The organism is Alicyclobacillus sp. SO9 (assembly GCF_016406125.1).
Classification (GTDB): domain Bacteria; phylum Bacillota; class Bacilli; order Alicyclobacillales; family Alicyclobacillaceae; genus SO9.
Window position 1 is genome coordinate 2,191,511 of the sequence record NZ_CP066339.1, and the last position, 57,671, is coordinate 2,249,181.

The following is a 57,671-nucleotide window of genomic DNA, read 5'->3' on the forward strand; positions in this document are numbered from 1 at the left end:
AACTGGACTATCCGGGAAAAACATTTAACGACAGAGTTCTTGATACGCTGGAAAACATCTTTTTTATTCAGGTTCAAGAAGAAGGCGGCGATCCGGCTTCCTACGTTTTGGGCAGCTACTTTGAAGTCGAGGGTCAAATGTTTGGCGCGTATTATGAACGTTCAGTGCAAGACCAACCGGGTGTAGTGCTGTTTAAAATTGTCGGGGAAGTTCCAGACCAGCAGCTGGAAGTACCTGAAGAGGCAGAATACAAAGCGGCTGTGGAGGCCTTTTCTGCTCAGCATGCTGACATTGTGGAGATTGATGAAGCCAACAATCGATGAGGCGGCAATGATAAACACGTAGTCAACTAGTTGGTATGCAAACTAGCTCCATAAACGAAGAGGGATAACGCGACGAACGTATTGTCCGAAGCGAATCCCTCTTTTTCGTTCCAACTGGCGCCTCTTGTTATGGTTCGGTTCAGTTACTCTGATGCGACTACAGGTTATGCGAGAGAAAGTCTGAGAATTCAGCAGCTTCCTCCTCTTCTGCTATCGAAAAGGCGCTTGCAATAAACTCGAGGTCTTCCGCATCGTCCTGGCCCACTATCGCTGTGCGTCCATTCTGAATAATCGTGACCAAACTCTTTCCATAGAAGTTCTCCGTGCGTGTTATCGCAACGTCAAACCGAGTCGTGTTTCCGAGGTAGCCGACATAACGAGTCTGGGTTTGTTCCGTATTGTCATATAAGATGGACCAATCGTCCAATGGCGTCGTCTCCTAACTTAAAACCTTACATAACCTTGAGAGGTTTTCGCAAAATCATTTTCGCTTAAATCATTCAGTTCCCGACTAGCCTGCAGGAACAGGTCACGGTCTTTGTCATCTAAGGCGGCGTCAATCACGCGCCTCAGTTCGTCCTTCCGGCGGCTTCTGTCTTTGACTTCTTCCAAGACCTGTGTAACCTCTTCCGGTATGGGCAAGTCCGGCAAGTTAATAAAGACGTACAACGTCTCGTTTCTCTGAAGGAACCGCTTCAGCAATGCGTGAATCTCCTTCGGATGGCTTGCTTTAACAATCCGGTTGTTTTCATAAATCCGAGCAATCATACCGTGCCGTCCAATAATAAGCAATGGTACATTCTCCAGCACAATATTGGTAAGCTCGACTTGTTCATGAGAAGCAACCAAGAAATCCAGAATATATTCAGCGCCAGTGGGCAAAATTTTGGTCTTTAACTGAAGGAGTTCTTCCTTTGCTATCATTGTAATCGCCTCCTCATTAGACGTCCGCGGGACAATGGGTCAACTGCGGTTCAAACGCTACAAGGAGTTACATCCAGTAGGTACTAATTATTCTATGCTGCATATACGCGAAATGCATAGACCTCAGAGCAGGTATAAATCTTTGCTGTACCTATATTCTATCAAATAGGGTAAAGATATAGAAGTGAAATGACTGCCAATTCCGCAAAATTCCTTCATTATCCACAAACTCTACAACGTAAGAACCGGGAAAAGGAGATGAAGGATGTGGTCCCTTGCCTAAGACACGCCGTCTGAGCATATAAATTCTCACTTACGTTTTCGGATATAGTTTCTTTTCGTCATATGGCGAAATTTCGAACACCGCTGAATTAGTCTTCATTTTCCTTTGCCGCCGTGATACGATTACTCCAGAATTCGGGGGTGTATCCGGTGAAAAAAGCACTCATATGTTTAGATGTTCAAGAGGAATTCTTGGGTCAATCTTTGGACTACATAGCGACTTTGTGCCAGCGCTACCTGAACCGAAGTGGAGACGACTACGATGCTGTCGTCTTGACTCATTGGGTTTATCCTGAGTTAGAGGGCAAAGATACGCTGATGTTGTCTCATCCAAAGGCACTTGTGGTTGGTAAGTCGACGTTTTCTGGGCTCACCGCAGAAGTTCAGCAGTTGTTTCAAGAAAAGGGAATTGAAGAAGTACACGTGGCCGGAATCGATGCTGAAATGGCAGTCTTGGCAACCATGTTCTCGGTAGTGGACGCGGGATACAAGGTGAAAATTTTGGAACGGCTTGTGGCGTCTTACCACGGTCGCAATTGGGAGTCTATGACAATTGCGCGACACGCCATTGGAACTGAAAATGTGATACCCCTTGGCGGCGACCGGGTGTACGTGTAAATCAAGCTTACTTCAAAGCATATAGTTTGCCCTTATACGATTAGGTTCTTCGGTACATTTTGGTCTGCAACTGAACGCTTCCTCCGCACATACTACACTGTGGGGGAGGCGCTTCTTTTATGGATAGATGGGTGTATTTTGCCGGGCTTTATGAATCAAAGTTTGAAGCGTATTGCGCCGTGATGTGGGTCGAGGCCGATGAGCGAATTCGCGGAGATGTGTTACCCACAGAAGTACAGGTGTATCGTACAACCCACGGCAAATTCGGTGTCCGCTTCCGCCGCGATGCGTCAGCACAAATCTCCATGTAATTTATCTGCAGGACTCAACGAAGGAGTGTGAGTCCTGCAGGCAAGTTATGCTACAAATCCGTCTCGGTATCTGCTTCTGAGCGAACGCTTTTATCAGAGGAATCGCTTGCAAGGGCATGGTCTTCATCACTGCTCATCACACTGTCGGAAGCGTCGCCGTCCAAATGCTGCAATTCCAACTTATCCAGTGCAGAAGCGGCGTCAGTACTCGGACCCGTTTTTGTGGAATTTTGTCTCTTTGCGGCTTTTTGCTGGGAATGAAGAAGGTCTGAGTAGTCTACACTGAAAAGCGTGTCGTCCTTGTCAGATTTCACGGATTTTTTCTGGGCTGAAGGATTAGCATCAGTGCTGTTTGGCCGCTGTCCGGAGGATGTCGTCAAGCTGCTGGTCAAAGCAACCAGCGGGCACCAGCCTGTGATGCCCTCCGCAATTTTCGCGGCTCCAAGACCTGTCAGGAGTGAACGGGAGAGTGGGGACCGACGTCCGGCAATGCCGCTGCCAAACATGATGAGCCCGGCGGACAGCCTGAGATACCGGTCCAGTGTCCCGATGTTGGGTTTAAATGGATTCAAGCGGGATACCTCCTTGCTAGTGGTTTTGAGGATTCGTGAATGCAATTAGTATGTCCCGAATCTTAGTTCTCTATGTTTGACTTTGACTATCCTTGACTATTTGTTTCGAGTCGGTAATACTAGTGAAGCAGGTACATACTGAATTCAAAGGGAGATGTGATTCATGAGTTTAGTGCCAATTGTGATTGAACAGACCAGCCGCGGGGAACGCAGCTACGACATCTATTCGAGGCTTCTGAAGGACCGTATCATCTTCTTAGGTACGGCAATTGACGATACAGTTGCAAATGCAGTAGTAGCTCAGCTGCTGTTTCTTGCCGCCGACGATCCCGATAAGGACATCCAGATGTACATTAACAGCCCCGGCGGTTCTGTCAGTGCAGGTTTGGCTATTTATGACACCATGCAACACATTAAACCAGCCGTTTCAACCATGTGTGTCGGTTTGGCGGCGAGTATGGGTGCAGTACTGTTGACAGCGGGAGCCAAAGGCAAGCGCTACGCACTGCCAAACTCCGAAGTCATGATTCATCAGCCGCTTGGAGGTGCCAGGGGTCAAGCGTCTGACATTCAGATTCACGCCGAGCACATTGTGAAAACCCGTCAGAAGTTGAATCAAATCCTCAGTGACCGTTCCGGAAAACCGTTGGAACAGGTTGAAATGGACACCGACAGAGACAGATTCATGTCTGCACAAGAGGCGCAGGATTACGGATTGATTGACGAAGTCATTCGGCAGAAGGACTGACGTAGTCTTGAACATGTTGCCACAGGGAATTACAGATAAAATTCATCAGGCGGGCACGATTTCTTTCGCCCGCCTGATGGACCTTGCCTTATACTCAGAACATGGATACTATAGCGAGCGTGTTCAAATCGGACGAAAAGGAGCAGATTTTTTTACTGCCAGTCAAAGTCCGCTTTTTGGTATGACCTTAGCCGCAGCCATTGAAACAAAGTGGCAAGAGTGGGGCGAACCTCCTGAGTTGCAGGTTGTGGAAGTGGGTGCTGGACAGGGAGAGTTGGCGGAAACCATTTTGTCAGAGTTGACTGCATCAAGTCGAATAAATCACGTGTCCTATTGCATCCTCGAGCGGTCAGCGAAGTTGCGTCAAGTTCAGCATGAACGGCTTGAGCAGGCAGCACTCATCGGGCCCGCTAAAGTCATCTGGGAGGATCCGGTAAAGGATATCCCGACAATTATCATCGCTAATGAAGTCTTGGATGCGCTTCCTGTTGAAGTTGTCAAAAAGACACATCGCGGTTGGGAACTGCTAAGCGCTGGCCTGAATGCTTCGAATGGGCTTACTTGGCATTGGAATGAAGCCGATAGAAATGCGGCGGCACTCGCAAATGAGTTCATTAACTGCCCCGAAGGTACAGTCGCTGAAATATGTCTTTTCTATGAATCCACTATGGCACAGGTTATGGACAACTATTCTGCCCCTGTACAGGCACTCTGGTTTGACTACGGCATCTTTAAGGAAGAGTGGGAGGCAGGTGTTCGTCCGGAAGGAACACTGCGTGCTTATCTGAATCACGAAATTGTCGATCCTTATACTCATTTGTTTGAAGCTGACATCACGGCGGATGCAAACTGGACACATGCCGAAGCGGTGAGTCGAAAATTCGGATTTTCAACAGAAGTAATCACGCAAGGGAATTTTCTTTTTCGTCACGATATTATGAAACGGGCTGTAGAACTTCAGCAATCTGAACCGACACTGCTGGCAGGTAGTCGTTGGACGCAGCAATTAAAGCAATTGGCTCTGCCTGGCGGCATGGGCGATCGCTTTTCAGTGCTTATATGCGAACGTTCTGTGGCGCGATGAATTGGAGGAAGCAAGGACGATGCTGCGAAAATTGGCCATTGCGTGCCTGATTATTGGGCTGGGATTTTTAGTGTTTGGAATCCAATATATGCACCATATGAAGTGATTTTTTATATTTATGTCATACTATTTCTGATTAAGTGTAGAACATTTGGCGTTCTTTGTGTAATATAGAGGGGAAAAGTGATCCTCTATGCGCAAAGGGGCGTAATAAATCATGACAATTCGTGTAGCGATTAACGGATTCGGACGTATTGGACGCATGGTGTATCGGCGAGCAGCTCAGATGAATGATATACACATTGTTGCTGTAAACGGGACAGCCGATGTCGATGTGCTTGCTCATCTTCTCAAATACGATTCCGTTCACGGTACATGGAACGAAGAAATAGACGTAACTTCGGATGGTTTCGTTGTCGGAGGAAAGTTTACAAAAGTCCTTTCCACCAGGAATCCGGCGGAACTGCCGTGGAACCAACTCGACATCGATGTTGTCGTTGAAGCGACTGGTATGTTTCGAAGCCGAGAGACAGCAGGGATACATTTGCAAAATGGCGCTAGAAAGGTCGTCATTACTGCGCCAGCGTCTACGGACCGGGATGCAGACCTCACTGTGGTGATGGGTGTGAATCACGAACAGTACGACCCGCAGCGCCACCATATTTTGTCTGGAGCGTCTTGTACGACGAACTGTCTCGCTCCGCTGGTCAAAGTGTTAAATGATGCGTTTGGATTAGAACAGGGTATGGTTACAACTGTTCATTCATATACCAGTGACCAAAGGAGTCTGGACAATCCGCATAAGGATTTGCGTCGGGCTCGGGCATCGGCCGAGTCGATTGTCCCCACGAGTACGGGCGCGGCCAAAGCCATCGGACTCGTTATCCCAGAGTTAAAAGGCAAGTTAAACGGCTTGTCGTTGAGGGTACCCACCCCGAATGTATCTGTGGTCGATCTCGTTGCAAATCTCTCCACCCCAGTGACCAAAGAGCAAGTCAATGAGGTTCTGGCAGCTTCGGCTGTGAGCTCTATGACCGGAATTGTCGCTTATACAGAAAAGCCCTTAGTCTCTGTAGATTTTAACGGAGACAGCCGTTCAGCGATTATTGACGGCCTGTCTACCATCGTTCTGGGTGAGACTTCTGTGAAAGTATTGGCGTGGTATGACAATGAATGGGGCTATTCCTGTCGCATCGTCGATTTGGTTCGACTGGCGGTACAGCCGCAGGTGGTCAACCCTTTAGAAATGATTGCACGTAGTTGAAGCAACACAAGAGAGTGTAGTGACCGCGGTTTCCGATTCTCATGCGGCACTATTTTCATTGAACGCAGTGGAAGTTCTGGACACGACATCTGTCGTGTCCGTTTTCTATGGTAAAATGGAAAACCGAAGTGAGAGATCAGCCCGCAAGTACTGGCACAGGACTGAAACTGCAGCAATGACGGCTACAGTAATGAAGGCTGCCTTAGTGAAGGCTGCATAAATGGAGCGAATGAACATGGAGTTGTATTTTGATAATGCTGCGACAACACCTTTACTCAGCGACGTAAAGAAAGTCCTGCAAGAACAAATGGATAATTACGGGAACCCGTCGTCTTTGCATCATCTGGGTGTCAAGGCAGAGCAAGTACTCACTCAGACCAGGAAGGACGTTCTTCGCTGCGCGGGCCGCAAGAACGATGATGTCATTTTTACCGGCAGCGGTACGGAAGCCAACAACCTGGCCATTTTTGGCGTCGCACAGTTGCGGGACAGACCCGGCCATGCTGTAACAACGGCACTGGAGCACCCCTCGGTACTCGAAGCGTTTAAACGCCTGGAGCGGTTAGGGTGGAAGATTAGTTACGTAAAGCCAGATGACAACGGTGTTATCACTAGTGCACAGATTCTTCGCGAAGTGCAAGACGATACGGCGCTCGTGAGTGTCATGCACGTCAATAATGAGACTGGAGACATTTTTCCAGTTTCAGAAATTTCCGCTGCACTAAAAGCTTATCCCAAGGTTCGGTTCCACGTGGATGGAATTCAAGCCTTTGGCAAAATTCCGAATGCGGCCGAAGTCAGCGGGGCTGACTTATATAGTCTCTCGGGTCACAAAATTGGGGCACCCAAAGGGATTGGTGCCCTGATTGTGAGACGAGGTGTTCAGTTGCAACCCCTCCTGTACGGAGGAGGTCAGGAGCGCGGTCTGCGTTCCGGGACCGAGAATGTGTTGGGGATAGCGGCGCTTGGGACAGCCAGTAAACTTGCAGCCAGGGACATGTCTGAAAGTTACCCCCATGTTTCAACATTGATGAGACAATTGCGCGAGGGCCTCAAGAACATCCCTGGGTGCGTTGTGGATGAACGTCCGCTGAATTTCTCGCCCTACATTGTCAGCACATCTTTTCCTGGACTTAAGGGTGAGGTTTTGGTCCACACGCTGGAGGAAGAGGGGCTGTATGTATCAACGGGATCGGCCTGTTCCACTCAAGGCGGGCACGCAAAGGCCAGTCATGTGCTCGAGGCCCTTGGCAGAGAAACACGCGAAATTACGGGGACTCTGCGTTTTTCTCTTGCCAGATGGCAAAGTGAGGAAGACGTGAACAAGGCCTTGGAAATTGTTAAAAGCCGCGCGGCGTGGCTTGCGGATATTATGAAATAATACTGAGGAGTTCATTCTATGATTGAACATGTGATTGCACGGTATGGGGAAATTGTGCTGAAGGGTAAAAATAGATCGCACTTTGAGAAGGTCTTGCTTCGCAACATGCAGAGAGCTCTGAGGGACTGGCCGGATGTGAAGGTACAGCGCAGCGGAGGCCGGATGCTGGTTCATCTTCACAGCGCTCCCGTTACGCCGGTAGTTGAAGCCCTGCAAAGAGTGTTTGGGATTGTATCCCTCAGTCCAGTGTACTTTACGGATATTGATATCGACAAAATTGTCGAGACCGCATTGTTACTGATGGATGAGCATAAGCAAACTGGAGCTTCGGCGCGCACCTTTAAAGTTGAGGCACGTCGAAAAAATAAGTCATATCCGTTGACATCGCCACAGATTCAACAACAAGTTGGCGGCGCTCTGCTCGCCAAAAGCAGCGGTTGGACTGTGGATGTACATCGTCCGGACTTAACTGTACAAGTTGAAATCGGACATCAGGAAGCGGCCGTATTTGGGACAAAAATCAAAGGCCTGGGCGGCCTGCCCGTAGGCAGCGGAGGAAAAGCGCTGCTGCTCTTGTCCGGAGGAATTGACAGCCCAGTAGCTGGGTGGCTTGGTATGAAGCGCGGTGTTCAGGTGGAAGCCATTCACTTTCACAGTTATCCTTTTACAAGCGAACGAGCGCTCCAAAAGGTTGAGGATTTGGCGGATATCCTGGCTGATTGGGGACACCCTGTTCGCCTGCATACGGTGCATTTTACTGAAGTGCAGACAGAGATTCGCAAGCACTGTCCAGACAACTTGGGAATCACTATTATGCGGCGAATGATGATGCGGATTGCTACGCAGTTTGCACAGCAGAACGGGATGTCAGCTCTCTTGACGGGAGAGAGTCTGGGCCAGGTTGCCAGTCAAACACTGGAGAGCATGCAAACGATAAACGCAGTGACGTCGTTGCCTGTATTGCGCCCCTTAATAGCAGAGGATAAGGTGGATATTATCCACCGAGCCCGGGCCGTCGGCACCTATGAGACTTCTATTTTGCCGTACGAAGACTGCTGCACCATTTTTGTACCGAAGAGTCCGCGAACGAAACCGAGAATTGAAGAGGCAGAGACGGCTGAAGCAGGTCTGGATGTAGACGGGCTTGTGGAGAGAGCTGTCGCATCGATTACGACAAAAGTCTTTCACGGAACAGAGGATGTTTGATGTAACCGTATTTCGTGCAACCTAACCTGGGGAGGCTGATGTAGGATGCGAACGATTCGCGCTGTTTACAGGCTCTTTCGCGTCTTGGCAATCCTGTACACCGTTGTGCGAGCTGTGATGTCAAGCAGGTGGTTGTTTATTTTAGTCGCACTGTGGCGCATGTTGAGACGGTCGAAAACGAAGCAACCGCTGGTGTCGGATATTGCTTTTATTGACGGGGCAGATCCGGTGGTCTACAAACGCACGGGTTGGCGCACGATTATACCAAGGCGCGTAGGTACCAGAGACACAAAATAGTCACAGATTCCTGAGCCTGAGGACGAAGAATCGGTCCTCAGGTTTATTTTTAGGTAATTTTGGGAATACCGATCAGTAGAAAAGGTATTTTACCGTTACTGTTCAGGAGGATGTGTTATGGGACAGACCTTAAAGACCATGCGTCAAGACGCATGGACCATCGAAGACGACCAAATTCTTGCAGAGATTGTTCTCAATCATATTCGCAATGGCAGCACACAGCTGGCAGGTTTTAACGAGTCAAGCCGGAAACTCGGGCGAACAGCAGCTGCCTGCGGCTTTCGTTGGAACGCGTGCGTACGCAAACAATATCGTAACTCCATTGAAGGTGCAAAGGAGAAACGAAAGGAACGAAAGTCTGAGCAGATTGAAGCACAGTTGGAAGGGGGAGACCCGGACCATCCGACAGCTACATTGATGAGTTGGGCTCAGGTATTGCGCTTTTTGCGCCAGGAAAAGAGCACTGCTCAACACTGGGCCTCGCGCTGGCGCCAAGCGGAACGGCAGGCTTCTCACCTGCAGGAGAGTTATGACGCACTGAAGCAAGCGTATGAGGAAGTCAAAACGGAGCACGAACAGCTTCTCAGAGACCATGAAACAGTGGTGGCAGATTATCGGGCGTTGGTACAGATTGTTGACCGTGCGCGTAAGTCGGCTGTCTTTGACAACGACGAAATGCAGAGCGGATTTATGTACCGCATCGATGAGCACGGCAACTTGGAGCGGGTTGCCTCTGATTCCCTTTCGGCGGAATCTTAAACTGAGTTTTACAGTTCAAGTTGTGCATGATTTCATGTACGAGGGGTTTCTGAAGAGGAACTCCTCTTTTTGTATTCCTGATGTCCACTTCATAGTCGTTTCCTTAGCACGAGACACCTGGAAAGGCCGCTAAACGTCGTATAGTTGTATCTGACTGTGGAACGATAGCTGTAACAACACTGAGTCTGGCTTTCCTGGGAGTGGACGGATGAGATGCACCAACTTGCAAAATGGATTGTCATTGGTTTCGTAGCTTTATCATCCTTGATGACAACGGGTTGCTACGACCGTCAGGAACTTGAGCAACAGGCTTTTGTCACTGTGATGGGCATCGATAAGGCCCCCAACAACATGGTCGATTGCTCCCTGCAAATTGCTGTTCCCAAGACGCCGGGGAGCGGCGGTGGATCGTCATCGGGATCACCATTATCAGCTGCCGCACCCCTTACCTTTCGTGCACACAGCATCACTGAAGCATTAATGATGGCGAATACCAGCGTAGAGCGTTCCATCACCCTTTCTCACCTGAGTACCGTTATATTCGGAAGGAGTCTCGCTGAAGGCGGACTTCAGTCCGTTATTCAACCGTTTGTTCGCTACCGAGAGTTTCGCCGGACCATGTTTGTAGCGGTGGCTCAGGGAACAGCCCAGGAAGTCATGGCAAGTAACAAGCCGGTATTGGAACACTCGTCAAGTCGTATGGCTGACAGCATCTATGTCATGGGTGGACGAGTCGGCCTGTTTCCTGTGACCCAACTCAACGATTTGATTACAGCTATGGAGACCCCGCACCAGGATGTGATTTTACCGCTATATGCAGTAAACCAAAGTATCAAGGATAACCCTAAAGGCGGAGCGATTAAATCGGGAGAAGTGTTTCAACCGGGCAGTGAGGCGCGGTCCGGAGGCAATCCTGTGGAGTGGATTGGAGGCGCCTTGTTTAAGGGCGATAAAATGAAGGATACGCTGTCCGGAACAGATATGATTTATCTTCGGATGTTGCGGGGAACGGTTAAGACGACAAACATTGATTTTCAAATCAACAAGCAGAGGGAAGGAGCGGTCGGGATTTATATTCGCAAGGAAAGAAGTCCTGACATTAAGGTGGTGCTCTCCAATCCTGTGAAAGTGAAGGTGACGCTGGCGTTTGATGCCGATCTCGTCTCCGAACCCGCAACGAAACAAGCATCTGTGATTAGCCGAGAAGATAAGATAAAGCGTCTCATAGAGAAAAAGCTGGAAGAGCACATCAAAGAGGTACTGAAGAAGGTCTACAATCAGGATAAGCTGGACCCCATTCCGCTGTCGAATCACATTCGGGGGCACTTTCGGACTTATCATCAGTTTGTAAGCTATGATTGGACAAACAAACTGAAAACCCTGCAACCGGACGTTTCCGTCAAGCTGTCGATTCGAAGGTTTGGCAAGAGACTCGAGCCAGTTACAGAAAGGTAGTGGAAACTGCCGCCTGTGTTTCTGTGCCAGCTGAGTCATTGCCGTTTTCAAAACTTCGGCGGAGGCGAATTAGATTGGCGCTCGCCTCGTGGCATGGATAACTGCCTTGGAACTTGAGGTTGAATCGGCTGCTGTCCGGGCTGTTGCACCGGGACTTGAGGTTGAATCGGCCGCTGTCCGGGCTGTTGCATCGGGACTTGAGGTTGAATCGGCTGCTGTCCGGGCTGTTGCATCGGATATTGGGGCTGCATTGGCTGGCCTGGAGGGCGCATGGTTGGGGAATTGGAGTCTTGGTATAATGGCCTTCCAGTTTGCGACTGCTGTGTTGAGCCGGAGTTGACGGATTTATGCTCATCGTCTTCGACGGTTGTTCCTTTTTTGCTGTCCTCGGAGGTTGACTCCCCGTTCATAGCTGCTACTGCGTATTGCGATACCCACTGAATCATTGCCACAAATACCGGGTTCTCCACCCATTTGAGCAGTTGTTTGCCGTCTATTTCCCTGTCTTGTGCGAGTCCTGCGCGCAGTGTGGATGATACATGTAAGATGAGACGAACATACTCACGAGTAGTGAGTCCCAACTGTTGCGCTTCGATTTGCAATTGACGCCACTCACGTGTGGCGGTGTTTAGGGGTGTTTTTCTTTTACGCGCTTTCGCATGCAGACCTCTGCGAGTTTTTTGCCCTTTACTGGTCATACCTCTTCACCTCTGGTCTATCCAATGGCGGACAGAAGCCGGCTGTGTAGTGCATTCGCCCCTGATGCCAGATAACACAAGCGGCGCGAAGCTGTCGGGACACTCGGTTGGGGGGCTCGCTGAAGTGCTTGAGAGAGAATTTGACAGGCTTTCAGACTATGACGAAAATCCGCCGTCAACACGCAGGACTGTACCCGTGATGTATGCGGCCTTGGGAGACGCCAGGAAAACTGCCGCTTCGGCAACCTCTGTCGGTGTACCAAAGCGCTGAAGCGGGATTTCGTTCTGAACAATCTCTCTGTCCTCAGTTGTTAGTCCCTGAAGCATGTCAGTGTCCACAGCACCCGGTGCAATTGTGTTGACTGTAACTCCTGTACTCCCCAACTCTTTGGCCATGGCCTTAGTGAAAGCAATGACTGCTCCTTTAGCGGCCGAATAGACACTCTCTCCCGCTGCGCCGGAAATACCCCAGACGGATGAAATGTTAATGATACGTCCGCCATCGCGGCGTTGCAAGTACGGCAAAACGGCTTTTGTGCAGAGAAAGGTCCCCGTCAAATTGGAACCAATCACCCGTTCGTAGTCTTCCAGGGTCGTGTCTTCTAACATTCGGTACAACGCCGTTCCTGCGTTATTCACCAGAATAGAGGGGAGTCCCAACTCTGTTGCTGCTTCCATCAGGCGTAGTACCTGGCGTTTATCAGTAATGTCTGCTTGAACCGTAATGGCGTCAGTGCCGAGTCGTTCACACTCACCGCGAACCTGCTCAGCTTGGAGACTGGAGTTGCGGTGATTGACAACGACGCGAGCCCCGGCATTTGCCATTGCAACGGCAATAGCCGCGCCGATTCCTCGTGAGGCTCCCGTTATGATCGCTGTTTTGCCGAGGAGGGGGCGCTCCAGCTTGATGCTGTCATTTTCTCTTGTATCACGGGTGTTCTCAGACGAACGCTCCATCACGCGAACATCCTTTCATCATTTGTCTCTTCGGTTATTTTAGCATACGGCTGAGCCCATCTTTGCAAAGGGTGTATGAACCTGATAGTCTAAACACAAAGGCTCTCGGAACTTTTATCCCAAGGCGGTTATGCCTATAAAGTAAGCGCTTTAACGCAACTGTTGCCTAAGCACAAGTTATGGACGGAGGTCTTATAAGTGAGTATTCCCAAGTCGGTTATAATCAAAGAAGTCGGTCCGCGGGACGGATTACAAAACGAGTCAGCCGTGGTGCCAACTGAGGACAAGGTAGAGCTGATACGACGGTTATCGGACTCGGGCCTGAAACATATAGAAGTAAGTTCCTTCGTCAACCCGAAATGGATTCCGGCCCTGGCGGATGCCAGTGATGTATTTGCGCAAATCGAGAGGAAAGACGGGGTTCTGTACAGTGCGCTGGTACCCAATGAACGGGGCCTGGAACGGGCACTGACAGCGAACGTTGACGCCGTCAACATCTTTATGTCGGCAAGCGAATCTCATAATAGGAAAAACATTAATAAGTCGATTGAGGACACATTTCCAGTTCTTTCACCGGTCGTGAAGTCGGCAAAGAACCAGGGCTTACCAGTTCGCGGATATGTGTCTACCGTGTTCGGCTGTCCATACGAGGGAAAAGTCAATATCGAGTCGGTTTTAAACGTCAGCCATCGCTTACTTGAAATGGGCATTGATGAATTGTCTCTGGGAGACACCATTGGAGTGGCTGTGCCGTCTCAAGTGACCGAGGTCATCGAAAAGCTGACGACAGAAATTCCCCGCGAGAAAATCGCTCTACATTTCCATGCTACGTACGGCACGGCTATGGCAAACATTTGGGCAGGGTTAAACAGTGGAATTTCCATCTTTGATGCTGCCGTGGGCGGTCTCGGCGGTTGTCCCTATGCTCCCGGGGCTTCTGGAAACGTGGCCACGGAAGACGTGCTGTACATGCTTCATCGCATGGGAATCGAGACTGGAGTAGATGAGTCAAAAATTCTGGATACTGCTGCTTGGCTTGAAAAAGTAATTGGGCGAAACGTCGCAAGCAACATGCGAGCAGTGCAAAGAGGTGCGTCTTAGGATGCCTGCGTCAATGTAGGTACCAGTGAACACCTTTGTATGGAATTTAAATTTGAGCTTGGAGAAGGAGAAGACTATGGCCGAACTAGTACTAAAAGAGAAAAGAGCTAATTCTGTAGTCTTGACTCTAAATCGCCCGGAGAGCGCTAACGCATTATCCGTAGCGCTGCTTACGGCATTGATTAAGGAATTGAATGAGCTTCAATTCGACACGGACACTCGCACTGTTATCCTGACTGGTGCGGGTGAGAAAGTCTTCTGTGCCGGAGCTGACCTTAAGGAACGAAAAGGTATGTCGGACAGGGAAGTTCGCCAAACAGTGCATCTCATCCGTCAGAGCATGAATACAGTGGCCAGACTTCCGATGCCTGTGATTGCGGCAGTGAACGGAATGGCATTTGGGGGCGGAACGGAACTGGCACTTGCGGCTGACATTAGAATCGCCGGTAGAAACGCAAAGATGGGTTTAACTGAAACAAGCTTGGCAATTATTCCCGGTGCAGGCGGTACCCAGAGACTACCGCGGTTGATAGGGCTAGCCAAGGCTAAGGAATTGATATTTACAGCACGTCGGATTGATGCTGAGACTGCGCTTGCACTTGGATTGGTCAACCAGGTGGTTGAGCCGGGAGCCGTGCTGGACGCCGCATTCGAGTTAGCGACGGAAATCAGCGCGAATGGACCGTTGGCGGTACGGCAGGCAAAGTTGGCCATGAATCAGGGAAATGAAGTAGATTTGGCAACAGGACTCACGATTGAAGAACAGGCGTATGAAATTATCATTCCCACGAACGACAGACTCGAGGGGCTCAAAGCGTTTGCGGAAAAACGCAAGCCGGTGTATCGCGGTGACTAAGGAGAAGCGGCCCTAGCGACATGGCATTGAGACCAGGGCTAAGCGGTGTTGTCCTGGTACCTTGCAGGATGACTGCTCGTAACGGGCAGTCATCCTTGTATTTTCCAAGTCTGAAGAGGGATGCAAAACTTTACTTTGCAATCTCTAGTTTGTATCATTAGTAGGCGGATTCGGATAGGCGGAGTAAGGATATTTGCTCGGTCTATTTTCTCTCTATAGAACTCTATACCTTCAGAATTCTACACCTGCACAACGTTAACAAGGGGGGATGGTCAATGAAATACAGTCGACGTCAAACAAATACTGGGAATCAACTGGCCGACTTGCACATGCGAGATTTTGAGAAAGTGGCACATCTGTATGATGGCCAGAACCCCGGTCACTTGGATACATATCGGCAGCGGGCAGAGGCTCTGGAAATGCGCTTCTCGTCCGAACACCGGCATAATTTAGTTGCTGCACTCGTCCCTTACTTAAAGGCCACAAACGCCTCAAATTCCGCTCTCCAACAAGTGGAGCGACTTCGCGACCGACGGGCTGTAGCTGTCGTTACAGGTCAGCAATCAGGTCTGTTTCTTGGTCCTATGTATTCAATCTACAAGGCGCTGAGTGCCATCGGACTGGCATCTCGGCTGGAGGAAGATTTGAAAAGGCCGGTCGTTCCTGTTTTCTGGATTGCATCAGAAGACCACGATTTTGGGGAAGTCGACCATGCGTATCTTGTTGATTCCGAGAATGACATTCAGCGCCTTCGGTTATCCATCGAACCCCATCCACACCAAATGGTGTACCACCAGGGTCTGACTGCTGAAGCAGTAAATCAAGTGATTGCACAAGCTAACGCAGTGCTGCCGGACGCTTCCTTTAAAAGCGAATGCATTGCATCCATACGAGAGGCCTTTCAACCCGGGATGTCCCTGTCAACGTGGTTTGCTGTCGTGCTAAATCAGGTTCTGGGAGACTACGGTCTGGTTTTGGTTGATCCGTGTTTGCCACAATTACGAGAACTTGTAGCGCCCGTTTGGAGAACCACACTGGAGAATGTCTTGCCGTTGCGAAAGAACCTGGACGAAGTGTATCAAAATGTAAAGAGTCTAGGTGTGGAGCCTGCAGTCATCAGAGACCGGTCCAATACAACAATGTTCTATGTTGAGGATGGAAAAAGGTATGTACTGCAAGCTGACGATCGCGGTGAAATGCTGACTGCCCGTCAGTTGGATTTGACCCAGCCTCTGGGTGACTGGCTGAAACTGGCTGAGGAAAACCCGTCTGCATTTAGTTCCAATGTACTTTTGCGGCCTGTGGTCCAGGATAACTTACTACCCACACTTTGTTACGTTGGAGGCGGCGCCGAAATTTCCTACCACCCGCTGTCTGCGGGAGTCTTTCATACACATCAGTTGACTTTACCTCCGCTGTTGCTGCGTCAACGGATGACGCTTGTTCCGCCAGCCGTGCAGAGAAGTATGAACCAATTTCATGTCAACCATGACATCTATGAGCACCCTGTTAACCTTGTTGATAAGGCCTTGGCCAATGAAGGCGGAGATGAGATTGCTTTCCAAATCTCTGCTTTGAAGCAGGACATTGAGTCAAAGTGGGAACGCTTTGCAGACCGGTTGGCTTATTTGGGCCCGCAGATTGAGGAAATTGCGAAAAATCAGGCACAAAAGGAGCAAGCAGGGGCAGAACGCGTGAGAAAAAAGACGGAACTGCTGCTTGAACGGCAACAACAGGACAAGGTCCGCAAGCTTCGGGGAATCGAACGTTGGCTGTGGACCGATGGACATTTGCAGGAACGCCGTCTCTCTCTGATTGCATTCTGGTCGCGATTTGGAGTTGACTGGATTAAAGAACTGCCTCGATGGGCGGATTATCAATGTCAAGGCGTTGTCTATCAGGTGGAGTTATAGTTGTTATTTGCTTTCTAAGAATCACATAGGGTTTCAAAACCACATACGGGACGAATGCCTTGTAAACAGCGTGGTCTGTTGCAAGGCTTTTTCTATTTAAAGAAATCCTAAACATTTTTTAAGTCTGTTGCAGGAGAATATAAAAATGAGACGAATGGTAATGAGAGTGGTGAGAAGTGGGTGAAAGTGGTGCCAAGTGGAGAATAGGTGGTGAGTCGAGTGTTAATGGGGGAGTATCAGCACACCCTTGATAACAAGGGACGCATGATTGTTCCGGTCAAGTTCCGGGAAGAACTGGGAACAACTTTCATCATGACACGAGGCTTGGACAAATGCTTATTCGTCTATCCACAACCCGAATGGGAAACACTTGAAGCAAAGCTAAAAGCACTGCCCATGACACGTGCAGATGCAAGGTCTTTTGTCCGATTTTTCTTCTCCGGCGCAACAGAGTGTGAATTGGATAAACAAGGTCGGATATTAATTCCGACTACCTTGCGGGATTATGCGCAACTGGAACGCGACTGTTATGTCCTGGGGGTGTCGAATCGAGTCGAGATATGGTCACAAGCCCTGTGGGACAGCTATTCAGAGAAGGCTGAAGAGTCTTTTGCAGATATTGCTGAAAACTTGGTCGACCTGTCTTTCTGACCGAATCAGGAGTGAATCAATGTGTCGTCGTTTTCTCACCAGACAGTTTTACTTAAAGAAACGGTTGCTTTCCTTCGTCCGCGGTCGACTGGCCGGTATATCGATTGTACTTTGGGCGGAGCTGGACATACCCTTGAACTTTTACAGCAGAGCGCACCGGACGGCCAGTTGTTGTGCTTCGATCAAGACCTAACAGCCTTGAACAACGCGAGAGTCGTACTGGCTGATTTTCTTCAAACACGAGTCAATCTGGTCCATGCGAACTTCCGGGAAGTCGGCCAGGTTGCGAGGGACCAAGGTTTTTATTCCGTTGATGGTGTTGTGTTCGACCTCGGGGTCTCCTCACCGCAATTCGACGAAGCCGACCGCGGGTTTAGCTATCGTTACGATGCGGTGCTAGACATGCGCATGGATACAAGCAACGATAAGACTGCGCTGCAATTGGTCAATGAATGGACTGAGCACCAGCTGAGTCGGGTGTTTTCTGAATATGGAGAAGAAAAATTTCATCGTAAAATTGCCCGAGCCATTGTGAAGAAAAGGGCAGACGAAGAGATACGAACGACGAGTGAACTAGCCGAAATTGTTAAGGGAGCAATCCCTGCAGCTGCCCGGCGTTCTGGCGGTCATCCCGCCAAAAAGGTGTTTCAAGCGCTTCGAATTGAGGTGAATGACGAATTGAATGCCTTAAGAGAAGCGCTCGAACAAGCGTTTGAACTATTGACACCGGGAGGAAGGATTGCTGCCATCAGCTTCCACTCCTTGGAGGATAGAATCGTGAAACAAACATTCTTGAAGTTTGCCGAGGGTTGTATCTGTCCGTCCGATTTTCCTATTTGTCAGTGTGGGCGCACACCGAAAGCAGACATTGTAACCAGAAAACCAATCATGCCGTCGGATGAAGAACAGCAGTCAAATCCGAGGTCAAAGTCGGCGAAATTACGAGTTGTACAGAAACGCTAAAAAGACAGGCTAGATTAAAGAGAAAAGAAAAATGGAAAAGGGCGAGCAAGGGGACCATGAGTCACCGAAGGCAAAAAATGAGGGAGGCAACATCTGATGTTAGCTGTTAAATCGAACTACTCCGCAGAACGTCAGCGGGTTTCACAGCCCCAGAGACAGCAAAACAGGGATACCTCAGTAAGGCGCAGTCCAGCGGGGTTGCTTGACAAGCTCTCCATTGGTGCTGCAATCGTCCTGGTTCTAGGTGTGTTTTGGATGCTCGCTGGAAATGCAGCGAAAGTGAATGTGATGAATCATTCCGTAGCACAGCTTCAATCACAAGTGTCGACAGTCTCTGCACAAGATGCAGCACTGAACACGCAAGTGGATGAACTGGAGCGTCCGTCTCGTATATTAAGTCTGGCATTAAACAAGTACCACATGAAACATGCAAACGCAGTTCACATTTCAACGAACGTTAAGACCGGAAAGTAACGGCGGGTGACAGCATGAAACAAGCTAAGAAGAGCCGTCATCGCAGACGAGTGCTGCTGATTCAAGGTGCGTTTTTGCTGGCGTTGGGAGCTGTGGTTATCCGAATGCAGGTACTGCAGCACGTTTTTGGGCCATTGCTTCTGACAAAAGCGCAAGTTAATCAAGACGGTGCCAAGACGTTGTTGGCACAGCGGGGGAAGATTCTTGATGCACAGGGTCAAGCCCTTGCCTATGATGTTCCCGCATTTATGATGGACGTTAAGGTGAAATCCTTTCCTGATAAACAGGCATTGGCGCAAATGCTAGCTTCGGCTTTGAAGATCCCTGTCAGTCAAGCGCAGCCTTTGGTTGCATCAAACAAGTACACATGGGTTCGGTGGCCGCGTTCAGTGAGTGAAATTCAAAAGGAAGCTATCAACAAGGCATTGAACAAAATGCGGGCAGAGGCTGTTCAGAAGGCTCAACAAACCCACCAACCCGTTAGTTCAGTGCCTCGCTTCACTCAGTTTGTAACCTTTAGTCCGACAGAGAAAAGAGTCTATCCGTTTGGCGACTTTGCATCCAATGTACTTGGTTATGTGGACCACAAAGGTGGAGGACAGTCAGGTCTGGAGATGCAGTACAACAAGATTCTTTCCGGCAGCAACGGGAAGATGACTTTCGTTCGCGATGGAGATGGATTTCCTATTCAGTCGACTGTTAAGACGACTGTACAGCCGAAGCCTGGAGAAGATATCCATACAACCATTGACAGCACGATTCAAAGCTATGTGGAAACTTCCATGAACAACATTGTTAGCAAGTATCATCCCAAACACGCGGCGATTATTGTCGAAAATCCGGATACCGGTGCAATCCTCGGTATGTCCAGCCGGCCAAATTTTAATCCGAACCAGTACTGGAACTCCAGTTCGGAAGCACTAAATACGAACTGGGCTGTTAACAGTACGTTCGAACCGGGATCGACATTCAAAGTATTAACGCTGGCCGCTGCGCTTGCTACCCATACTATTAATTTAAACCAGACCTTCATGTCCGGGCATATGTACGTTGACGGTAAGCGAATCAATGACTGGAAGAGGTCTGGATGGGGCAAAATTACATTTCGTCAGGCTCTGGAATACTCGAGTAACGTGGGATTTGCTACGATTGCCTTAAAATTGGGTTGGAGCAATTTGTTGCATTACATGAAGAATTTCGGTTATTTATCTAAAACGGGAATCGGATTACCCAATGAAGCGACTTCCATCGTCTTCTCAAAGCAAAACCAGCACAAAATCGAATTGGCGACCTCGGGTTTTGGGCAGGGAATTGCCGTCACGCCGCTGCAACAGATTGCAGGAGTTGCAGCAATTGCGAACGGCGGCAAGCTGATGAAACCCTACATTGTACAGCAGGTTACAACTGATTCCGGAAAGGTTGTAAAAAAGGTCCGTCCAACGGTTGTGAATGCCCATGTTGTACCGCAAAACATAGCAGCAACAGTGAGCCATGTGATGGCACTTGATGTGAGCAAAGGTATTGACAGCGTTGCTGCAATCAAGGGATACAGCGTCGCTGGAAAGACGGGGACGGCTCAAATTGAAAAACCGACGGGAGGATACTATGCGAATCGTTACATTGTGTCTTTCATCGGTTACGCCCCTGCCAAGAATCCAAAGGTAGAAGTGTATGTCACTGTTTACAATCCGCACACGAAGCCTGGTGAAACATGGGGAAGCACGGTGGCAGCCCCTGCAGCACGCAACATCATGAAAGAATGTCTAGCGTACTATCACGTGCCGCCTTCGAGTGGAGCACATACGAACGCGGCTTCTGCGACAAAGCCCAAGTCTGCGGTTCAGTACGTGCAAACGCCGAATCTGACACGGTTGTCGAAAACACAAGCTTCCACAAAATTGAAGCAGGAGGGACTCACTGCAGAATGGCTCAACAGCGGCACAACCGTCTCGAAGCAGTGGCCAGAGGCTGGCATCGAAGTGGCCAAGGGCACAAAGATGTACCTCTACAGCGCGCAGAATACAGGTTCCACCAAAATCACAGTGCCAAATCTCACGGGCGCTTCACTCCGTGAAGCCGGCAACATTGCCACTGTCCTGGGCTTGAAGGTGTCCGTGACCGGTCAAGGCTATGTCACGTCGCAGTCAATTCAGCCGGGGACGCAGGTCAAGCAAGGCGCTGCACTGCACATTGTCCTGTCCTCACCCAAGCTAAATTGAAGGACAGGCTGATTCTAGCTGGGGGATTGTCCGCATAGTTATGTTTTGAGAACAAGCTATGGGGGCGACTAGGAGTGCGGGTAACCCAGAGAACTATTCGGCGGCGATTTGTTCTGTTGCTGTTTACGCTTTTGGCAGGGATAGGTGCACTCATTGGGCGCCTTGCTTACATTCAAGTGATTCAATCTCCGTGGTTGACTCAAAAAGCGCACCAGTTGTGGAGTCGAAGCATCCCTGTTCAGGGGCTCCGCGGTTCAATTCTCAGTGCAAACGGAAAACCACTTGTGTATACTGCCAGTGCACCGACTGTGATGGCTATCCCCATCCAAGTGAAGGACAAAGGGCAGACTGCGTCCAAGCTGGCGGGTGTCCTCGGTATGGAGTCGGCGAAGGTCTTGAAGCTGCTGACGAAAAAGACCGCCATTGTATATATTGCTCCTGGGGGTCGCCGCATTACGGAGAATCAGGCGAAGGCAGTGCGCGCGCTGCATCTGCCCGGGGTGTATATCACCGAGGAAGGCAAACGTGCATACCCGGACGGCAACTTGGCCGCACAAGTCCTCGGTATTACAGGGGCCGACAATCAGGGCCTGACTGGCATTGAGAAGCAATATGACGCCCAGTTGGCCGGGCAAAAGGGATATATTAATATCCTGACGAATGCACGTGGAGAGAGAATGCCCGGTCAAGGCGAAGACTACATTCCGCCGACAAACGGTGAGGATGTAGAACTGAATATTAATACCCAGATTCAGAAATTCGTGCAAAGAGAGATTGAGCAAGCGGTGGCGGAGTATAATCCTGACGAAGTGACAGCCATTGTCGCGAACCCTACGACAGGTGCCATCGTCGCAATGGCAAATTATCCGACGTTTAATCCTGCTCGCTGGAAGGATTACCCTGCCTCGACGTATAATCGCAATCTAGCGATTTGGAAAACGTTCGAACCCGGGTCAACTTTTAAAGTAGTCACACTTTCTGCTGCGTTGCAGGAGAATAAGGTGAATCTGAAGGACAAATTTTACGATCCCGGTTACTACGAGGTAGCAGGCCATAAAATCAAGTGTTGGAAAGCCGGCGGCCATGGCTCTGAATCTTTTTTGAATGTTGTAGAGAACTCCTGCAATCCAGGTTTTATTGCTATGGGAGAAAAACTTGGAAAACAGAGTTTGTTTTCCTTCATCCACAAGTTTGGTTTTGGCAAAAAGACGGGGATTGATTTGCCGGGAGAAGGAAACGGAATTTTGTTCAAGCTAAATAAAGTAGGACCGCTGGAACTGGCGACTACCGCGTTTGGGCAGGGCGTCTCTGTGACGCCAATCCAACAGGTCATGGCGATGAGTGCCATTGCCAATGGGGGTTTGTTGATGAAGCCTCATGTTGCGAAGGCGTTTCTAAATCACGATACAGGGAAGGTCGTTAAGGAGATTAAGCCTCAGGTGGTTCGCCGTGTTATTAGCAAGAGTACAGCAAACCAGGTTCGCTCTGCTCTAGAGAGTGTGGTGGCGCAAGGAACAGGTCGGGGTGCATATGTAGACGGATACCGTATAGCCGGCAAAACCGGAACGGCCCAGGTTGCAGAAAATGGGCACTACAGCAGCGGGCACTATATTGTGTCGTTTATCGGTATGGCTCCGGCGAACGACCCGAAACTTGTGGCCTACATTGCCATCGACCATCCTCGTCCGAAGAATCAGCCTGTATTCGGAGGTATTATTGCTGCACCGATTGTCGGACGCATCCTGGCGGACAGTCTGTCTGCACTGGGTGTTCCCAAAAGCAGCGCCGGAATTGCGCATAAGAAAAGAGTTACAGACCCCATGCTTGTGTCTGTTCCGGATCTCACGGGAATGACCGTACAGAAAGCGGCTCAAACGGCCATTCAAAGCGGAGCTCAACTGCGAACTGAAGTTGTGGGAAAGGGAAAGTATGTGATTGCACAGGCACCCAAGGGTGGCACAAAGGTCCAAAACGGATCGAAAATTCGATTGTTCTTGGGGAACATGCCCGCAACCGGGCAGTCAACCGGACAGTCAACCGGGACAGGGTCTTGATTGACAAGGGAGTTCAAAAGCACTAGATTGGGCATGATAGAATGGAGACGATATGGTGGCTTATGTCGTCTCCTGATTGCCGGAATCGGTCTTCAAGGACTTCGGCAAGGGGGAACGTATTGTGTTATTGTCTCAATTGAAAGCTGCACTGTTGAAGTGCGATTCGCTTTATGATAAAGAGATTGAAGTGACAGGCATTACCTCTGACTCCCGACAGGTCAGAGAAGGAAGTCTGTTTGTGGCCTTAAAGGGCTATACAGTGGACGGACACGATTATATGAATCAAGCGGCTCAATCCGGAGCAGCTGCGGCTCTTGTTGAGGTGCCCAATCAGGAGGTGCGAATTCCGCAGCTGATTGTACCAGACTCGCGCAGGGCTTCTGCTATTCTTGCGGATGTCTACTTTCGACATCCTTCAATGCGGTTGAAAATGATTGGCGTTACCGGAACAAACGGAAAAACCACCGTGACACATCTCATCGAACAGGTTCTTCAGTGGAACGGCTACAAAACAGGTCTTCTGGGCACAATTGGGAAACGCATTGGCGGAGTCACTACAGCTGTCGCCAACACTACGCCTGAAGCAGTTGAGGTTCAATCCATTCTCGCAGAGATGGCTGATAACGCATGTGACTACGGCATCATGGAAGTGTCCTCCCACGCTCTCGAATTGGGGCGCGTCAGCGGTACGAAATATCGAACTGCGGTTTTCACCAATCTTAGTCAGGATCACCTTGATTTCCACGAAACGATGGACAATTATCGCGCGGCAAAAGGTAAACTGTTCTCCCGCTTAGGGAATTCCTTCGCTGACAGGTCAGACCAGATGTCCTACGCCGTCTTGAACGCGGATGACAGCACCTTCGCCTACCTCACACAACAGACCGTAGGAGAGTACATTTCTTATGGCATCGAACAAGATGCAGACGTACGGGCTTCAAATGTGAAAGTTGCAGCCAGCGGTGTGAAGTTTCACGTAAACAGCTTTGCCGGAGATACTGAGGTGCAGCTAAGGCTGACGGGCCGATTCAATGTGTATAATGCGCTGGCTGCAATGGCTGCGGCATTGATTGAAGGAATCCCTTTGGACAAGGTTGTTTCTGCGCTCGAAGCCATAGAGGGCATCCCGGGGCGGTTGGAGCCCGTTCGAGGAGCAGACTTCACTGTGTTGGTCGACTATTCTCATACGCCGGACAGTCTGGCAAATGCGCTTGCGACGGTCCGCGAGTTTGCTCGAGGACGGATTGTCACGGTTGTTGGGTGCGGAGGAGACAGAGATAAGGGAAAACGGCCGAAAATGGCGCGTGTCGCTGCAGATTTTAGCCACATGACAGTGCTAACTAGTGACAATCCGAGAACGGAAGATCCCGATGCGATTCTGGACGACATGGAGCAGGGAGTCCAAAAGTCAGACGCGTACATACGGATTACTGATAGAAGAAAGGCCATTGAATATGCAATTGAGGCCGCTCGTCCAAACGATGTTGTATTGATTGCCGGTAAGGGACATGAAACCTATCAAATCATTGGGCGAACCAAGCACCACTTTGACGACAGAGAGGTTGCTCGCGAGGCTGTTTCAAAGGCTCAGCGCTCATTGTGAACAGAAGAACAAAGGAGGAAAGGGCGTGGATTATCAAGCGTTACTGCTGACCGCGGGCGCAGCCTTTGCCATTACGGCCCTGCTCGGCCCCATTTGTATACCTATTTTGCATCGCTTAAAATTCGGACAGCGAATTAGGGAAGAAGGGCCGTCTCATCACCAAACGAAAGCCGGAACCCCAACCATGGGCGGAATCATTATGATTCTGGCATTAATTCTGACTACCGCTAAATTTGCCATGACGAGACCGCCTATGCTGATTTTGTTGTTTGCAACAGTTGGATTTGGCATCATCGGGTTTATTGATGATTTCATCAAAGTGGTAAAAAAACGAAATTTAGGTTTGCGCGCGAAACACAAGTTTGCGCTTCAGATTGCGGTTACTGTTGTCTTGTTTGGAATACTGTGGTTGTACTGGGGAAATACTCCCTATGCATTCCGAGTTGACATTCCATTTACGAATTTATCAGTCTACCTCGGCATCTTTTATCTGTTGTTTCTGCTGCTGCTTCTGACAGCGTCAACGAACGCCGTCAATTTGACCGACGGCCTTGACGGCTTACTGTCCGGGTCTGCAGGAGTCGTATTTGCAGCTTACGGATTTTATGCATTTTGGCATACCAACTACGACGTTGCCATGTTTTGTGCGGCCATGGTTGGAACCCTGGCGGGCTTTCTCCTGTTTAATCGCCACCCGGCGAAGGTGTTCATGGGGGACACCGGTTCGCTAGCCATAGGCGGCGGACTTGCCACAGTGGCGGTCCTGACGCACAGCGAACTCATTCTAATTTTGTTTGGTTTGGTTTTTGTTATCGAAACGCTGTCAGTGATTATTCAGGTGACGTCTTTTCAGTTGTTTGGTAAGCGTGTATTCCGGATGAGTCCGCTGCATCACCATTTCGAATTGTCGGGATGGAGTGAATGGGGTGTGGTGCTGGCGTTCTGGTTGTTTTCATTTTTGTCCGCGTTTGGAACCCTTGCTTTGCTCAAATCGTAAAGCAAACGGGTGAATGGAGGTAACTTGTGTGAGACTACAAGCGGGGCAGCGTGTCATAGTAATGGGACTAGCAAAGAGCGGTGAAGCTGTGGCTAGGTTGCTGCTGCGTCAAGGTGTAAACGTGATTGTCAACGACCAAAAAGACCCTGACGCAAAGAACACTGCGGTGAGAGAGTTGAGGGACCTGGGGGCGGAATTCGTCTTTGGCGGACACCCCTTATCACTGCTTGATTTTCACCCCGATTTCATTGTCAAGAATCCGGGGATTCCATATTCGGTGCCATTGCTGCAAGAGGCAAAACGACTGGCGGTTCCCATATATACAGAGATAGAGGTGTCATCGTGGCTGATGAAGTCACCTCTGTTCGCTATAACGGGATCGAACGGGAAGACCACCACGACAACCTTGATTGGTCAAATTTTAGATCACGCTGGACAAAATCCAGTTGTCGCGGGGAATATCGGACGGGTGCTATCTGGAGTGATTGAGGATGTGGCACCACATCAGCCCGTTGTCCTCGAGGTGTCCAGTTTTCAATTAATGGGCACGGAAAGTCTTCATCCCAAGATTGCCGTACTTTTGAACTTGTATCCGGCACATCTTGACTATCACAAGACATTTGACAACTACGCTGCAGCGAAGATGCGTCTTTTTCAAAACATGACAGCGGAGGATACGGCAGTGCTGAACTACGACCAGCCGCAGATTCGGACGCGAGCTGAGCGGGTCATGGCTTCAATTGTCTGGTTCAGCCAAAGCACGGTATTGACCAAGGGTGTCTGGGTGGAGAACAGTCAAATTGTGGCAGACGTAGGAATGGGAAGAATGGAGATTATTTCTGTCTCTGACCTGGGACTGCCGCACAACCTTGAAAATACGTTGGCTGCTGTAGCGGTGGCTTTGCTTGCCGGAACGGCGCCGTCAGTGATAGCGGATGTCTTGTCCTCGTTTTCGGGTGTGGAACACCGGATGGAGTTGGTTGCGCGGGTTCATGACGTAACCTTTTATAACGATTCCAAGGCGACGAATCCACAGGCTGCACTACGGGCACTTCAGTCGTTTGACCAGAATGTGATTTGGATTGGCGGCGGACTAGACCGGGGGGATGATTACGCCGTCCTCCAAGATGCAATACAGGGACGAGTTAAGGCAGCTGTGCTGCTGGGACAATCTGCTGCTCGACTGGAGCAGGTGTGCAGCCAATCAGGTATTGCGCAAGTGAAGCTTGTTTCGTCCATTGAGGAGGCTGTTGCTGCCGCGGCTCTCGCAGCCGCTCCCGGAGATGTCGTACTGCTGTCGCCAGCCTGTGCGAGTTGGGACATGTTCAACTCCTTTGAAGAGCGTGGAAGCATGTTCAAGCAAGCGGTGCATAGACTGTAACGACGGGGGTTGTCCCGATTCGGGCGCCTGTGCGGCAGGCGATCTGGCGAATCGGGTGCCTGTGCGTGTCAGTATTCTGCTTGCAGAGTTGAATGGAGGCGTCTCCGGTTGGTGCGAACACGACAGAAGTTTGATTTTGTCATTGTCGGAGTCACACTGGTTCTGCTCGTCTTTGGGATTGTTATGGTTCACAGTGCAAGTTCTGTGTTGTCGCTGCATAAGTTTAACGATTCGTTCTTCTATGCGAAGCGGCAACTGCTGTTCGGAGGTCTGGGGCTTGTTTTGATGTTTCTCATGTCCAATTACGACTACCACAAACTGCGTCAATGGGCACCGAAAATTGCAGTAATCAGCTTCGTCTTTCTTGCCGTTGTGCTGATTCCAGGCATCGGCCAAAACCGCGGTGGCTCACAGGCGTGGCTCGGAATTGGATCGTTCGGGATACAGCCGTCGGAATTCGCAAAACTTGGTTTAATACTGTTCCTGGCACACTATCTGGCAGATGCCGGCGACAAAATGCACTCGTTCTGGAAAGGTTTTGTTCCCCCTTTGGGCATGGCGCTGTTGGCTGTTGCGCTCATTATGCTGGAACCTGACTTGGGTCAGAGCGTGGTGATTATGGGGACCGCTGTCATCCTGCTGTTTGCGGCGGGAGCGCGCTATACACACCTAGGGGTGCTGTTTGGAACAGGACTAGTCGGGTTCAGTGTGCTTGTGGCTACAGCTAGTTACAGAGTTGCGCGAATTACAGCCTTTTTGAATCCGTGGAAAGACCCGCTCAAGAACGGTTATCAAATCATTCAGTCCCTCTATGCGCTTGGCTCTGGCGGACTGCTTGGGCTGGGACTTGGCCAGAGCCGGCAGAAGTTTCTCTATTTGCCAGAGCCTCAAACCGATTTTATTTTCTCCATCATTGGTGAAGAACTTGGGTTATTGGGAGCCGCGTGCCTGCTTCTGTTGTTTGCGGTGCTGGTATGGCGGGGCTTTCGTGCAGCCCTGTTTGCTCCGGACAGATTTGGGTCATTGCTTGCGAGCGGTATCTCTGGCATGATTGCAGTGCAAGTGCTAATCAACATCGGCGTTGTAACTGGTTCCATTCCAGCAACAGGTATTACGTTGCCGTTTATTAGTTATGGAGGGTCTTCTCTGACATTGATGCTAACCGGAGTCGGAATCCTCCTTAACATCTCTCGGCAATCTTCCTATGTCATGAGCTAGTTTTAGAAGCTCTGACTGCTGCCCCGTGAACCTGTGCGAGCAGCTGATGAAGGAGCTGAAGTATAGGCATGAGGTTTTTGTTGACAGGCGGCGGTACGGGCGGCCACATCTATCCTGCTTTAACGCTCTGGCATACGATAGAGACGCGGATGCCTGATGCAGAGGTGCTGTACGTTGGGACTGAAAGGGGATTGGAGCATGGCATTGTTCCTCGAGCAGGTCTCCCTTTTCAGACTATTTTTGCGGCGGGTTTGCGGCGCCAGGTAAGCTTGCAAGCCGTCAAAACGGTGTGGACTACATATCGGGGATACAGACAAGCGAAACGGCTTCTCAAGAAATTTAAGCCGGATGTTGTTGTGGGAACCGGGGGCTATGTGACACTTCCAGTCGTCTACGCAGCAGCCAGACTTGGCATTCCATCGGTGGTCTGGGAAGCCAATGCGAGACCAGGATTGACAAATGTTTTGTGCTCACGTAAATCGAGTGCGGTGGCTGTCTGTTTTGAAGACAGTGGTCGATACTTTCCGAAAGCAAAAAAAGTGGTTTTGACCGGTAATCCGAGAGGCAGTGAAGTGTTGCACTACGACCGCAAGGACTTGTTGTCTGCGCAAGAAGCTTATGGACTGGATGCGTCTAAGAAACTGATTTTGTGTTATGGAGGAAGCCGCGGCGCAGAAACAGTAAATCAGGTGTTGGTGGACTTAATTCCCCGCTTTCACAGCAAGCAAGATTGGCAACTACTTTACATTACCGGTGAAGCCCACTACGAATCCGTTCAGCGGCAATTGTCCGCTCCCCTGCCTGCCAATGTGGCTGTCGTACCCTTTGCCTACGATATGCCCCATTTGTTGCCGCAAGCTGCTGTTGTGGTTACGCGAGCTGGGGGCGCTACGTTGGCGGAGGTCTGTTCGCTCGGCTTAGCGGCCATTTTAATTCCCTCTCCGTACGTGACTGCAAATCACCAAGAAGAGAATGCGAGACGTCTGGCTCAGGCAGGCGCTGCCAAAATGATTGTTGAAAATGAACTAACGCCTGACAAGTTGTGGTCCGAGCTGACAAAAGTGCTAGACAGTCCTGAAGGGGACAGTCTGCGCCGGGCCGCACTTAGTAAAGCTGCACCGGACGCTGTAGAGAAACTTTACGAAGTGGTCATGGCGGCTGTGACACGGTAAATCGTGTCCGGGACTTTGACACACACTCGGGCTTTTAGCCATAGGATGCTACACGGACCTGGGCAGGATACGTAGGTCGTGGAGGTTACAATGAAGACACATGTTACAGAGGCATTTAGCAAACGCAACGTTGAACACGTGAAGTTTCACGAACCCCTGGCCCGCTACACGACGTGGAGAATCGGGGGCTTAGCGGACGTCCTTGTGGCTCCTGCAAGTGTGCAGGAACTTCGCGGGGCGCTTCAGGCTGCCTCGGACCTTGGGCTGCCTTGGACGGTCATTGGAAAGGGATCGAACGTCCTTGTGCAGGATGGCGGTGTCCGTGGTTTGGTGCTTCACATGGGCGGAGCGTTTGCCGATATCAGTGTACAGGGAACGAAAGTGATTGCACAAGCTGGACGTTCGTTTGTATCAGCTGCCAACATTTCACTTCGAAATGACCTTCAGGGACTAGAGTTTGCCACTGGTATACCCGGTTCAGTTGGCGGTGCCGTTATGATGAACGCAGGAGCCCACGGCGGTGAAGTGAGAGAGGTGTTGGAATGGGCTGATGCGATGGACTCCGAGGGCAGGGTTCATCATTTCACAAATGCTGATCTTCAGTTCGATTACCGCTACAGCATTTTGAAAGATAATCCCATGGTGGTGGTAACAGCCTGCTTTAATCTTGAGCCGGGGAACGGCCAGCCGCTTTTGCAGGAAGTTAAGAGGTGGTCCGTCAGAAGAGCCGCTACGCAACCCTTGTCTCAACCGAATTGCGGCTCCGTCTTTCGAAATCCGCCGGGAAACTATTCCGCACGTTTGATTGAAACGGCGGGACTAAAGGGGCTGCGGCGCGGGGATGCACAAATTAGCGAGAAGCATGCAAACTTTATTGTCAACCTTGGTCATGCCACGGCCCGTGATGTGCTCTGGCTTATGAATCATGTCCAGGAAACCGTTGCAAACCAGTTCAACATTCACTTGGAGACCGAGGTTCGGATTATAGGTGAACCCGCCTCCGGGAGGTGACGGGTGTGGACGTATTGGAGATCCGCGGAGGTCGGCCGCTTGAGGGGACCACAAGAGTTTACGGTGCAAAAAACGCAGCACTGCCGATTTTGGCGGCAACGGTGATGACGGAAGGCACCTGCGAATTGTTCGAAGTGCCAAATCTCGAAGATATACACGTTATGCTCGACATTCTGCGTCACTTGGGTGCGGGAGTGAAACGGTTGGGCCAGACGCTGTATATCGATGCAAGCCACATTACAAAGACCGACGTTCCGCTGCATTTGATGCGCAAAATGAGGTCGTCGATTTTCTTAATGGGCCCGTTGCTGGCGCGTTTTGGGGAAGTAACAGTTTCCAAACCAGGCGGTTGCGTGATTGGGCAGAGGCCGATTGATTATCATCTGCGCGGGATGAGGCTGCTCGGTGCGGTTATTCAAGAACAGCATGGTACAGTAAACTGTGTCTCAAACAGACTGAAAGGCACCAGTATTACGTTGGATTTCCCAAGCGTTGGTGCTACGGAAAATCTGATAATGGCGGCAGTTCTCGCTGACGGTGAAACTGTGCTCGAAAACGTCGCAAGAGAGCCGGAAGTGGTAGATCTGGCCAACTTTCTCAAAACCTGCGGAGCACAGATTGAAGGAGCAGGGGAAGATACCATTCGGATTCGAGGTGTGCACCATTTAAAGGGCTCCACGTACCGGGTGATTCCCGACCGAATTGTCACAGGCACATGGATGATTGCCGCCGCGGCTACGCAGGGGAGTATTCATATCGAGGGCTGCGAACCTCTGCATTTGGGCGCTCTTATCAGCAAACTGCGAGACGCTGGAACGAAGATAGATATTGACGGAGACCAAATGTGGGTGCGAGGTCCGAAACAGCTCAAGGCGGCTGAAATTCGAACGGCGCCGTATCCGGGCTTCCCCACAGACCTGCAGGCTCCAATGATGGCGCTGATGGCTGCAGCGCATGGCAGCACATTCATTCGTGAAGATGTGTTTGAGGCGCGTTTCAAGCATGTTGGAGAACTCATTCGGATGGGTGCAGACATTCGGGTAGACGGCCGAACTTCCTTGATTCGAGGAGTCGAGCAGCTCTCCGGCGCGGAGGTGGAAGCAACCGACTTGAGGGGCGGTGCAGCCTTGGTTGTGGCAGGTCTGTTAGCAGAGGGGACAACAAAAATTCACGGTCTCCATCATCTCGACCGTGGTTACCAACAGCTCGACACGTATTTGCGAGACTTGCAGGCAGATATTCGCCGGGTCGAGTCTGAAGAAGCCGGAATGAGCATGCCCTAAGGCGGACGACGGTGTCTATATACCGAAAAAGTCAGATTGCCTCTTTGCCTGAGGCCGTCTGACTTTTTCTTTGCAAAAAGTGAATGAATAGACTTTCGCCAATCTGTGTTATGGAGTAAAATACTATACTTGAGATAGACTAAGTGTTGATACAAATGACAATCTATCATTTCGACGAAGAGGCCTTTGGAGGGACAATCTTGAATTCACAGAACCTCGGTTCACCACGGGATCTAAGAGAACAACAGCGTCTCCGTCGAAAGCATCGGAACCGTGTGTTGGTTGTTTTGTTTTTTCTTATCTTGGGCGTAGTTGTTTTTCTGGAATCCCCTCTGACACGTGTACGTGAAATCACGGTCTCCGGGAATACTTCAATTGCGTCAAGTAAGCTGCTAAAGGCTGCCGTTGTGAAAAAGGGTATGAGCTTGTGGCAAGTGAACCCTAAAGCGATTGCGGCATCGATTAAGAAGAATGAGCCGTTGGTGAAAAAGGTCGCTGTGACGACTAAATTCCTGCAAGGAACCGTACACTTGCAAATTTCTCAGAAGCAACTGGTTGCGATTTTGCAGGAAAAAGGGACTTTTTACAACCTGTTAGCTGACGGAACCGTATATAGCATCCACAAGAACGGTGAAGGCTTTTCGCGTCCTGTCGTGATTCCTTCAAATATGAAAACAAAGGTGAAATTGGGACAACCTGTTGCGAATCCTAATGTAACAAAACTGTGCCGAGTGTTGTCTACATTACAGGGGGCACAAATTCAGCATATCTCGCAAATCAAAGTGGATAGTCTTGGAACAGTTTCCTTGTACATGGACAATGGCTACGAAGTGAATCTCACGGTGCAGAATCTCAAACAACAGTTACCAAATGTTCAAACTGCCGTTCATTACTTTTTGTCCAAACACTATCCTCCAGGCCTGGTGGATATGACAGGGCAACCGCCTTATAGTTACACTCCGTTTGCAAAAGGTAGAAAGGGGCACGGATAAGATTGACGACCAAATCAAAACTAGCTGTCTCCCTGACCCTAGTCTCCATTGTCCTCGGTTTCATGATTTCCGTTCAGTATGAGCAATCGTCTCAATCACGGCAGTTGACGAGTGCTGTAAACCCAAGTCAGAAGCGGATTAAGGCGCTGGCGCAAAAGTACAATTTATTGCAAAAGGTCGGTCAGCAGGAACAAAAGCAGTTGGCAGTAACCACAACGCAATTGACACATTTTGAAAAACAGGCGGCTGGTAATAACCAGCAGTTGCAACAACTGTCACGTCAATTGGACGCGGCTCGAATTCTTGCGGGCACAACGGCAGTCAAGGGGGCAGGTATCGTCTTGACTGTTACAGACGGAAACCCTCCTCCCGGTAAGAACCCGGAAAACTACATTGCCCATGACTGGTATATGCGGCAACTGGTCAATGAACTGTTTGCGGCGGGCTCCGAAGCAGTCGCTATCAATGGTGTGAGGTTTGTCTCAACGTCTGGTATCTTTTGCGGCGGTCCGGTTGTAACGGTCAATAACAACCAGATTACGGCCCCGTTTAAAGTAGAAGCCATAGGCGACCCCCGAACCCTGGAGAGAGCCTTGAATATGCCGAACGGTGAAATCGATGCACTGCGCAATAAAGACAACTTGAACGTCTCGCCAATTCAAACGTCACAGTCTTTGAAACTTCCAGCTTACACAGGTACGACGATTACACCGCTTCCTACAGCAAACGGAAATTAGGAGATGAAGAGGTCGTGACGAAGTCGCAAAAGCGGACATTTGCGTTGACGATGACGGTAGTGTGCTTGTTGCTCGGATTTATGACAACCGTTCAAATATCCACGTTGTCAGTGAAAAAATCCAAGGGCAGCGCGTCTGACTACTTGCATTTGATGACACAGATATCACAGCAACAGAAGACAAATGAATTGCTAAGTCAGCAAATTTCCAAGGCAAAGGCGCAAGTGGCGCAGTATCAGGCAACGGGATCGAACTGGAAAAGTAAGCGGCAGGCTTTGTTGAAGGATGCGAAGCAAGTCAAGGCAGCTGCCGGCCTCACGTCACAATCAGGTGCAGGAATCACAATCACCTTACAGTCAAACCCTGGTTTGTCAAACTTTTCACAAGATCACCCGACCTTTGACCCGCAATTTGTTTTATCCTATATTGTGAATTTGCTGTATTCACAGGGGGCAAATGCAATCAGCATCAGCGGATACAATGGGAATACGCAACGGCTGGTTACCACATCTGCCATCCGCGACATCGTTCAGACACAGAATGGCGGATACAACACAGTGGATGTCAACTACAGCCCGATGATAGCTCCGTTTACGATTACAGCGATTGGGAATACAAGCAGAATGAAAGCCATTTTGGTCGCGGAGAATGTAGTTCAGTTGTTAAAGACCTCTTACGCTGAATCCTGCGTGATTGACAGTTCAAAGCACTTGACTGTACCGGCCTACCACGGTGAAATGCCTGGAAAATATGCAAAGGAGGTGACGGGACAGTGATATGGCTGCCCGTTTTGGGACTGGTTATTGGCGTTGGTATCGGCTTGGTCAGCAATGTGAATATTCCTCCCGCTTTGTCAAGCTATCTTTCAATTGCCATTCTTGCATCCCTTGATACGGTTTTTGGTGGCATAAAAGCGAGTCTTGAAAAGAATTTCGATGGGTTTGTATTTATTACGGGATTTTTCTTCAATGCCATTGTGGCTGCGCTGTTGGCTTATATCGGGAATCAACTTAGCGTTGACTTGTATTTGGCTGCAGTCGTCGCGTTTGGTGTAAGAATGTTTCAGAACATCGCAATCATTCGTCGCATCATGTTTAACAAGGTCAACCACCGCCACAGCGATCAGTCTGCAGCGGACAAGCCGACGTCGTGAGATACCAAATTTTACAGTCTCTGAAATTCTCATTTTTGCGGAAAAAGTTTTGTCGAAAAAGAGGAATGAGCAAACTGCTGTGGAATTACACCTAGGAAATGTTTGTGTACTTGGCGCACTAGGGAGGTGCCACGCGCTTGGCCAAAGGAGAATACATCGTAAGTTTAGACATCGGCACTTCGAAGGTTCGAGCCATAATCGGAGAGCAAAATGGCAGCACAATGAACGTCATTGGCGTCGGATCGGCTTCCGGTGAAGGAATCCGTCACGGGTCTATAGTGGACATAGATTTGACAGTTGAATCAATCCGTGAGGCGGTCGATCACGCCGAGCGTATGGTCGGGGTTCACATTACCTCAGCCTATGTCGGCATTACTGGCAACCATATACAACTGCTGGACAGCCATGGCGTCGTTGCAGTGTCTTCCTCAGACAGGGAAATCGGTGAAGAGGACATTGAACGGGTCTTACAGCAGGCGCGTGTGGTAGCTTTGCCTCCAGAGCGGGAAATTATTGACGTTGTGCCGAAAGAATTTGTTGTTGATGGTCTTAGAGGAATTATGGATCCGAGGGGTATGCTCGGTGTACGCCTTGAAGTGGAAGCCTATCTGATTACCGGAAGCCGTACGGCGATACATAATGTCGTGCGATGTGTAGAAAAGGCAGGCATTGAAGTTGCAAATTTAGTCCTGCAGCCATTAGCAGCTGCGCACGTCGCCCTATCTCAAGATGAGCGAAATTTGGGTGTTGCATTAGTGGATGTAGGGGCTGGACAAACCTCTATATCTGTTTTTAATAATGGGGTGTTAGCTGGTTCATCCATCATTGAGATGGGTGGAGACTACGTAACACATGATATTGCCATTGGGTTGCGCACACAGACGGAAGTCGCGGAACAGATAAAGCTGCAGTACGGGCATGCCCTTCTGTCTCAAGCGTCAGACTCTGAGACATTCCAGATTCCGCGAATAGGAAGCAACCAGGATACGGAGTTTTCCCAGTACGACTTGGCCACAATTATTGAACCTCGCATGCAAGAGATTTTTAGCCTCGTCATGAGAGAGGTTGAAAAGATGGGGTTTAGTCACGAACTCCCCAGCGGGTATGTATTCCACGGAGGAGTCATGTCAATGCCCGGTGCAGGGGAGTTGGCAAGTGAAGAACTGCAGTCGGCTACACGGGTTGCAATTCCTGATTTTCTCGGAGTTAGGGACGCTTCATATGTAAATGGGGTAGGGGTCTTGGCGTATACCCTGCGCTCACATTCGCGCAGTGCTCAGACCGAAGCGGCGCCTCATATGCGCCCAACGCAGACGGGTGGAAGTTGGCTGACCCGCATCAAGGATTGGTTTAAGGATTTTATTTAAGGTGAGTGTCCAACAGAGTAGGATCCGCTGTCGGGACAACCTCTTGCAAAGATAGACATTGATGGTGTCAGGCTGTATTCGCTGCAAAAATTCACGCCTGAAAACCTGCTTCGTTTGGAACCATGAGGCATGAGGAGGAGCAGCAATGTTGGAATTTGACATGGAAGTCGATTCATTGGCAAAAATTAAAGTCGTTGGCGTTGGCGGCGGCGGATGCAACGCTGTGAACAGAATGATTGAATCCGGCATCGAAGGTGTCGACTTCATTGTAGTAAATACGGATGCTCAGGCGTTGCAACTCTCTAAAGCACAGACTCATCTCCAGATTGGAGAGAAAGTCACAAGGGGCTTAGGGGCAGGTGCCAATCCGGAAATCGGAAAGAAGGCAGCTGAGGAGAGCCGGGAGCTCTTAATGAATTCTCTTAAAGGTGCCGACATGGTTTTTGTGACGGCCGGCATGGGCGGTGGAACAGGAACGGGTGCAGCCCCCATTATTGCTGAAATTGCAAGGGAACTGGGTGCCCTTACGGTGGGGGTTGTAACAAAGCCATTTCGCTTTGAACAGCGACGCCGAATGATGCAGGCAGAAGCCGGTGTCGCCAACCTGAAGGAAAAAGTGGATACCCTGATTGTCATTCCCAATGACAGATTGCTTGAGATTGTGGACCGAAATACACCAGTGGTGGAAGCTTTTAAGGAAGCAGACAATGTACTGCGCCAAGGCGTGTCGGGTATCTCCGATCTCATTGCAGTTCCAGGTCTGATTAACGTAGACTTTGCGGATGTGAAGGCAATTATGACAGAGCGAGGCTCTGCGTTGATGGGAATCGGTGTGGCCAGCGGCGAAAACCGGGCCACGGAAGCGGCGCAAAAGGCCATTAGCAGTCCGCTGTTGGAGACTTCGATAGATGGAGCGCACGGTGTGCTCATGCATATCTCAGGCGGAAACAATCTGAGTCTGTGGGAAGTCAACGAGTCTGCCGATATCGTATCTTCCGCCGCCGATCAAGAAGTAAACATGATTTTTGGTGCCAACATTAATCCGGAACTTGAAGATGAGATTGTAGTGACCGTGATTGCGACCGGTTTTGAGATGCAGGCGAACAGTGAAGTTGCTGCTACTCAGCCTCGACAGCGGTCAAGCGTGTTTGACAATACAGCTTCAGTTCAAAGTAACAACCAGTGGGATGTTCCAGCCTTTCTTCGCAGAAAAGAAGGGCGCTTTGGTCGCGACAAATAAAGGCTTTGCTCTTCGTAAGCTGCCCCATAACATACACCAGTGCAGCGCGTCAGATATGGACGCGCTTTTTCTGTCTTAATCTCCTCTTTTTCAACAAAAAGAATACTAGGTTTTAGTCAAGTTCCGACAGGCTTTGTAATATAGATAAACTATACTGTGACCATCCGCCGGTTGCGGGGTGATGACAGTGCCAGTGGTGTACATTGACGTCGTCTGGATTGTCAATCTCGTCATGGACACAGTACTGCTAATGACAACAAGTTGGGTTGCGAAACGGCCGCTTCGGATGTGGAGAGTCTCTGCTGGAGGTCTGCTTGGGTCACTCTACGCTTTGCTCTTGTTTTTCCCACCACTCTCATTGCTGACCACATGGCCCGGCAAAGCGATTGTTTCTCTGCTCATGGTCGGACTTGCAATACCCTGTCGCAACTGGCTCGAACTGCTTCGTATGTCAGTCCTGTTTTATCTTGTGTCCTTTGTTTTTGCCGGGGCTGCAATTGCCTTGAACTTTGCGATTCCCGGAACATCGCTTGGTTCAGGCACCGTTGTGAACGGTAGTCAACTGGCCTTCAGTTCAAGCCTTCAGGGTCTAGCCTTAATTGTGGCCATTCCAGTGGGTTATGGCACCCTTCGATTTACTTTGAACAGGGTCAAAGCAGTAAAGACGCAGGCAAACAGTCTCTATGAGGTGCAGGTGACTCTGTTTCAACGAAAAATTTGTTTCACAGGTTTAGCGGATACAGGGAATCAACTTCGTGATCCGCTGTCGCGAAGACCTGTTTGCCTGCTTGACCAGGACATTTGGCTAAAGCTGTTTCCAGATGACTTTCAAAACATGGTCAACAAGGGAACTGACGTGGTAACGGCAGTATCGAGACAATCAATGGATGGGTATCAACAAAGAATTGCAATGATTCCGTTTCGTGGAGCTGGAGGTGCGTCCCAAATCACGGTTGGCATACGTCCTGATAAGGTTGAGTTGGAACGAAACGGAGTCGAAGTCTCAGGAATATCTGAATGTCTGTTTGCAGCGCATCAAGGAAAATTTTCGGTGGACGGAAGGTTTCAGGGAATTCTTCACATTGAAGTAATAACGGGGGATGACAACTTTGAAAATGACTCTATTACCTCCGCGACTCAGTCTCAAAATGCGGATTCAACTTCAACTTTTCTGGATTAGGATTCGAAAGAGTCTGGCTGGCGGGTATGAAGAAGTCTATTACGTGGGTGGCAGTGAAGCTCTGCCGCCGCCGCTTACTCGTGATGAAGAGGCGTATTTACTGGAAAAACTGCCGTCTGGCGACGAGGCAGTCAGGTCTATGTTGATTGAGCGAAATTTACGGTTGGTAGTCTATATTGCCAGAAAATTCGAAAATACGGGCCTGAACATTGAGGACCTGGTCTCTATCGGAGCCATTGGTCTGATTAAAGCGGTAAATACGTTCGACCCCAGTAAGAAGATTAAACTGGCGACCTATGCTTCTCGGTGTATTGAGAATGAAATTTTGATGTTTCTACGGAGAAACAACAAAATCAGGTCAGAGGTTTCCTTTGATGAGCCGCTCAATGTAGATTGGGATGGAAATGAGTTACTGTTGTCAGACGTTCTGGGAACAGAGCCTGACACAATTTATCGCAATCTTGAGGAAGAAGTAGACAGAGAACTGCTGTATGACGCTTTGCAGCAATTGTCAGACAGAGAGCAGACGATTATGAAACTTCGGTTTGGATTAGGCACCCAAGAAGAGATGACACAAAAGGACGTTGCAGACCTTCTGGGCATATCGCAGTCGTACATATCGCGACTTGAAAAAAGAATTATCCGGCGGCTACAAAAGGAATTCGATAAGATGATGTAAGGCTTCACCTTGGAGACTGCAATTTTACCCAATTTATTGTGCATAAGTTTACCCCCTTCGGAAATACTGTGGACGGACTCCGAAATATTCGTCTAGGTTCCGAAAGTTAGGTTTTGTTACAGGTCAGTCATCATAGGGGGAACAGGGCTTGAAGCACAATAAAGTGGAAATCTGTGGAGTGAATACGTCACAGTTGCCTGTTCTGAGCAACACAGAGATGCGGGAATTGTTTACGAAACTTCAGAGTGGACAGGACTGGGCCAGGGAAAAACTTGTTAACGGCAATCTTCGTCTGGTACTTTCCGTCATTCAGCGATTCAACAATCGCGGAGAGTATGTAGACGACCTGTTCCAGGTTGGCTGTATAGGACTCATGAAGGCAATCGATAATTTTGATTTAAGCCAGAACGTTCGCTTTTCGACCTATGCTGTGCCCATGATTATTGGGGAGATTCGGCGTTATTTGCGTGACAATAATCCAATCCGCGTCAGCCGGTCTTTGCGGGACATTGCCTACAAGGCGCTCCAAGTCAGAGACAGGCTGACTAATAAGAACTTGCGTGAGCCGACAGTCGTCGAAATTGCCAAGGAAATGGACGTGCCCAAAGAAGAAGTCGTTTTTGCTCTGGACGCCATCCAAGACCCTGTTTCGATGTTCGAACCAATTTACAATGACGGCGGTGACCCAATCTACGTAATGGATCAATTACACGATGATAAGAATCTTGACCATACGTGGGTGGAAGGCATTGCAGTGCGGGAAGCCATGCACAAGTTGAACGACCGGGAGAAAAAAATCCTGTCCATGCGTTTTTACGAAGGAAAAACGCAAATGGAAGTGGCTGAGGAAATAGGCATATCGCAAGCACAAGTTTCGCGTTTGGAGAAAGCTGCCATATCCCGCATGCAAAAGCACGTTGAGGCTTAATTTCTAAAGAGATGGTTCTAGCGCGATACTGACGTCTAAATGAGCGGGCCCATTTCATATACATGAACATAATCTCGTTCGAAACGGCATTTTCGTTGAGTTGCAATGGCCGGTTTTAGGAAGGGGCGTGATAGTTCATGGTACGAATTTCGGACCTGCAGTCTAAAGACGTCGTAAATGTTGCAGACGGAAAACGGCTGGGAACAATCGGTGACCTTGACGTCGATGTGAACAGCGGTCTGATTAAGGCGATTGTCATTCCTGCAGAATCCCGATTCTTTGGAATGGTTGGGGGCGGGCAGGATTATGTGGTCCCCTGGAACCAGATAATCCGCATCGGGTCGGATGTCATTCTCGTTGATTTACGTGCATCCAGGGAACCGGGTTACTACTTGCCCCCTGAGACCGGAAAACGGGGAACAGGCGGCTATTAGGTGTATGTTTACGCTCTGTCCGGACAAAGTATTGGGGAAAAGCCTGATTGTTCTTGACGCCGCTCGCGAAGAAAGGGATACTTACCGCAGGAATTTGTCGCGGGAGGTGGCGTGGTTGTTAACGGCTTGGACAGGAAATGCAACGGGCGGTACAACATGGATCCGCACGAATTGGCCGGGAGATACTGCTCGCGGCCTCTTTTCATTTCGCCATGGCGGCGTCAGTGAAGGGCCGTACGCGAGCCTAAACCTTGGATTGTCGGTACATGACAATCCCCATGCGGTGGAGCAAAACCGAAGAATTGCGGCACAACAAGTCGGCGGTGACCTTGAAGACTGGGTTTTGGGTCAACAAGTACACGGTTCGCACGTTGCGGCTGTGAGCCTTGCAGACAAAGGCAAAGGAATTCATCATGTTCATCCGCCATTGCCCGAAACAGACGGCTTAATTACCAACGTTCCCGGCATTACTTTGGCGGTATTGGCTGCGGACTGTGTTCCCGTTCTGTTCTACGATTCAGAACGGCAGGTTATTGGAGCTGCTCATTCCGGCTGGCAGGGTACTGTTGCTCACATCAGCGTACGCGTTTTGGAAGAAATGAGTCGCATGTATGGTACCAAGCCGGAGAATGTGCACGTTGCCCTCGGACCTTCTATAAGACGCTGTTGCTACGAAGTGGACGAACGCGTCGCAGGCAAGATTAGAGCCGCGTTTGGCGAGCGGTATCTCGTCAGAAGACCGCTGATTCCTGGTAAATACCTCTTGGGAATACAGGACTGTATTCGCTCGGACCTGGAACAACACGGTGTCAATGCAAAAAGTATTGTGGATGCAGGTGTCTGCACATCTTGCCGCGTTGAACACTTGTATTCGCACCGCAAGGAGCACGGGAGCACAGGTCGCAGTGCGGGCATCGTACGCCTTACACCGATTTAGCAGGATTTACGGTCGACATGCGGAACTTAAATAGGTGCATACAAAATTGGGGGAGTGACGGTTACTTGGAAGAGCACAACCCGTTTCAAGCACCCGCAGCGGCACTGTTGGAGGAAATTCGGTCGGCCTGTGAAAGAGCCGGACGAGATGCCCACCGAGTTGAAGTCATCGGTGTGACAAAAACCGTGGACAAAAACGCGATCACCCCGCTGCTGGAGGCCGGAATCTGTCACTTCGGTGAGAATCGTTGGCAACAGGCGAAAGACAAAGTAACTTTGCCGAACACAGACTCCGCCGTGTGGCATTTCATCGGACGCTTACAGTCCAACAAGGTGAAGTACATTGTCCGGCACTTTCAGTGGATACATTCATTGACTTCTGTTCCGCTTGCCAAAGAAGTTAGCAAGCGTGCAGAGCAGATTGGCGTAACAATGCAGTGCATGCTTCAAGTGAACGTGTCTGGTGAAGAAACAAAGGACGGCATTGCGTCAGATGAGATTGTGCCAATTCTTCAGGAGATACGGGAATTGCCGGGGGTTCGCATTCGCGGGCTCATGACAATGGCTCCGTTTTATGAGGATCCGTTGTTGACGCGACCTACCTTTGCAGCACTTAGGGAAGCGTTGACGGACACGCGGGAAAGGCTGTCTTGGCCAGACCTGACAGAATTGTCCATGGGCATGTCACATGACTTCCAAGTTGCCGTCGAGGAAGGTGCCACCATGGTTCGAATCGGCCGTCGATTAATGAATGAATGGACAGAGCTAAAGCAGGAGTGAGCAGAAAACATGTGGTTTCAATTGGTAAACATCATAGGTAACATTCTTTATATTTACTTGTATCTGTTAATTGCAGTGGCCATCATGTCGTGGATCCCGGATGTGGCAGAAACACAACTTGGGCGGATTCTGCGGCGTATTACGGACCCCTACTTGAATTTGTTCCGCAGGTTTATTCCGCCGCTGAACCTCGGAGGGATGATGCTGGACATTGCTTTCTTCATTGCATTTTTCGTGTATTACTTGGCCATTAACGAGGTTATCCGTTTGCTGAACAGCTTTGGATAATACCATGTTGAGGTCTAGCGAGTGATGGGTTCAGCAAGTGATGAGACAAATCCATGGATTTTGAAGGCATGGATTTTTGATAATGGACAAAAAAGATTGAGTGAAGAGGGAAAATGATTGGCAGAAGAGCTTCATATTGACGGATGGGCGAGAGCCGCCGAGCGACCGTTTCTGCGTCGGCTGGATGACATTGCCCTACAAGTTGAATCGCGCTATACTGCGGAACTCACGGATTTTCTAACGCCACGAGAGCAGATACTCGCCGAGTCGATGGCGCGCCACCACAATCTGAACATCACCTTCTTTGGCGGGTATGATGGAGCCGAACGGCAACGGGCTTTGATTGCTCCTTCATACTGGGTGGAAAGACAAGCCGACTACAGGATTTGCATTCTGTCGGCGACACTCAATCAACAGCGCTCAGCTTCACACCGTCATATCATGGGCTCGCTTTTAGGCACCGGTGTAAAACGCAAGAAAGTCGGGGATATAGGTCTGAATTCTGAGAAAGCCTATGTAGTGATGGACACGGACTTAGCGGATTTTGTGCAGGCGAACTGGCGTCTGCCGGGTATGTTCGACGGAGTGATTCAACGTCTGGACCATGTTGATGCTTTTCCAGTTAGCCAATATGAGCTTACGAATGGAAGTGTGTCTTCGCTGAGGCTGGATGCAGTCATTGCGCAATTCTGTAAGTATTCCCGCAGTAAAGCTCAAGAGGCGGTCAAACGAGGGCATGTCACTCTTAACTTTGCTGAAGTCACCAACCCGGCGGAGTCACTCGAACAAGGGGATGTCATCTCCATTCGAGGCTTTGGCAGATTAAAGCTGATGAGTCTCGAAGGTGAGTCCAAGCGAGGGAAACAACGCCTGCAAATAGGTGTATTGAAGTCGTAAAATTGCAGGACTTTCTATGGCTTCGTCGAATAGATTTCAAGAACCACATGTCGAAGGAATTCCATTACTGACATGATGTGTCGAATTTGGAGGAGGTGCGCGGGATGCCGCTGTCCCCGTTAGATATTCACAATAAAGAGTTTGGACGGTCTTTTCGCGGTTACGATGAAGATGAGGTTGACGATTTTCTGGAGCGTGTGATTCAGGATTACGAGGGACTCATTCGTCAAAACAAAGAACTTGATGAGCGTATGGGCGACCTTAAGGAGCAACTGAAGCATTTCACAAACATTGAGGAGAGCCTGAGTAAGTCCATTGTGGTGGCTCAGGAAACGGCGGAGGAAGTCAAGACCAATGCGCGTAAAGAGGCTCAACTCATTGTGAAAGAAGCAGAAAAGAACGCGGATAGAATCGTTGCCGAGGCCTTGAATAAGTCGAGGAAAATTGCAATGGATGGGGAGGAAATTCAGAAACAGTCATCCATGTTTCGGGCTCGTTTTCGTTCTTTGCTCCAAGCTCAGTTGGAAATGCTCGAATCAGATGATTGGGACAAAATAGGGCAGGAACTCCCCGCCAAGGAATCATATGCGTACGAAACGCACTCTGACAATGCCGGTTAGTACGACGGATTTATCTTTTTTACTCTGCACTTTGGTCCCACCCTTAGGTGGGCTTTTTTATGTACAAAAGAGGTCCGAACAACTTCATAAATAACACTGAAACCGCAGCCAATCCTGGCAGGAATGTGTCGAATGAGTCCTGACATACCACACCACAATAAGAGTGGAGGGGAGTATGAAAAGGGGGGAACGGCTGTGGAACTAAAGCTTGTGCAAGAACGTCTCAAGAAGGACTATGACCATATTCGTCGGAAGTTGTTGAATTCAGGAGAATACGGACTTACTAACGTCGAAAGAGATGAGTTGGGCGAATTGTCGGCATATGACAATCATCCAGCAGACATTGCGAGTGAAGTCTGGGAAAGAGAAAAGGATGTCGGCCTTCGCGACCGCGATAAACTGCAGCTTCAGGCAATTGAACGAGCTTTGTCTGCAATCTATCAGGGCACCTATGGTGTTTGTCAATCATGCGGCACGCAAATCCCGCAGGAACGGTTGGAAGCCCTGCCAATTGCTGTGTTGTGCAAAGTATGCCAGGAGCAGGATGAAGCACAACATCCGAATCGTGACTGGCCCGTTGAAGAGGAATTTCTGTACCCGGGGTATGCCAGGACAAACCTCGATAACACCACAAATGTGGAATTTGACGGAGAAGATTCTTGGCAGGCTGTAGCACGTTACAATGAGCGTCCCGACTATCCCTTTGACCCCGACTTGGGTGAATTGGATGATAACGAAGGGATTGTCGAGGAAACCGACGCTATCAGCAATGAAATGTACAAACGGAAGGGCTGAGTTAGCCTGCAGCCAGAGCTGAGTCAGAGTGTAGTCCACCGGTTCCGGCGGAGGTTGGTGGACGAAAATCGGGAACGTTCCAGCTCTTGGAAGGATGTCTTTGAAGGCACAGCCCGGCAGAAATTCTGCCGGGCTGTCTGTGCCAAGTGTACAGCATTATGGTAGACTGTTTCAGAACATATCTTGAGTGGAAAAGGTGACAATAAGAGTGATCTACCTACTAGCCGCACTGGTTTTTGCCGCCGATCAAGTCATTAAATGGGAAGTACGGAGCCACATGGCGATTACGCAAAGCATTCCTGTATTTCCGCCGGTTTTGTACCTCGACTACATTCGCAACTCAGGCGGTGCATTTGGTATCTTACCACATTTCCGGATTCTCTTCGTACTTGTGGCAATGGTGGTTATCGCAGCTGTAATTTATGTTGATGTCAGGTATAAGCCTGTGTTATGGACGCGTATTGGCCTTGGCTTACTATTGGGAGGCGCCCTTGGAAACATGTGGGACCGCATCGTGTTTGGTAATGTTACGGATTATATGTACCTTCAGATAATACACTTCCCAATTTTTAATCTAGCGGATGTGATGATTGATGTTGGCGTAATTATGCTGCTGATTAGGAGTCTCCAGTCAGACCGGTCATCAAGGAAGGACGACTAAAGCTTCATGAATGAAAAATGGGCTATTGTAGAATCCTTTACTGCAGAAGCACAAGACGAAGGAATACGGCTCGACAAGTGGCTGACGGATGTACTTCAGGAGCGAGACTACGACGTGTCTCGAAACCAGGTGCAGGACTGGCTGAAGCAAGGTTTCATTCAACGCCGGGAATACACCCGGAGACTGCGCAGCAGCGATTTGATTGAGCCAGGCTATGAGTTCTCTGTTGCGGTCCCCGCCGCACAGAGCGCGGAGATAACAGGAGAAAGCATTCCTTTGGACGTGGTGTATGAGGACGCGGAAGTCATCGTTATCAATAAACCACGAGGGATGGTTGTCCATCCAGGTGCAGGTCATACTACAGGGACAATGGTAAACGCCCTTGTTGGCCGGGGGACACAGTTGTCGAATCTGGGAGGAGAGATGCGCCCGGGTGTAGTGCATCGCATCGATAAAGACACATCTGGTTTGCTGGTCTTTGCCAAGACTGACAGAGCTTATCATGGGCTGTCAGAGCAGCTTCGAGAGCATTCCATGACGAGGCAGTATGAGGCCATTTGCCATGGACTCGTGACGCACGACAATGGGACGATTGATGCACCTGTTGGCCGTGACGCAAAAAATCGGCAACGGATGGCCGTGACGGAACTCGGGAAAGAGGCTGTCACACATTTCCGGGTGGAACAGCGATTCACGCGACATACCTTTCTTTCCTTACGACTCGAGACAGGACGAACCCATCAAATTCGGGTACATCTAGCGTACATAGGTCATCCTTTAGCTGGCGATCCAATCTATGGTCCGCGACATACGCTGCCAATTGCAGGGCAGGCGCTGCACGCCCATACGCTGGGCTTTGTTCATCCCGTGACCAAAGAGGAACTGGTGTTTGAAGCCGCTGTGCCACAGGACATGACAGTACTGCTTGAAGGGTTGCGTCAGGGGATGTGGTAGATTTCAGTTGACGCGAGCCTATGAAGTTGCTAAAGTGAGACCAACGAACAGTACCTTTAAACCAATCCCGCGAGATTGGAAAGGTGTCGGACACGAATATCGGTTGCGCGGCTCTTGGATTACCATTTTGGCTGCGTTTCAAGATATGCGACTGCCTTTCCACTAGGCAGTCGTTTTTTGTGTGCCGCCTCTTCTCGCGAATCCGACACGGGAGGTTCTCAGATGCAGAAGAAAGCACAGTTAATGGATGCGACTGGAATGCGCCGATCTATCACGAGAATGGCGCACGAGATTTTGGAGCGGAACAAGGGACTCAGTCAGGTAATTCTGGTGGGGATTGAGCGAAGGGGAGTTCACCTTGCCAATCGAATTGCGGACAGGCTGCTTGACATCGAAGGTGTGCAGCCTGAGGTTTTTGCCCTTGACCCGCGTCCTTACCGGGATGACGTTCCTTCCTCGGAGAACAACAGAATCCCTCTTGAAGGCTTTCCAGTGGAGGACAAAGTGGTTGTGCTTGTGGATGACGTACTGTACACAGGACGCACGGTTCGGGCGGCCATGGACGCAATTATGACCACCGGACGTGCGAAGATGATTCAACTGGCAGTGCTGGCAGACCGAGGTCACAGGGAGTTGCCGATTCGACCAGACTATGTGGGGAAGAATGTGCCGACAGCTCGCGATGAAGCGATTGAAGTCATGTTAAACGAACTGGACGAAGAGGACAGCGTCTGGATTACAGGACAGCAAAACTGAGGGGGAAATAGCGTGGAACACATGCTCTCGTCAAAAAGTTTGGACAGGCGGCGCGTCGAAAAACTGATTGCATCTGCTGAACAGCTGCGGGGATTGCCGCGCCGAGATTTGCTGAGTGTTCTTGCCGGGAAGGTTGTAGCAACGCTGTTCTACGAGCCCAGCACACGTACCAGGTTGTCCTTTGAAGCGGCGGTTGTTCGGCTTGGCGGTCAGGTGGTCAGCAGCGAGAACGCAAAGGAAACCTCTTCTGCCAAAAAAGGTGAGCGGCTTTCAGATGTCTTTCGCGTAGTCGGGGCCTATGCCGATGCCCTTGTCGTTCGTCACCATGAGACTGGAGCGATTGAAGGAGCGGCTGATAAAAGCCCTGTTCCCATCATTAATGCGGGCTCAGGTTCGGGAGAACACCCCACCCAGGCACTCCTCGACGCCTACACGATATGGCGCGAACTCGGTGGTTTGGACGGGCGAAAAATCTGTATTATGGGTGATTTAAAATACGGTCGTACCGTTCACTCTCTGGTTCAGGTACTGACGCTCTTCGATGACATTGAAGTGGTGTTGTTTCATCCCGAGTCGCTGGCGCTTCCAGAAGCGTTAACGAAGCATGCACAAGCCAACGGGACCGTCGTTCGGCGGGCCGGGACGTTTGCTGAAGCTGTGCACAATGCGGATGTCATTTACCAGACAAGGGTCCAGATTGAGAGACTCCAGGACGCCGACGAAGCAGCCGAGGCGGGAGAATATCTGTTGACGAAAGACCACATGAACTTGGTTCCGGAGCACGCGAGAATACTTCACCCGCTGCCAAGAGTCAATGAATTGGCTCTCGAAGTCGATGACGACCCCCGGGCGGCTTATTTTCGACAGGTGGAAAATGGACTGTATATACGCATGGCGCTGCTCAAAGAGCTGATTGGAGGAGATGTACTTGCAGACGAAACTGCAGGGCGGAAATTTGCTCAATCTTGTTGACGGGAGCTTGACAACGGTTGACGTCATTGTGGATGACGTGACTGGGAAAGTCGCCGCCATTGGAGAGAACCTCGGTCATGTTGACGAAGTGATTCAACTGAATGGAGAAGTGCTGCTGCCTGGGTTTGTGGATCTGCATGTACATCTTCGCGATCCCGGTTTTACAGACAAAGAGACCATCGCCACTGGTGCGGCGGCCGCTGCGGCCGGAGGTTTCACGCAGATTGCCTGTATGCCGAACACCAATCCACCCTTGGACTCGCCGGCACAGCTTGACTACGTAACACAGCGCTCGCGTGAAGCCGGGGCGGCCAGGGTGCTGCCTATTGCTTGCATCACTGAACGCCAGGAAGGGAACACGCTGACAGACTTTGAACGTTTAAAGTGCTCTGGCGCGGTCGCTCTTTCGGATGACGGCAAGGGTGTTCAAGACGGCGGCTTGATGCGAGAGGCCTTGATCCAAGCGAAAAAAGCAGGCCTGCCTGTGGCAATCCATGCAGAGGATGAATCCATTTCAGGCCCAGGGGTACTAAATGAAGGTGCGGCAAAACGACTCGGTTTGCCGGCAATCCCGGGTGCCGCAGAGTCTGCGATGATTGCCCGTGACATTCTGCTGGCGGAAGAGACTGGAGCTCACATTCACATTTGCCACGTCAGTGTGGAGTCAGCGGTGGCTTTAGTCCGGTTTGCCAAAGAGCGGGGCGTGTCCATCACAGCTGAAGTGACACCCCATCACTTGCTTTTATCCGATGACCTGATTACAGCTGACGACGGGAACTTCAAGGTCAACCCGCCGCTGCGCAGTCAGCGCGATAAGGAGGCCTGTTTACGGGGCTTTCTGGACGGCACTTTGGATGTGGTCGCGACCGATCACGCTCCTCATACAGAGTCAGAAAAGGCCCAGGGCATCAAAAAGGCACCCTTTGGTTTGGTCGGGATTGAGACGGTGTTTCCGCTGTTGTACACATACCTGGTTGTCCCGGGCTTGATGAGTCTCTCCGAACTAGTGAAGAGAATGTCCACGCTTCCGAGCCAGGCCTTTGGTCTGCCGGGCGGTGTCATTCGGGCAGGAGGCCCAGCTGATATTGCCGTGGTGGATTTGGAAACAGAGCGGGACATTCTTCCCGAAAACTTCCTGTCAAAAGGCCGAAACACACCTTTTGCAAATTGGCGAGCAAGCGGCTGGACGAAATTGACGATTCAAGGCGGACGTGTAGTTTTTCGTGATTCCATGGCAAAAGCGACAGTAGGGGAGTGAAGCGAGTGGCAGGCAAGAGCAAGGAGAGAAAACAGGCGAGATTAATACTGGAAAACGGCATGGTCTTCACCGGTATAGGATTTGGCGCCGACGGAGAATCCATTGGTGAAGTGGTATTTAATACCGGAATGACTGGATATCAGGAGATTTTAACGGATCCCTCCTACTGTGGACAAATTGTAACGATGACCTATCCGCTCATCGGCAATTACGGGGTGAATGTGGAAGACGTAGAGTCGAGAAAGCCTTATGTGAGAGGTTTTGTCGTGCGAGAGTTTAGCGCCGTGGACAGCCATTATAAAAGCATGAATAACCTGGAGAAATACCTCAAGGACAACAACATCATTGGCATTTCAGAGATTGACACGAGGAAATTGACAAAGGAAATTCGAAGCGAAGGTACGATGAAAGCTGTTTTAACTACCTTAGACGATGATGTCAGCACAGTACTTGAAAAGTTGAAAACACCGTTGCCAAGGAATCAGATTGAAGAGGTAACGACCCCCACTGCCTATCGCTGCCCTGGCGAAGGACGGCGCGTTGTGGCCATGGACTTCGGCATGAAATCAGGTGTGGTTCGTTCACTGCTGGCACGCAACTGTGACGTCATTGTGGTACCGGCCACCACCACTGCCGAAGAAATCCTGGCGTGGCAGCCCCATGGCGTGATGCTCAGCAATGGCCCGGGTGACCCTGAAGATGCGCCCTATGCTGTAGAAGCCTTGCAGAAACTCATCGGCAAGGTCCCGGTCTTTGGGATTTGCCTCGGACACCAGTTGATTGGTCTTGCCTGCGGTGCAAAAACCGAAAAACTGCGCTTTGGCCACCGCGGTGTCAACCATCCTGTCCGCAACATTCGCACAGGCAAAGTTGCCATCACCTCACAGAATCACGGTTACGTGGTGCAGCCTGGGTCTTTAGAGTCAACGGATTTGAGACTAACCCATGTAAATCAAAATGATGACACTGTGGAAGGCATGGCACACAAGAAGCACCCAGTGTTCTCTGTGCAGTATCATCCGGAGGCGCGCCCCGGCCCGGATGATTCGGACGACTTGTTCGACGAATTCATGCAGATGATGGATGAGGTAAAAGAAGGGAGATGGGTTCCAAATGCCTAAGCGTACAGACTTGAACAAGATTTTAGTTATCGGAAGCGGACCCATTATTATTGGTCAGGCGGCAGAGTTTGACTACGCAGGAACCCAAGCCTGTCAAGCCCTTAAAGAAGAGGGGTACGAAGTGTTGCTGGTGAATTCCAACCCCGCAACCATCATGACCGATCCCGACATTGCAGACAAAGTCTTCATCGAACCGCTCACACCTGAGTTTGTTGCGCAGATTATTCGCCGGGAGCGACCCGATGGGATTTTAGGAACTCTGGGCGGGCAAACGGGACTCAATTTGACCGTGCAGCTCTCAGAAATGGGTGTTCTTGAAGAAGAAGGCGTTGAAATTCTGGGCACGTCCTTGAATGCCATCCGGGAAGCTGAAGACAGGGAGGAATTTCGCTCCTTGATGCATCGAATTAAGGAGCCTGTTGCTGAAAGCGAGATTGTTACTTCTCTTGACGCCGCCCGTACTTTTGCCCGCAGGATTGGGTTCCCCATCATCATTCGCCCTGCTTACACGCTGGGCGGCACAGGCGGGGGAATTGCCGAGAACTGGGAGCAATATGAAGAGATTGTGAGTCTCGGACTGACCATGTCTCCCATTCACCAGGTGCTTGTGGAACGGGGTATCTCAGGCTACAAAGAGATTGAATATGAAGTCATGCGCGATAAAAATGATACGTGTATTGTCGTATGTAACATGGAAAATGTCGATCCCGTCGGGGTCCACACAGGCGACAGCATTGTCACTGCACCCAGTCAGACGTTGTCGGACGCGGACTACCAGCGGCTTCGGTCGGCCAGTCTGAAAATCATCCGGGCACTGGGCATAGAAGGCGGCTGTAATGTGCAGTTGGCTCTCGACCCCAACAGCGACGAGTACTATGTCATTGAGGTAAATCCGCGCGTGAGTCGGTCCAGTGCCTTGGCCTCAAAAGCGACTGGGTACCCCATTGCAAAAGTATCCGCAAAAATTGCTGTCGGCTATCGATTGGACGAAATCAAGAACCCGGTGACACAGGAAACCTATGCAAGTTTTGAACCTGCGTTGGACTACGTGGTCACAAAAATTCCACGTTGGCCCTTTGACAAGTTCAATAGTGCCAATCGCAAACTTGGGACCCAGATGAAAGCAACGGGAGAAGTCATGGCGATTGGGCGTACCTTCGAAGAGTCTTTGATGAAAGCAATCCGAAGCCTGGAAGTGGGCGTCGAGAGCTTGTTTGTGAAACGGAGTCGAAGTTGGGACGGGGATGAAATTGAGCGTCGTCTCAGACATCCGGATGACGAACAACTGTTCGTATTGGCTGAGGCAATGCGCCGCAACGTGAAGTTGAAGACACTTCACACATGGACCGGTATTGACCGCTGGTTCCTGGAGAAGATTTACGGTTTGGTCAAACTCGAGCAGCAATTCGCTGAAAAAGCCAAGGGCTACAATCAGTGGCCGGAGTTTGCAGAACAGAACTTTGACTTAATTGTTGAGGCAAAACGAAAAGGGTTCCCAGACGTAGAGATTGCACGGGTTACAGGATGGGAACAAAGTGAAGTTTCGTCGTGGCGACTGGAGCAGCGCGTGACACCTGTGTACAAGATGGTCGATACCTGTGCAGGGGAGTTTGAGGCAAGGACACCGTATTACTACAGTACGTACGAGGCTGAAGATGAAGTGGAGACAGGAGACAAAAAGAAACTGCTTGTCCTTGGGTCTGGACCTATCCGCATCGGTCAAGGAATCGAGTTTGACTACTGTTCGGTTCATGCAGTATGGGCCATTCGGGAGGCTGGCTATGAGTCCATTATAATCAACAATAACCCGGAGACTGTCTCGACTGACTTTAACACATCGGATCGGCTGTATTTTGAACCGCTTCATCTGGAAGATGTTCTGAACGTCATTGCACGAGAACAACCGGAAGGCGTCATTGTGCAGTTTGGCGGACAGACAGCGATTAATCTTGCGGAACCGCTGGCACAGGCCGGTGTCCGTATTATCGGTACAGACCTGGAGAATATCGACAGAGCGGAGAACCGCGAGAAATTTGACGCACTCCTAAACGACCTGGATATCCCGCGTCCGGCCGGAGCTACAGTCATTTCATTGGACGAAGCGAAAACTGCTGCCGAGCACTTAGGCTACCCGGTTGTCGTTCGTCCCTCTTATGTACTGGGCGGCCGCGCGATGCAAATCATCTATTCCGACGAAGAACTGGAACACTATATTCTCGAGGCTGTCGAAGTATCACCGAAACATCCCATTCTCGTGGACCGTTATATACAAGGTGTGGAAGTGGAAGTGGATGCCATTTCGGACGGAGAAACAGTGGTTATCCCTGGCATTATGGAGCACATTGAACGGGCCGGTGTCCACTCCGGTGACTCCATTGCGGTGTATCCGCCGCAGTCGCTGTCGGACAACATGAAGGCGCTGCTGACTGACTACACTGTCCGCATCGCACGCGACTTGTCGGTCAAGGGCATGGTTAACATTCAGTACGTTGTGACAGGTGAAGATGCCTTTGTGCTCGAGGTCAACCCGCGCTCCTCCCGCACAGTGCCGTTCTTGTCCAAAGTCACTGGTGTGCCCATGGTCCAGTTGGCTATGCAGGGTGTCCTTGGGAAGAGTCTGCAGTCTCTTGGATATGAAACAGGTCTTATTCCAGAGTCAGATATGGTGTCAGTCAAAGTGCCCGTGTTCTCGTTTGCAAAGCTGCGCCGTGTTGACATTGACTTAGGCCCGGAAATGAAATCAACGGGTGAGGTCATGGGACGTGAGAAGACGCTGGCGAAAGCGTTGTACAAGGGACTTCTCGGTGCCGGGACTGACATCCCTCAATACGGAACAGTGCTTGCGACTGTGGCTGACAAAGACAAGGCAGAAGCGTTGCCTCTCCTTGAGGGATTTGCGAATTTGGGATATCAGATTGCAGCTACCGAAGGTACAGCCAAATACCTTGAAGAGCAGGGTCTGCGTGTAACAGTCGTCAATAAGTTGGCTCAAGGTACACCGAACTTGTCCGACGATATTCGCGACGGCCGCATTCACCTTGTCATCAACACATTGACAAAAGGTCGTAAGCCCGAGCGCGACGGCTTTCGTATACGACGCACTGCAGTGGAGCACGGCGTCCCCTGCCTGACCTCTCTCGATACGGTCAAGTCGTTGCTCGAGGTCCTGTCGACAATTCGCTTTAGTACGATACCTTTGGAGGCTTCGGCCGGGAGGTAATACGGCATGACAAAGGAAAGCCCAAATTCGAACTGGAATGCAACCGGAAATTCAAAGCAAGACTCGAATCAAAATTCAAAGCACAGTGTAAAGCAAAGTTCGAAACCTGTGGCAGTCCAGCCAGGGATAGCCGGCATTCAGGACCTCTCTCACGAAAAGTACGACAAGGTTCGAAGCATGTCTTACGTCGCGCTGGATTTTCCGGACTGGAAGCAGGCTCGACGCCTTGTCGATGAGTTCGGTTCAGCCGTCGATGGTTATAAGGTGGGACTTGAGTTGTTTCACCGAGCAGGTTACGGGGCTGTGGAGGAGTTGTGCCGTCAAGGCAAGCGTGTGTTTTTGGATATTAAGCTTCACGATATCCCGAATACAGTGGCCGGAGCGTTGCGAGCTGTCTGCGAACTGCCGATTGAAATGGTAAACGTGCATGCATTCGGCGGCAGAAAGATGATGGAACGGGCCCGGGAAACAGTAGCGCAAGCGCCCCATCAACCGCTTCTCGTGGCGGTGACGGTCCTGACGAGCTTAGAGCAAACGGATCTGAAGGAAATCGGGCTGGACACCTCACCCGAGAATGAAGTCCAAAAATTAGTTCAGTTGACGGATGAATGCGGACTAGATGGTGTAGTTGCGTCGGCTCTGGAAATTAACGTAATCCGCCATATGACTCGTTCTGGGTTCGAGATTGTTGTGCCGGGGACGCGGCCCAAAGGGGTATCGCAGCACGATCAGGCGCGGACTTTAACTCCAGGAGAAGCCGCTGCCCGCGGCGCGACCAGACTGGTTTTGGGTCGCTCAGTAACGCAAGCAGAGCACCCCATAACGGCCTTGCAAGCGATATGGGACGAAATGATAGAAGTCAGTTCCTAGCGAATGGGGGATATATATGAGTTTCCTGTCTGTAGAAGATACGGTGTCAAACCAATTGGCACAAGGACTCCTGAAAATTGGAGCGGTGGAGCTGCGTCCAAACAATCCGTTTACGTGGTCGTCCGGATGGAAGTCTCCTATTTACTGTGACAATCGATTAACGCTGTCTTATCCGGTGCTGCGATCACTTATCAGCGGCGGACTGAAAGAGGCGATTCAAAATAATTTTCCGCAGGCAGAAGTTCTGGCAGGAACGGCGACTGCCGGAATTCCGCATGCTGCCTTTGTGGCTCAGGAACTGTCTCTGCCAATGGCGTATGTCAGGTCCAGTGCGAAAAGCCACGGCAAAGGCAAGCGGATTGAGGGCTTGATCCGTGCTGGTAGTCAGGTTTTGGTGATAGAAGACACAATTTCTACGGGAAGCTCAGCCTTTGACGCGGCTCAAGCATTACGCGATCACGGTGCCAAGGTTGTCGGTGTGGCAGCCATCTTTTCCTATGACTTTGACACTGCTGTTTCGCGGGCCCGGGAACTGGACATTCCGGTTCTCCGGTTGCTCGGGTATCCGCAGTTAATTCAGAGTGCAATTGAGATGGGTTACATTTCTCAAGCGGATGAACAAAGACTCCTTAGTTGGCGAAACTCGCCGGAAACCTTTGGGGTTTAGAGCACGCAGAGCTCGGGATAAATTAGGTTTTAGCAGAAATGTCCGCTTATTTCCTAGTGGTGGATAATTATATAAAATGCAGGCCGGGTTTCCGGCCTGTTTTCTTAAATTGGGTGGGTGAGTCGGTCAAGTCCAACCGAGTTTGCTCTCCATCACGTTTGTTAGGGATCCTTTTGCACCCTATTACGATACACGCCAAACCATAGGGATCGATTCGATCACTATTCCAACAGGCCACTTCAAATAGGGATCCCGTTGCACCTAATCACCCAGGTTCCACCCTGACGCTCTCCACATTAGGGATCATTCATGACACTAAAATCTTGGCCGATTGGCATTAATGATCATTGCGATCCCTATCGCATCGTCGCTCCGAGCAATAGGGATCTTTGCAGTCACTAATTGGCCGCACCAGTTGCTTCACAAACTCCCGGCACCAGTTGCTTTACCAATTACCCGCGCTAACTGCCTCGTTGACCCAAGCCCCGGCCTCATCAGCGCCAATCGAAGCCTGTGCAATGGCGCAAAAAGAGAGAGATGAACAAAGGAAACGCAACGTAGTACCATGCTTGTAACACTCTACCTTGCCGAGCAGCCTTTCCCGAGAGAGAAATTCACACCGGCTCTGACTCGACCGCAGTTCGGGCTGACCACATGAAAAAAGCGTGTTTACCCTGTTCCAAAAACCATTTTAATGAATTAGTGGATGTAAAGTCCAGCCTAAACGGGATATGCCGGCCTGTTTTCTTAAATTGGGTGGGTGAGTCGGTCAAGTCCAACCGAGTTTGCTCTCCATCACGTTTGTTAGGGATCCTTTTGCACCCTATTACGATACACGCCAAACCATAGGGATCGATTCGCTCACTATCCCAACAGGCCACTTCAAATAGGGATCCCTTTGCACCTAATCACCCAGGTTCCACCCTGACGCTCTCCACATTAGGGATCATTCATGACACTAAAATCTTGGCCGATTGGCATTAATGATCATTGCGATCCCTATCGCATCGTCGCTCCGAGCAATAGGGATCTTTGCAGTCACTAATTGGCCGCACCAGTTGCTTCACAAACTCCCGGCACAAACTGCCCGCGCTAACTGCCTCGTTGACCCAAGCCCCGGCCTCATCAGCGCCAAAGTCATAACGTCAACTCTGTTTGACGCAGCCGCGCCCATGGACAAATCAAAAGGCTGCTCCTAAGCGTGTGTAAGTTGCCCGGGACAGCCTTTTCTTTAGGGAGAGGATTGCGTATGCAGGTGTTACTTGTCCTCCACTACAATTACAATTTGTCTGCAATAAACAGTTACAGAAACGAAGTAAATAAACGGAATGTAAAATGCCAGTGTCGATAGGGTGTAGCGGTTAACCTCCGCCGTCATCCGTTGATCCATTGATCCGTTGACCCCTGAATCCTGTAAACGGACACTATTCCACAGTCGGGTTTGGATTGTGCTCCCAGTTGCTGTCTTGACGTTTAAATGCCTGCCCAACATGGACATAACCCTCAGAATCCACTTTGTATGTGTACAGGTCTAGCGGACGGGGGGCTGGTGCACTGGGCGTGTTCACGCCGTACTTGTCATAGTGGCTTCCGTGGCATGGACAAAAGAACCACGTTTTCGTGCCAATGTTCTTGTCGTAGCTGACGGTGCCGGCTTTGGAACGGCCGTCGTTAAAGCTTGGGGCCACAGATTTCCCATTCTGGATGGAACCTTTCACATGGCATCCTAAATGGGTGCATACGTGGGACATAATCATAAGCTTCTTTTGATACTTAATGACATACACGTCGTTAGGCTTATCCTGAGAGTTCCAGGCGTCGTCTTGATGTTGCATGAACGTTACGTGCTTGGGAAGCTTGTCGTCGAAGTCTGTGACTTTCCAAGTCGTCTTGGAGAAGCTGCCTCCGCCGCTGCGGCTTAGCGGATCGAATGCCATGACCAGATTTGGTGAAACAACCGTTGCCGCCATAAACGCTCCGGTTCCGCCCAGGACATATGTAAGAAACTGGCGCCGAGTGAGACCCTTTTGCTCAGTTCCCACTTCTTCAGCAAATTTCCTGCGCTTTTCCTCTTGATCCATAGCGAGATTCCTCCTTAACAGCTTACCCTTTGTCGCCAACCTTGTTGCAGAGTAAGCTTCAGACAAAACAATAGTATAAAATCATTTTTCAATGGTTTTATACTATCACGATTCTCCAGGGCAATTGGAGGCCTATTCTTCTAGTAAATGAGGACAATTAGCGAAATGTCTAGATGAAGTTGAAAGAGGCGGGGTGGTTACACCCAGCCTCTCCACTTCATTGCTTCTGCAAAAGGACGAATGCCAACCATGTACGCTGCAAGACGTGTGGATACTTGATAGCGTTTGGAGGTATTGAGGATATTGTGAA

Annotated in this window: 59 protein-coding genes (2 of these 59 running past the window's edge); 51 read left to right on the forward strand and 8 right to left on the reverse strand. The window is 50.1% G+C overall.

Annotated features, from left to right (window positions below):
• Positions 1–323, forward strand: partial view of a hypothetical protein gene (locus GI364_RS09865; protein ID WP_198853415.1) — the 3' portion only. Its footprint begins 151 nt before the window's first position; the window shows 323 of its 474 coding nt (coding positions 152–474); its start codon lies beyond the left edge, outside the window; its stop codon occupies positions 321–323.
• Positions 324–480: 157 nt separating this feature from the next.
• Here GI364_RS09865 and GI364_RS09870 read toward each other — a convergent pair whose 3' ends face one another.
• Together GI364_RS09870 and GI364_RS09875 are read right to left on the reverse strand one after the other, a co-directional pair.
• Positions 481–750 carry an SAV0927 family protein gene (locus GI364_RS09870; protein ID WP_198853416.1) on the reverse strand — a complete coding sequence of 90 codons (270 nt, stop codon included), beginning with the start codon at positions 748–750 and terminating at the stop codon, positions 481–483.
• Positions 751–767: 17 nt separating this feature from the next.
• Positions 768–1,247 carry an IDEAL domain-containing protein gene (locus GI364_RS09875; protein WP_198853417.1) on the reverse strand — a complete coding sequence of 160 codons (480 nt, stop codon included), beginning with the start codon at positions 1,245–1,247 and terminating at the stop codon, positions 768–770.
• Between the two features lie 432 nt (positions 1,248–1,679).
• On the opposite strand from GI364_RS09875, the gene GI364_RS09880 reads away from it, so the two are divergent.
• Both GI364_RS09880 and GI364_RS09885 read left to right on the forward strand, forming a co-directional pair.
• The gene (locus GI364_RS09880) at positions 1,680–2,147 is read left to right on the forward strand and encodes a cysteine hydrolase family protein (protein ID WP_198853418.1); all 468 of its coding nucleotides are present in this window, start codon (positions 1,680–1,682) and stop codon (positions 2,145–2,147) included.
• A 119-nt stretch (positions 2,148–2,266) separates the two neighbouring features.
• Positions 2,267–2,458: a hypothetical protein gene (locus GI364_RS09885; RefSeq protein ID WP_198853419.1), complete on the forward strand. Its 192-nt coding sequence runs from the start codon at positions 2,267–2,269 to the stop codon at positions 2,456–2,458.
• Between the two features lie 50 nt (positions 2,459–2,508).
• Here GI364_RS09885 and GI364_RS09890 read toward each other — a convergent pair whose 3' ends face one another.
• Positions 2,509–3,030, reverse strand: a complete 522-nt coding sequence (locus tag GI364_RS09890) for a YgaP family membrane protein (RefSeq protein WP_198853420.1) — start codon at positions 3,028–3,030, stop codon at positions 2,509–2,511.
• A 163-nt stretch (positions 3,031–3,193) separates the two neighbouring features.
• Here GI364_RS09890 and clpP point away from each other — a divergent pair, with 163 nt between their 5' ends.
• The 8 genes from clpP (at position 3,194) to GI364_RS09930 (ending at position 11,224) form a co-directional block, all read left to right on the forward strand.
• Positions 3,194–3,778, forward strand: a complete 585-nt coding sequence (clpP, locus tag GI364_RS09895) for an ATP-dependent Clp endopeptidase proteolytic subunit ClpP (RefSeq protein WP_198853421.1) — start codon at positions 3,194–3,196, stop codon at positions 3,776–3,778.
• Positions 3,750–4,862 carry an SAM-dependent methyltransferase gene (locus GI364_RS09900; RefSeq protein WP_198853422.1) on the forward strand — a complete coding sequence of 371 codons (1,113 nt, stop codon included), beginning with the start codon at positions 3,750–3,752 and terminating at the stop codon, positions 4,860–4,862. The genes clpP and GI364_RS09900 overlap by 29 nt, the downstream gene beginning before the upstream one ends.
• A gap of 217 nt (positions 4,863–5,079) precedes the next feature.
• Complete coding sequence (gap, locus tag GI364_RS09905) at positions 5,080–6,126, forward strand: type I glyceraldehyde-3-phosphate dehydrogenase (RefSeq protein WP_198853423.1); 1,047 nt, start codon at positions 5,080–5,082, stop codon at positions 6,124–6,126.
• Between the two features lie 220 nt (positions 6,127–6,346).
• Entirely contained in the window at positions 6,347–7,507 is a 1,161-nt protein-coding gene (locus GI364_RS09910) for a cysteine desulfurase family protein (protein ID WP_198853424.1), read from the forward strand.
• Positions 7,508–7,525: 18 nt separating this feature from the next.
• Entirely contained in the window at positions 7,526–8,713 is a 1,188-nt protein-coding gene (gene thiI, locus GI364_RS09915) for a tRNA uracil 4-sulfurtransferase ThiI (RefSeq protein ID WP_198853425.1), read from the forward strand.
• Positions 8,714–8,758: 45 nt separating this feature from the next.
• Positions 8,759–9,010, forward strand: coding sequence for a hypothetical protein (locus tag GI364_RS09920; protein WP_198853426.1), 252 nt, complete (start codon positions 8,759–8,761; stop codon positions 9,008–9,010).
• A 117-nt stretch (positions 9,011–9,127) separates the two neighbouring features.
• The gene (locus GI364_RS09925) at positions 9,128–9,769 is read left to right on the forward strand and encodes an RsfA family transcriptional regulator (protein WP_233096086.1); all 642 of its coding nucleotides are present in this window, start codon (positions 9,128–9,130) and stop codon (positions 9,767–9,769) included.
• Between the two features lie 213 nt (positions 9,770–9,982).
• Positions 9,983–11,224: a Ger(x)C family spore germination protein gene (locus tag GI364_RS09930; protein ID WP_198853427.1), complete on the forward strand. Its 1,242-nt coding sequence runs from the start codon at positions 9,983–9,985 to the stop codon at positions 11,222–11,224.
• Between the two features lie 47 nt (positions 11,225–11,271).
• Here GI364_RS09930 and GI364_RS09935 read toward each other — a convergent pair whose 3' ends face one another.
• Together GI364_RS09935 and ymfI are read right to left on the reverse strand one after the other, a co-directional pair.
• Positions 11,272–11,922, reverse strand: coding sequence for a hypothetical protein (locus GI364_RS09935; protein WP_198853428.1), 651 nt, complete (start codon positions 11,920–11,922; stop codon positions 11,272–11,274).
• A gap of 156 nt (positions 11,923–12,078) precedes the next feature.
• Positions 12,079–12,879, reverse strand: a complete 801-nt coding sequence (gene ymfI / locus GI364_RS09940; protein WP_198853429.1) for an elongation factor P 5-aminopentanone reductase — start codon at positions 12,877–12,879, stop codon at positions 12,079–12,081.
• 204 nt (positions 12,880–13,083) lie between these two features.
• On the opposite strand from ymfI, the gene GI364_RS09945 reads away from it, so the two are divergent.
• The 40 genes from GI364_RS09945 (at position 13,084) to pyrE (ending at position 55,280) form a co-directional block, all read left to right on the forward strand.
• Positions 13,084–13,980, forward strand: a complete 897-nt coding sequence (locus GI364_RS09945; protein WP_198853939.1) for a hydroxymethylglutaryl-CoA lyase — start codon at positions 13,084–13,086, stop codon at positions 13,978–13,980.
• A gap of 76 nt (positions 13,981–14,056) precedes the next feature.
• Complete coding sequence (locus tag GI364_RS09950) at positions 14,057–14,836, forward strand: enoyl-CoA hydratase (RefSeq protein WP_198853430.1); 780 nt, start codon at positions 14,057–14,059, stop codon at positions 14,834–14,836.
• Between the two features lie 275 nt (positions 14,837–15,111).
• A complete protein-coding gene (gene bshC, locus GI364_RS09955) occupies positions 15,112–16,749 on the forward strand; it encodes a bacillithiol biosynthesis cysteine-adding enzyme BshC (protein ID WP_198853431.1) in 1,638 nt (545 codons plus the stop codon).
• A 219-nt stretch (positions 16,750–16,968) separates the two neighbouring features.
• Positions 16,969–17,400 carry a division/cell wall cluster transcriptional repressor MraZ gene (gene mraZ, locus GI364_RS09960; protein WP_198853940.1) on the forward strand — a complete coding sequence of 144 codons (432 nt, stop codon included), beginning with the start codon at positions 16,969–16,971 and terminating at the stop codon, positions 17,398–17,400.
• 21 nt (positions 17,401–17,421) lie between these two features.
• Positions 17,422–18,363: a 16S rRNA (cytosine(1402)-N(4))-methyltransferase RsmH gene (rsmH, locus tag GI364_RS09965; RefSeq protein WP_198853432.1), complete on the forward strand. Its 942-nt coding sequence runs from the start codon at positions 17,422–17,424 to the stop codon at positions 18,361–18,363.
• Positions 18,364–18,459: 96 nt separating this feature from the next.
• Positions 18,460–18,837, forward strand: coding sequence for a hypothetical protein (locus GI364_RS09970; RefSeq protein ID WP_198853433.1), 378 nt, complete (start codon positions 18,460–18,462; stop codon positions 18,835–18,837).
• Between the two features lie 14 nt (positions 18,838–18,851).
• Positions 18,852–21,056: a penicillin-binding transpeptidase domain-containing protein gene (locus GI364_RS09975; RefSeq protein WP_198853434.1), complete on the forward strand. Its 2,205-nt coding sequence runs from the start codon at positions 18,852–18,854 to the stop codon at positions 21,054–21,056.
• Positions 21,057–21,130: 74 nt separating this feature from the next.
• A complete protein-coding gene (locus GI364_RS09980) occupies positions 21,131–23,110 on the forward strand; it encodes a stage V sporulation protein D (protein ID WP_233096088.1) in 1,980 nt (659 codons plus the stop codon).
• Between the two features lie 121 nt (positions 23,111–23,231).
• Positions 23,232–24,713, forward strand: a complete 1,482-nt coding sequence (locus tag GI364_RS09985; RefSeq protein ID WP_198853435.1) for a UDP-N-acetylmuramoyl-L-alanyl-D-glutamate--2,6-diaminopimelate ligase — start codon at positions 23,232–23,234, stop codon at positions 24,711–24,713.
• Positions 24,714–24,738: 25 nt separating this feature from the next.
• On the forward strand, positions 24,739–25,710 hold the full coding sequence (mraY, locus tag GI364_RS09990; RefSeq protein ID WP_198853436.1) for a phospho-N-acetylmuramoyl-pentapeptide-transferase: 972 nt from the start codon (positions 24,739–24,741) through the stop codon (positions 25,708–25,710).
• 28 nt (positions 25,711–25,738) lie between these two features.
• Positions 25,739–27,091: a UDP-N-acetylmuramoyl-L-alanine--D-glutamate ligase gene (murD, locus tag GI364_RS09995; protein ID WP_370541842.1), complete on the forward strand. Its 1,353-nt coding sequence runs from the start codon at positions 25,739–25,741 to the stop codon at positions 27,089–27,091.
• 108 nt (positions 27,092–27,199) lie between these two features.
• Positions 27,200–28,309, forward strand: a complete 1,110-nt coding sequence (gene spoVE / locus GI364_RS10000; protein ID WP_370541843.1) for a stage V sporulation protein E — start codon at positions 27,200–27,202, stop codon at positions 28,307–28,309.
• A gap of 68 nt (positions 28,310–28,377) precedes the next feature.
• On the forward strand, positions 28,378–29,481 hold the full coding sequence (murG, locus tag GI364_RS10005) for an undecaprenyldiphospho-muramoylpentapeptide beta-N-acetylglucosaminyltransferase (protein ID WP_198853438.1): 1,104 nt from the start codon (positions 28,378–28,380) through the stop codon (positions 29,479–29,481).
• Between the two features lie 90 nt (positions 29,482–29,571).
• Entirely contained in the window at positions 29,572–30,492 is a 921-nt protein-coding gene (gene murB / locus GI364_RS10010) for a UDP-N-acetylmuramate dehydrogenase (protein ID WP_198853439.1), read from the forward strand.
• A 5-nt stretch (positions 30,493–30,497) separates the two neighbouring features.
• Entirely contained in the window at positions 30,498–31,775 is a 1,278-nt protein-coding gene (gene murA, locus GI364_RS10015) for a UDP-N-acetylglucosamine 1-carboxyvinyltransferase (protein WP_198853440.1), read from the forward strand.
• Between the two features lie 200 nt (positions 31,776–31,975).
• A complete protein-coding gene (locus tag GI364_RS10020; protein ID WP_198853441.1) occupies positions 31,976–32,767 on the forward strand; it encodes a cell division protein FtsQ/DivIB in 792 nt (263 codons plus the stop codon).
• 2 nt (positions 32,768–32,769) lie between these two features.
• The gene (locus GI364_RS10025) at positions 32,770–33,504 is read left to right on the forward strand and encodes a DUF881 domain-containing protein (RefSeq protein WP_198853442.1); all 735 of its coding nucleotides are present in this window, start codon (positions 32,770–32,772) and stop codon (positions 33,502–33,504) included.
• 14 nt (positions 33,505–33,518) lie between these two features.
• Entirely contained in the window at positions 33,519–34,280 is a 762-nt protein-coding gene (locus GI364_RS10030; protein ID WP_198853443.1) for a DUF881 domain-containing protein, read from the forward strand.
• Positions 34,280–34,657 (forward strand): small basic family protein, encoded by a 378-nt coding sequence (locus GI364_RS10035; RefSeq protein ID WP_370541857.1) that lies wholly within the window; start codon positions 34,280–34,282, stop codon positions 34,655–34,657. Before GI364_RS10030 ends, GI364_RS10035 begins: the two co-directional genes overlap by 1 nt.
• A gap of 137 nt (positions 34,658–34,794) precedes the next feature.
• On the forward strand, positions 34,795–36,024 hold the full coding sequence (gene ftsA, locus GI364_RS10040; protein WP_198853445.1) for a cell division protein FtsA: 1,230 nt from the start codon (positions 34,795–34,797) through the stop codon (positions 36,022–36,024).
• 145 nt (positions 36,025–36,169) lie between these two features.
• Complete coding sequence (gene ftsZ, locus GI364_RS10045) at positions 36,170–37,264, forward strand: cell division protein FtsZ (RefSeq protein ID WP_198853446.1); 1,095 nt, start codon at positions 36,170–36,172, stop codon at positions 37,262–37,264.
• Positions 37,265–37,451: 187 nt separating this feature from the next.
• Positions 37,452–38,444, forward strand: a complete 993-nt coding sequence (locus GI364_RS10050; RefSeq protein WP_198853447.1) for a sigma-E processing peptidase SpoIIGA — start codon at positions 37,452–37,454, stop codon at positions 38,442–38,444.
• Positions 38,413–39,123, forward strand: a complete 711-nt coding sequence (sigE, locus tag GI364_RS10055) for an RNA polymerase sporulation sigma factor SigE (RefSeq protein WP_370541858.1) — start codon at positions 38,413–38,415, stop codon at positions 39,121–39,123. The genes GI364_RS10050 and sigE overlap by 32 nt, the downstream gene beginning before the upstream one ends.
• A gap of 148 nt (positions 39,124–39,271) precedes the next feature.
• Positions 39,272–40,051 (forward strand): RNA polymerase sporulation sigma factor SigG, encoded by a 780-nt coding sequence (gene sigG / locus GI364_RS10060; RefSeq protein WP_198853448.1) that lies wholly within the window; start codon positions 39,272–39,274, stop codon positions 40,049–40,051.
• A gap of 137 nt (positions 40,052–40,188) precedes the next feature.
• Positions 40,189–40,485, forward strand: coding sequence for a YlmC/YmxH family sporulation protein (locus tag GI364_RS10065; protein ID WP_198853449.1), 297 nt, complete (start codon positions 40,189–40,191; stop codon positions 40,483–40,485).
• Between the two features lie 115 nt (positions 40,486–40,600).
• Positions 40,601–41,422: a peptidoglycan editing factor PgeF gene (pgeF, locus tag GI364_RS10070; RefSeq protein ID WP_198853450.1), complete on the forward strand. Its 822-nt coding sequence runs from the start codon at positions 40,601–40,603 to the stop codon at positions 41,420–41,422.
• A 65-nt stretch (positions 41,423–41,487) separates the two neighbouring features.
• A complete protein-coding gene (locus GI364_RS10075) occupies positions 41,488–42,201 on the forward strand; it encodes a YggS family pyridoxal phosphate-dependent enzyme (protein ID WP_233096089.1) in 714 nt (237 codons plus the stop codon).
• A 9-nt stretch (positions 42,202–42,210) separates the two neighbouring features.
• A complete protein-coding gene (locus GI364_RS10080; RefSeq protein WP_198853452.1) occupies positions 42,211–42,489 on the forward strand; it encodes a YggT family protein in 279 nt (92 codons plus the stop codon).
• Between the two features lie 117 nt (positions 42,490–42,606).
• Positions 42,607–43,386 (forward strand): YlmH family RNA-binding protein, encoded by a 780-nt coding sequence (locus tag GI364_RS10085; protein WP_198853453.1) that lies wholly within the window; start codon positions 42,607–42,609, stop codon positions 43,384–43,386.
• A 104-nt stretch (positions 43,387–43,490) separates the two neighbouring features.
• The gene (locus tag GI364_RS10090) at positions 43,491–44,006 is read left to right on the forward strand and encodes a DivIVA domain-containing protein (RefSeq protein WP_198853454.1); all 516 of its coding nucleotides are present in this window, start codon (positions 43,491–43,493) and stop codon (positions 44,004–44,006) included.
• 195 nt (positions 44,007–44,201) lie between these two features.
• Positions 44,202–44,801 carry a TraR/DksA C4-type zinc finger protein gene (locus GI364_RS10095; RefSeq protein WP_198853455.1) on the forward strand — a complete coding sequence of 200 codons (600 nt, stop codon included), beginning with the start codon at positions 44,202–44,204 and terminating at the stop codon, positions 44,799–44,801.
• A 208-nt stretch (positions 44,802–45,009) separates the two neighbouring features.
• Positions 45,010–45,462 (forward strand): signal peptidase II, encoded by a 453-nt coding sequence (gene lspA / locus GI364_RS10100; protein WP_198853456.1) that lies wholly within the window; start codon positions 45,010–45,012, stop codon positions 45,460–45,462.
• Positions 45,463–45,468: 6 nt separating this feature from the next.
• A complete protein-coding gene (locus GI364_RS10105; RefSeq protein WP_198853457.1) occupies positions 45,469–46,416 on the forward strand; it encodes an RluA family pseudouridine synthase in 948 nt (315 codons plus the stop codon).
• 222 nt (positions 46,417–46,638) lie between these two features.
• Positions 46,639–47,172 (forward strand): bifunctional pyr operon transcriptional regulator/uracil phosphoribosyltransferase PyrR, encoded by a 534-nt coding sequence (gene pyrR / locus GI364_RS10110; protein WP_198853458.1) that lies wholly within the window; start codon positions 46,639–46,641, stop codon positions 47,170–47,172.
• 21 nt (positions 47,173–47,193) lie between these two features.
• Positions 47,194–48,144, forward strand: a complete 951-nt coding sequence (pyrB, locus tag GI364_RS10115; protein ID WP_198853944.1) for an aspartate carbamoyltransferase — start codon at positions 47,194–47,196, stop codon at positions 48,142–48,144.
• Positions 48,101–49,402: a dihydroorotase gene (locus GI364_RS10120; RefSeq protein WP_233096090.1), complete on the forward strand. Its 1,302-nt coding sequence runs from the start codon at positions 48,101–48,103 to the stop codon at positions 49,400–49,402. The genes pyrB and GI364_RS10120 overlap by 44 nt, the downstream gene beginning before the upstream one ends.
• A 5-nt stretch (positions 49,403–49,407) precedes the next feature.
• Entirely contained in the window at positions 49,408–50,523 is a 1,116-nt protein-coding gene (locus GI364_RS10125; protein WP_370541844.1) for a carbamoyl phosphate synthase small subunit, read from the forward strand.
• The gene (carB, locus tag GI364_RS10130; RefSeq protein WP_198853460.1) at positions 50,516–53,743 is read left to right on the forward strand and encodes a carbamoyl-phosphate synthase large subunit; all 3,228 of its coding nucleotides are present in this window, start codon (positions 50,516–50,518) and stop codon (positions 53,741–53,743) included. The genes GI364_RS10125 and carB overlap by 8 nt, the downstream gene beginning before the upstream one ends.
• Before the next feature lie 6 nt (positions 53,744–53,749).
• Positions 53,750–54,613, forward strand: coding sequence for an orotidine-5'-phosphate decarboxylase (gene pyrF, locus GI364_RS10135; protein ID WP_233096091.1), 864 nt, complete (start codon positions 53,750–53,752; stop codon positions 54,611–54,613).
• A 16-nt stretch (positions 54,614–54,629) separates the two neighbouring features.
• Positions 54,630–55,280 carry an orotate phosphoribosyltransferase gene (gene pyrE / locus GI364_RS10140; RefSeq protein ID WP_304503176.1) on the forward strand — a complete coding sequence of 217 codons (651 nt, stop codon included), beginning with the start codon at positions 54,630–54,632 and terminating at the stop codon, positions 55,278–55,280.
• 1,258 nt (positions 55,281–56,538) lie between these two features.
• Here pyrE and GI364_RS25135 read toward each other — a convergent pair.
• From GI364_RS25135 to GI364_RS10150, 3 genes are all read right to left on the reverse strand, one after another.
• A complete protein-coding gene (locus GI364_RS25135) occupies positions 56,539–56,670 on the reverse strand; it encodes a hypothetical protein (RefSeq protein ID WP_255524646.1) in 132 nt (43 codons plus the stop codon).
• 34 nt (positions 56,671–56,704) lie between these two features.
• Entirely contained in the window at positions 56,705–57,361 is a 657-nt protein-coding gene (locus GI364_RS10145; protein WP_198853461.1) for a QcrA and Rieske domain-containing protein, read from the reverse strand.
• Between the two features lie 197 nt (positions 57,362–57,558).
• Positions 57,559–57,671, reverse strand: partial view of a Glu/Leu/Phe/Val family dehydrogenase gene (locus tag GI364_RS10150; protein WP_304503177.1) — the final stretch only. 1,177 nt of this gene lie beyond the right edge of the window; only the last 113 of its 1,290 coding nucleotides appear in the window; the start codon falls outside the window, past its right edge; the stop codon is at positions 57,559–57,561.

What these genes read in the sequence shown, in the direction of transcription:
- GI364_RS09875 (WP_198853417.1), bottom strand. Translation starts at nt 1,247, where the DNA reads ATGATAGCAAAGGAAGAACTCCTTCAGTTAAAGACCAAAATTTTGCCC.
- GI364_RS09885 (WP_198853419.1), top strand. Translation starts at nt 2,267, where the DNA reads ATGGATAGATGGGTGTATTTTGCCGGGCTTTATGAATCAAAGTTTGAA.
- clpP (WP_198853421.1), top strand. Translation starts at nt 3,194, where the DNA reads ATGAGTTTAGTGCCAATTGTGATTGAACAGACCAGCCGCGGGGAACGC.
- gap (WP_198853423.1), top strand. Translation starts at nt 5,080, where the DNA reads ATGACAATTCGTGTAGCGATTAACGGATTCGGACGTATTGGACGCATG.
- GI364_RS09910 (WP_198853424.1), top strand. Translation starts at nt 6,347, where the DNA reads ATGGAGCGAATGAACATGGAGTTGTATTTTGATAATGCTGCGACAACA.
- thiI (WP_198853425.1), top strand. Translation starts at nt 7,526, where the DNA reads ATGATTGAACATGTGATTGCACGGTATGGGGAAATTGTGCTGAAGGGT.
- GI364_RS09920 (WP_198853426.1), top strand. Translation starts at nt 8,759, where the DNA reads ATGCGAACGATTCGCGCTGTTTACAGGCTCTTTCGCGTCTTGGCAATC.
- GI364_RS09925 (WP_233096086.1), top strand. Translation starts at nt 9,128, where the DNA reads ATGGGACAGACCTTAAAGACCATGCGTCAAGACGCATGGACCATCGAA.
- GI364_RS09930 (WP_198853427.1), top strand. Translation starts at nt 9,983, where the DNA reads ATGCACCAACTTGCAAAATGGATTGTCATTGGTTTCGTAGCTTTATCA.
- GI364_RS09935 (WP_198853428.1), bottom strand. Translation starts at nt 11,922, where the DNA reads ATGACCAGTAAAGGGCAAAAAACTCGCAGAGGTCTGCATGCGAAAGCG.
- ymfI (WP_198853429.1), bottom strand. Translation starts at nt 12,879, where the DNA reads ATGGAGCGTTCGTCTGAGAACACCCGTGATACAAGAGAAAATGACAGC.
- GI364_RS09950 (WP_198853430.1), top strand. Translation starts at nt 14,057, where the DNA reads ATGGCCGAACTAGTACTAAAAGAGAAAAGAGCTAATTCTGTAGTCTTG.
- bshC (WP_198853431.1), top strand. Translation starts at nt 15,112, where the DNA reads ATGAAATACAGTCGACGTCAAACAAATACTGGGAATCAACTGGCCGAC.
- GI364_RS09970 (WP_198853433.1), top strand. Translation starts at nt 18,460, where the DNA reads ATGTTAGCTGTTAAATCGAACTACTCCGCAGAACGTCAGCGGGTTTCA.
- GI364_RS09975 (WP_198853434.1), top strand. Translation starts at nt 18,852, where the DNA reads ATGAAACAAGCTAAGAAGAGCCGTCATCGCAGACGAGTGCTGCTGATT.
- murG (WP_198853438.1), top strand. Translation starts at nt 28,378, where the DNA reads ATGAGGTTTTTGTTGACAGGCGGCGGTACGGGCGGCCACATCTATCCT.
- murB (WP_198853439.1), top strand. Translation starts at nt 29,572, where the DNA reads ATGAAGACACATGTTACAGAGGCATTTAGCAAACGCAACGTTGAACAC.
- ftsZ (WP_198853446.1), top strand. Translation starts at nt 36,170, where the DNA reads ATGTTGGAATTTGACATGGAAGTCGATTCATTGGCAAAAATTAAAGTC.
- sigE (WP_370541858.1), top strand. Translation starts at nt 38,413, where the DNA reads ATGCGGATTCAACTTCAACTTTTCTGGATTAGGATTCGAAAGAGTCTG.
- GI364_RS10065 (WP_198853449.1), top strand. Translation starts at nt 40,189, where the DNA reads ATGGTACGAATTTCGGACCTGCAGTCTAAAGACGTCGTAAATGTTGCA.
- GI364_RS10080 (WP_198853452.1), top strand. Translation starts at nt 42,211, where the DNA reads ATGTGGTTTCAATTGGTAAACATCATAGGTAACATTCTTTATATTTAC.
- GI364_RS10090 (WP_198853454.1), top strand. Translation starts at nt 43,491, where the DNA reads ATGCCGCTGTCCCCGTTAGATATTCACAATAAAGAGTTTGGACGGTCT.
- GI364_RS10105 (WP_198853457.1), top strand. Translation starts at nt 45,469, where the DNA reads ATGAATGAAAAATGGGCTATTGTAGAATCCTTTACTGCAGAAGCACAA.
- pyrR (WP_198853458.1), top strand. Translation starts at nt 46,639, where the DNA reads ATGCAGAAGAAAGCACAGTTAATGGATGCGACTGGAATGCGCCGATCT.
- pyrB (WP_198853944.1), top strand. Translation starts at nt 47,194, where the DNA reads ATGCTCTCGTCAAAAAGTTTGGACAGGCGGCGCGTCGAAAAACTGATT.
- carB (WP_198853460.1), top strand. Translation starts at nt 50,516, where the DNA reads ATGCCTAAGCGTACAGACTTGAACAAGATTTTAGTTATCGGAAGCGGA.
- pyrF (WP_233096091.1), top strand. Translation starts at nt 53,750, where the DNA reads ATGACAAAGGAAAGCCCAAATTCGAACTGGAATGCAACCGGAAATTCA.
- pyrE (WP_304503176.1), top strand. Translation starts at nt 54,630, where the DNA reads ATGAGTTTCCTGTCTGTAGAAGATACGGTGTCAAACCAATTGGCACAA.
- GI364_RS25135 (WP_255524646.1), bottom strand. Translation starts at nt 56,670, where the DNA reads ATGGATCAACGGATGACGGCGGAGGTTAACCGCTACACCCTATCGACA.
- GI364_RS10145 (WP_198853461.1), bottom strand. Translation starts at nt 57,361, where the DNA reads ATGGATCAAGAGGAAAAGCGCAGGAAATTTGCTGAAGAAGTGGGAACT.